Origin of the sequence: Tardiphaga sp. (genome assembly GCF_028290495.1) — a bacterium.
Lineage (GTDB): Bacteria > Pseudomonadota > Alphaproteobacteria > Rhizobiales > Xanthobacteraceae > Tardiphaga.
The window spans coordinates 1-47,502 of the sequence record NZ_JAQGJT010000134.1; the positions used below are offsets into that span (position 1 = coordinate 1).

Genomic DNA, 47,502 nt, shown 5'->3' on the forward strand with positions numbered 1-47,502 from the left:
CGCCGGCCGCGGTCTTGGAGATCGCGCCGGCGAATGTCTTGCACGGCGCGGTGCGGCTGCACGGATTGACGTCGTCGCCGACACCGGACACCCAGGTGCGTGTGGCCTGCGCGTGCGCGGTGGATAGAGTGACAAACGGGGCGAGGCAGCAAAAGGCTAAGGCAAACAACACAAAGCGACGCATGGTCTTCTCCTGTCAATCAAGAATGAAAATTGCATCATTGATCGGAGCATGTCCCTGGCCTGGAACTAAACCATGCCTGCCTCGACCGGCATAAAAATCTATTGGAAGTCAAAAAGCACTCAAACGCAGAAAAACTGATATTAATCCGCAGGATTGTCAAGCTATCAGAAATCGCTACTGCAGGGTTTGCGTGCAAGTACGCAATGCGTTGTATCAATGGCCTGCAGGAATGTGGCGAATGGCGCGGTCATCGTGCGGGCAGTGACCCTGAATGACCGTACAGAGCCGCAGTGCAGTTATCGTGGCGCCAGTTGTGGCGCGGTACGGGGGTTTCATGCAAGCGTATGTCGGCGCCATGCCGGAGCGAGACAAGCTATCGCAGCGCAGTATTGTAGTGCTGGTTCCGGCGCTCGCCGTACTGATCACCGTGGTATTGGGCGAGCCGCTGTTCGAAGGAAATGATGACACCGGTCTTGCCATGCTCGGTGCGGGATTCGGCATCGCGGCCGGGCCGGAAGCCCATCTGATCTTTTCTCATTACGGCTACGGGCTATTGTTGCAGGCGGTGCGAGGAATTGCCGGAGACCACGCGCACGGCTGGACGACGCTGGCCGCGATTGGTTTCAGCATGGCCCTTTGCCTGCGCGCGCTGTTTGCAACCGGAGCCCGCGGCATCGTGCTGGCGGCAACTGCTGCCGCGCTGGCGGGATGCGTATTTATCCGCCCGCTGCTCGATCCGCAGTTCACGATTACATCCTCGCTGCTGCTGGGCTCCGCGATCGCGTGCCGGATCGCGTTGCTGCGGGGAGGTGCTACACCTGCAGCCATGATCGCGATCTACCTCGCCGTCGTGCTGGGCTTCCTGATCCGGCCTTCGTCCGCGGTCCTGGTGCTCGTGGTGGTTGGGCCTGCACTGTTTTGGCTGGGATGGAGGGGGCCCGTCGCGGAGCGGGCGCCGCTTCGTCGTTTCATGTTGGCGACAGGCGCGATTGCGATCGTCTCGCTGGTGACTGACCATGCCGCCTACTCGCTATCCACCGACTGGAACGACGCGCTGGACTACAACCGGTTGCGCAGCCTGTTCAATGATTTTCACCGGATGCCATGGGAAGGCGGCGAGGCTGCCTATCGTTCTGTAGGCTGGTCGGCGAACGACCGCGCGATGTTCATCGACTGGTATTCGCTGCATCCGATCTATGACCTCGCCAATATCCGGTTTCTTGTCGATGCCATTGCGGTGTCCGGCCCGTGGTTGAAGCCCCAGGGGATATGGCCGTGGTTCGTGATGGTAGCGACAACGCCGCTGGTCGGCCTGCTGGCGACGGCCACCCTCGCACTTGGCGTTGCCGCACGGCGCCACCGGGTGGTGGTCGTCCTGATTGCGCTGGGCTGCCTGGCGGCCCTGGCGATTTCCGGCGTTACCGGCCGGCCGCCGCAGTTTCGCGTTCTGTTTTCCATTTTCGCGGTGGCGGTCCTGGCGCTGTTGCCGTTTGCCGCGCGGACCTCGTGGCGCCATTGGTCGAACCTGCCTTCCGCCGCCGTGCTGGTTGCGGTGTCGCTTGCGGCCGGCATCGTCGCCGCCGACCTGCATCGCAGCCGGGTGGTGGATGCCGCGGCCTATCGCGCGGCGCTGGCGCCGGAGCAGGGCGGGCGCTACTTCGATGGTCTGGTGATTTCCTGGGGAGCGGCCCTGATGTGGGAATGGCTCATCACGCCGAGCCACGTCTATGCGCCGGTCGCCGGCAAGACGATCCCGTCGATCGGGCTGTTCACGCGGATGCCGGTGATGCGTGCTGCGCTCGACAAGGCCGGAATCGGGGATCTCGGTGACACCCTGTGCCGGCAGCCGAACGTGCGTTTGATCGCCCAGCAAGTTTTCATCACCAATCTGCAGGTTTTCTGTGCCGAGCATTACGGCGCCACGCCGGATTATCGCCAGGTGTTCGTGGCCGCGCGCAGCCAGATCTTCGTGTCCGGACCGTCGCAGTCCGTGCTGAAAGATGGCAATGCCGCAGCCGACGTGCGATGATGGCTGGAGTGGGAGAACGTCGGGCATGCGGCAAATCGTTATCTTCGGCACCGGCGAGATTGCAGAACTTGCCGATTTCTACTTTACGCATGATAGCGCGTTCGAAGTGGTGGGCTTCACTGTCGACCAGGCCTTTCTAAAGACCGAAACGTTTCTGGGGCGGCCGGTGGTCGCGTTCGAGGATGTCGCGGCGACGTTTCCGCCGGATCGCTTCGCACTGTTCGTTGCGTTGAGCTATGCCCAGTTGAACAGTGTTCGCGCGGCCAAGGTCGCTGCGGCGCGGACCTTGGGATATTCGCTGGCGTCCTATGTGAGCAGCCGTGCGACCGTGTTTCCGGGCTTCGCGCCGGCCGACAACTGTTTCATTCTCGAGGATAACACCATCCAGCCGTTTGCCAGCGTCGGCGCCAATGTGACGCTGTGGAGCGGCAACCATATAGGTCACCACAGCGTCATCGACGACGATGTGTTCATGGCGTCTCATGTCGTCGTATCGGGCGGCGTGCGGATCGGGCAAGGCTGTTTCATTGGGGTCAACGCGACGCTGCGCGATCACGTCACGATCGGCAAGCAATGCGTCATTGGGGCCGGAGCCCTCGTGCTGGAAGACCAGCCCGACTTCGCCGTGGTGGCGCCGCGCGGCACCGAGCGCTCGCGGGTGCCCAGCACGCGCCTGCGCAGCATCTGAGGCCGCACATGCGTTGGAACAAGCTGGGCCACATTTTCGTGGCCAAGGGGCATTCAGAGCAGGTGCACAGCCATGGCATCGTGCCGATTGCGCGGCCGCTTGGCAATTTCCGCTACCGCATCTATTTCAGCCCGCGGGATACCCAGTCCCGCTCCAATGTGAGCTGGCTGGATATCGACATCCGCGATCCGACGACGGTGCTGCGATTGTCCGAACGCCCGTTGCTGGGCCCCGGCGCCCTCGGCATGTTCGACGATGCGGGCTCGATGTGCTGCTGGATCACGGAACACGACGGTATCGAACGGCTGTATTATCAGGGCTGGAATCTCGGAAAGTCGGTGAGCTTTCACGTTGCCGTCGGTGTTGCCGAGCGTCCCGCGGGCGATCCGGACCGGCCGTTCGAGCGGATCAGCAAAGGCCCGATTCTCGATCGCTGCATGACCGAACCGGTCTTTGTCTCGGATCCCGCGGTGGTGGTTGAAAACGGCAAATGGCGGATGTGGTATCAGTCCGGCAAGCCCTGGACGGAGGGGCCGACGCAGGCGTTGCCGTCCTATGACATTCGCTATGCGGAATCGCCCGATGGCGTCAACTGGACGCTGGGAGGTATTCAGTCGCTTGTTTTCCAGCACCCCGGTGAGATTGCGATTGCGCGTTTCTGTCCGCTGCGCGAGGCCGATGGAAGCTGGAAGGCATGGTATTCCTACCGCGCCAACGACTGGGGTTACCGGATCGGCTATGCCACGTCCGACGACGGTGTGAAGTGGACGCGCCGCGACGACGAGGTCGGGATCGAGCGCGACGCCGACAGCTGGGAAGGGCCGATGATCTGCTACCCGTTCGTGTTCGATACCGAAGTCGGCCGCATGATGCTTTACAATGGCGGACGATATGGCGATGCCGGGTTCGGAATAGCTGTCCTGGAGGCGTAGCGGGTTACGTCCGCCGTACGATCACCGTGAACTCATAGAGGCCGTAGTCCTGCAGCAGCGCGACGGAGCGGCCGTAACGTTGCAGGCAGGTGGCCAGCATCGTCGGGGCGTCGGCATAGTGCAGATTGGGGCGGCGTCGCTCCGGGTCGCTCGACAGGCTGAGCATATTGAAGGCGAAGCCGTCCCGACCGGCCTTGGCCAGAACGTCGATGGTCTCATCGACATAGCTGTTCCAGGTCTCCGACGAGACGTCACCCTTGACGTTGAAGATGCCGCTGGCGATGGCAAAATCCGCGGCCTCGGTCGGTTGCGCGCTGACCTGCCACCGGCTGCGCGCATCGGCGGCGTGCAGCCGTGATGCTTCCGCGATCATGCCGGGCGCAATGTCGTAACCGATGAAGTCGCCACGATATGCGCGCGCGCGCAGGAAGCGCAGGAAGTCGCCGAATCCGCAGCCCAGATCGAGTACCGATCCATCGGGATTGGCCTCAAGGAGCCGAAGAAACTGGCGATGCCTCAATTCGTGGGAGGCTTCACCGTTCCAGTCGACGCCTTGTGGCGTCGCACCATGCTGCGCCAGCTTGGATGTGTAGTAATCGGCGACGCCGCCGATCACCGATCCGGTCACGTCACTTGGCATCGTCGGCCCCCGTGCGGGTGCGATACACCTTGCGTGCCAGCGTATAGGGACGCCGTTTGGATTCGGCCAGGATATTGGCGAGGTAGATGCCGAGAATGCCAAGGATCAGTGTTGTCAGGCCGCCGAACATCCAGATCGAAATGATCAGCGAGGTAAAACCACTGACGCCGATCCCGGAGAACAGGTAACGCGCGAGATAGTAGGCGATGGCCAGCAGCGACAGCAGGAAGGTCGTGATGCCGGTGTAGAGGATCAGATGGAGCAGCCTGGTTGAGGTAGTCGTCAGGTACTTGACCGCCATCTCGATCCGCATCTTCAGCGAATAGACCGACGGCGAAGTTGACAGCTTGCGAACCGGCAACGCGACCTGACGGAAGCCTGCGAGTTCAAACAGATGCGCGATCAGGAATTCGCGGTCGCGCTGGCGGATCAGGGCGCGGACATAATCCCGCGTCATCAGGCGGGCGATCAGGATATTTCTCGGAAGCTTCTGGTCGCTCAGCCAGTTGACGAGCGAAAAGAAAAAATCTCCGGTCACGCGCTCGATATAGCCACCGCGCCGCCGGGCTTCTTGCACGCCGAACACGACGTCGCAGTCGCCCTGTTGCATGCGCTGATGAAACAGCGTGAGCAGTTCAGGCTCTTCTTCCAGATCGCAATCGATCAGCAGCACACGGTCGCCGGTTGCGTGGGCGAGGCCGGTCATCAGCGCCTTGTGGTGGCCGAAATTGCGCGCGAGATCAACGACCACCACGCGGGGGTCGTGCCGGTGCAAAGCGAGGGCAACGTCGAGGCTGTTGTCGGGCGAGCCGTCGTTGACCAGCACCAGTTCAAGGTCGTCGTAAATTGGCGCGGCCGCAGCGAGACTCCGGGCGTGGAATTCATCGATCGTCGCGGCCGACCGGTACAACGTCGTCACGACCGAAAGTTTCACGCAGCCTCCTTGTCAAATCATGCGCAGGCCCGGCGCATCAAAGTAAGTTAGGCGAACTTGCAAGGCCGAACAAGCCGCCCGCGCCGACGCGGCGGCGCGGTCAGAGCATCTGGTCGAGATGTCCGGACAGGGTTTCAACGACCCGGTCGACGGCGCCGTCCATCCGTGGATAAAGCGGAAGGCGGACAAGCCGCGCGCTGAGATCTACGGTGTTCGGCAGATCGCCGTGGGCACGGGCATAGCGCTTTCCGGCCGGCGAATCGTGCAGCGGTACGTAGTGGAACGGCGTCGCAATGCCGTCGGCCGCCATCCGCTGTATCAGCTCCGTCCGTAGCTCGGGCGTCGGCAGGACGATGTAGTAGAGATGGCCGTTGTGGACGCAATGGGCGGGAATTTGCGGCGTCTTCAGTCCGCGGTTCTGGAATCGGCGCAGCGCATCGTCATAGGCAGTCCAGTTGGACCGGCGATCCCTGGTGATGGAGTCGGCGTGCTGCAACTGACCGTACAGGAAGGAGGCGATCAGTTCGCCCGGCAAGAACGAAGAACCGATATCGACCCAGGTGTATTTGTCGACGGCACCGCGGAAGAATTTTTTGCGGTTGGTTCCCTTTTCGCGGATGATCTCGGCGCGCTCGAGCAGCGCCGGATCGTTGATGGCCAGCGCCCCGCCTTCGCCGGAAATGATGTTTTTCGTCTCGTGAAAGCTGAACGCTGACAGCTGGCCGAACGAACCGGCCGGGCGTCCCTGATAGGACGAGCCCAGCGCCTGCGCGGCGTCTTCCACCACCATCAGGCCGCGCCGCTCGGCGATCTCGCACAATGGCGTCATCTCGGCGGGTACGCCGGCATAATGGATCGGAAAGATCGCCTTGGTGCGGGAGGTGATCGCTGCCTCGACCAGGGTGTCGTCAAGGTTCAGCGTGTCCGGGCGGATGTCGACGAACACCGGGATACCTCCCCGCAGCACGACGGCATTGGCGGTGGAGACGAAAGTAAACGAGGGCATGATGACCTCGTCCCCGGCCTCGATGCCGATCAGGATCGCCGCCATCTCCAGTGCTGCGGTGCAGGAATGCGTCAGCAGAACGGCCTTGGCGCCGATTTGCCCGGCGAGCCAAGTCTGGCATCGTTCGGTGAAGCTGCCATCGCCCGAGAGCTGCTGCAGTTCGATCGCCTCGCGGATGTTATCAAGTTCCGGTCCGGCGAGCTGCAGGCGATTGAATGGTACTTCCATCTCGGACCGGAACTCCTGAAGTTCAATGGGGTGGGCTATCGTGGACGATGCCCGGTCGGACTAGGCGTCCAAATGCGAGACGATTCCCAGTTCGACATCGGACGGAAGCGCCGCTGCTGCGACCGGGGGCGACGTTTTCCATCTGCTGATGCAATTACGCCAGATTACGGTCGAGGCCGGCAGGATAACAAGGGCCTGTACCGCCAGAAGCGACAGTACGACGCCCGTTGCCGAGTAGTGCACCGCACCCCAGACCGCGCCGGTTGCCATCAGGACGGCGCCGACCAGCGACACCCAGATCAGCGGCTCGCGGCGAAACGACCGCAGTTGCGCGCCCAGCGCGTTCTGGACATGACCGAGGAAGCCGGACACCAGAACGCCTGCGAATAGCCAGAACGGCAGCACGCGGTCGGCGTAGGGCGTATAGCTGAGGAGGCGGTGCAGCACGCAAAGCGCGGCGGCGCCCGCGACGAATGCCAGGCAGGACCACATCAGGTCGCGACGACACAGCGCGTCGAATTGTGCCCATTCGCGCATCGCCACCGCCCTGGACATCGCCGGGACGTGGCGGGTGATCCACGATAGCGCAAGCAGCCCGAGCATGTTGGACGCCGTCATCGTCAGGCCCATCTGTCCGGCGACGACCGCATCCTGAACCTTGAACAGCACCGGCGTGTAGATCTGGGTCAGCAGATAGCCGCAGACCCACCCGAGCCCCAGCTGCCATTGATGCGGCCAGATTTCCTGCCGCCAGCGGATCAGGCGGTGCGGGCCGTGCAGGGCCAGTTTGAGCAGGTTCGGCTTCCAGCGCGCCAGCCAGAGCCCCTGGATGGCAATGGTCGCCAGCGGCGTCATCACCACCGCCCACAGCCCGGCGCCGGACAGGAAGGCCAGCCAGGTGGCGAAGCCCGCCACGACGCCCTGGATCAGGCGCACGATGTAGACCTCGCGAACCTCGCCGCTGCCTTCGACAACGGCCATGAACGGCAGCACCAGGAGGGCTGCCGCGCTGGCCGAGGCGAGCACCAGCCAGGGCATTTTCCAGTCGATTCCGGCCGCCGAGGTTGTGGAGAAAAACAGCATGCCGGCGGGCGTGATGATGATCGCAAAACCCAGCGTCAACCAGAGGTAATGCCGGGCGGCCCAGGCGGTGACGGCAGCGAAGCGCTCGGCGTTGCCGCCTTCGACCAGCCCCCCCGCTCGCCAGCGAAGCCCGACGAATTCATGCGCCGCAGCCTGCACCAGAACGAAGGAAAGCCCCATGTCGAACAGCGTGTACAGGGCCGACAGGCTGAGCAGGCTGAAGTACCAGCCCTGTTGGGCGGGATTGAGAAAACTGGTGATCATCACGATCGTGATGACGCCTGAACCGGCCTGCCACATTCGCTGCGCCAGAATGACATGCAGGGCGGTCGTCGGGACAAGTCTCATGCCGGCAGCCGCGCAGGTTCCGTCACGAGCTTGCCGTGAGGGATCGGTGTGGCCGCACAACCAGCATAACCAGATTGCATGATGTGATACACGGCTTCACCGATTGCCTTCAGGCCAAGCCGGATTCGGCGGCCGTGAACCTGCGCTAAAACGACCGTAACTGGCCCCGCGTAACGCCAATCTCCTTTCATATTGCCTCTGCGGACGCAAGGCCGCTGCTGGCCGTGACGGACCTGGACGATGCCGATGCGATGGCATTTCCGTTCGCATCGGTGAGCGGGTAGACTGCCGGCGGACCGAGGCGCTTTCGGATTTCGGCCTGAAGAAAGTCTGCTGCGTGGACATAAGCTCGCTCGCCATCCCTGACGTAAAGTTGATCCACCCGGCGATTCACCGCGACGGACGCGGCTTCTTTACCGAAACCTTCCACCGTAACGCGATGGCGGCCGCCGGGATCGGACCAGATTTCGTCCAGGACAATCATTCGCTGTCCGCGGAGGCCGGCACCCTGCGCGGTTTGCATTTCCAGCTTCCGCCACACGCCCAGGGCAAGCTGCTGCGCGTGGTGCGCGGTCGAATTTTTGACGTCGCTGTCGATATCCGCGTGGGCTCGCCGACATTCGGCCGGCATGTCAGCGCAACGCTCGGCCCCGAACGCTGTGTGCAGATATGGATTCCGCCGGGCTTTGCTCATGGATACTGCACGCTTGAGCCCGATACCGAGGTGGTCTACAAAGTCACGGATTACTACGCGCCGGCGAGTGACCGGGGGTTGCTGTGGGATGACCCCTCGCTCGGTATCGACTGGCCGGTATCGCATCACGATGCCAGGCTTTCAGCCAAGGACCGAACGCATCCCATGTTGAAGGATCTGGAGCCGGCGTTCACCGGCTCGATCTGACACAGCAGGTCACAGCGAGGATTTCATGCGTATATTGGTGACCGGCGGTGCGGGTTTCATCGGGTCGGCACTGGTTCGCCATCTCGTCGGCGAAGAGGGAGCCGACGTCCTCAACGTCGACAAGCTCACTTACGCGTCCAACCTCGCATCGGTAGCCTCTGTCGCGCGCGACCAGCGCTACGCCCTGCGGAAGCTCGACATCTGCGATGCCGCCGGTGTTGGCCAGGCATTTGCGGAATTCCAGCCGGACGCGGTCGTGCATCTGGCGGCGGAGACCCACGTCGACCGCTCGATCACAGGCGCGGCAGCCTTCGTCGAGACCAATGTCACCGGCACCTATGTTTTGCTCGACGCGGCACGTCGCTATTACGAAGGACTGTCGGGCGCGCAGCGGCGCGCATTTCGATTTCTCCACGTCTCTACCGATGAAGTCTACGGATCGCTCGGTGCGCAAGGCCTGTTCACCGAACAGACGGCCTATGATCCGAGCTCGCCTTACTCGGCGAGCAAGGCTGCGTCGGATCATCTCGTCGTTGCGTGGCACCGCACCTATGGATTGCCGACGATCATTTCGAATTGCTCGAACAATTACGGGCCGTACCAGTTTCCGGAAAAACTCATTCCGCTGATGATCCTCAATGCGATCGAAGGCAAGCCGTTGCCGATCTACGGCGACGGCTCCAATGTGCGCGACTGGCTTCATGTCGATGACCACGTGCGCGCGCTGGTGCTGATCCTGCAGGGCGGTGAACCCGGACAGAAGTACAACGTCGGCGGCCGCAACGAGCACAGCAATGCCGATGTCGTCGATCGCATTTGCGGGATCATGGATCGCCTGCGGCCGGGCGCGCCGCATCGCAGGCTGATCTCCTTCGTGACGGACCGGCCGGGGCACGATCAGCGCTATGCCATCGACGCCAGCCGGCTGGAATCCACGTTTGGCTGGCGTGCCCGGGAGACGTTCGAGACGGGCCTTGAAAAGACCGTGCGCTGGTATCTCGACAATGAGGACTGGTGGGCGCCGCTGCGCGGCCATGCCGGCCAGCGTCTTGGCCTGGTGGCGTCGCCAGCAGCAGGCCGCGTGGCCTCGTGAGAATTCTCGTCACCGGCCGTACCGGCCAGCTCGTGCACGGCCTGGTCGAACGATCTCCCGGGACGGATATCGCGATCGTTACGGCAGGGCGCCCGGATTTCGATCTAACCGACGAAACATCCGTCATGGCCACGGTGGCGCGTTTGCAACCGGACGCGGTGATCAACGCGGCGGCCTACACGGCGGTGGACAAGGCCGAATCCGAGCCGGAGCAGGCGCATCTCGTCAACGCGCTGGGGGCGGAATTCGTCGCGCGGGCCTGTGCCGTGCACGGCATTCCGGTGATCCAGATCTCGACCGACTATGTGTTCGACGGTGGCAAGGCGGAACCCTATCGCGAGGATGACGCGACGGCGCCCATCAACGTCTACGGCCGCAGCAAGCTTGAGGGCGAGGTCCGGGTCGCACGGGCCTGTCCGCAGCACGTGATCCTGCGCACGGCGTGGCTGCACAGCCCGTGGGGCGCCAACTTCGTCAAGACCATGCTTCGACTGGCAGCGACCCGGGCCGAGATCCAGGTGGTGGCCGATCAGCGGGGATCGCCCACTTACGTGCCGGATCTTGCAGATGCCGTGCTGGCGATTGCAGCGCGCGCGGTAACGCGGCGGGCCGACATGGCGTGGGGCACCTATCACGCTGCAAATGCAGGCGAGGCGACCTGGTTCGATTTCGCGCGGGAGGTGATGCGCTGTGCGGCTCAGCGCAACCTGCCGACGGCGGAAATCCTGCCGATTGCCGCGCGGGATTATCCGACGGCGGCCCGCCGCCCGGGGGAAGCGCGGCTCGCCGGCGCCAAGCTTGAGCAGGCGCTGGGTCTGTCGCTGCCGGACTGGCGTCAGGGCGTGGCGGCCTGTGTGGCGAGGTTGTCGGTGAGCCATAACGACTGACGTCGGGGCCGTCGAATTGCCAAGATTCGCGGTCCGTGCGATGGAGAAGGCACATGAGGGCCGCTCTGCGCCCAGCAATCGTGCCGGCATCCCCGCTGACGCGCCTGGCCATTACGTTTTCGGCCACCACCTCCTTGGAGCTGCGACATGAAGGGAATCATCCTCGCAGGCGGAAGCGGCACGCGCCTCTATCCGATGACGCTTGCCGTGTCCAAGCAGTTGCTGCCGGTCTACGACAAGCCGATGATCTATTATCCGTTGAGCACGCTGATGCTGGCGGGCGTGCGTGACATTCTCATTATTTCCACGCCGGCGGACCTTCCCAGCTTCGAGAAACTGCTCGGCAATGGCGAGCGGCTCGGCATCAAGATCAGCTATCTGGTTCAGCCGCGCCCCGAAGGGCTGGCGCAGGCCTATGTGATCGGGGCTGATTTCGTGGGCGGCGAGAGCTCGGTGCTGATCCTTGGCGATAATATCTTCTTCGGCCACGGCATGCCGATTTCGCTAAACGCAGCACGGGAGCGACCGAGCGGCGCGACGGTGTTCGCCTATCACGTCACCGACCCCGAGCGTTATGGCGTCGTCGAATTCGACGCCGCAGGCCGCCCGCTGTCGATCGTCGAGAAACCTGCCGCTCCGAAATCCAAATGGGCGGTCACCGGTCTGTATTTTTTCGACCATCGCATCGTCGATATCGCCGCGGCGCTGAAGCCGTCGCCGCGCGGTGAGCTTGAGATTACCGATGCGATCTCTGCCTATCTGGCGATGGGCGAACTGCACGTCGAAAAGCTCGGCCGGGGCTTTGCCTGGCTCGACACCGGTACGCCGGATTCGATCCTTGATGCGTCGGACTTCATGCGCACGCTGGAGAAGCGGCAGGGGTTCCGTGTCAGTTGCCCCGAGGAGATCGCATTCCGGATGGGGTTCATCGATCGTGCCCAGCTGGCGCGGCTCGGCCGGGAGCTGGAAAAGGTCGATTACGGCCGCTATCTGCTGGCGATTGCCGAAGATCCGACGGCCTGAGCGATCCTCGCGGAGGCGGCCAAGCCGCTTTCGCAACCTTGCCAATTGCGCTATCTGGCTGCGGAGCGCCTCAACACCAACGATGAAAGTAGCGGGATGCGGAGCGTTGTTCTCGGCGCCACGGGAGTTGTCGGCGGCTATATCGTCGCGCAGCTCGTCCGTGCAGGCGAGAAACCGGTGGCGATTTCGCGATCGCCCCATGCCAGCGACAGCATCGAGTGGGTGCAAGGCGATCTGACGGCGCCGCAAAGCCTGAAGTTGCCGGATGTCGATCGACTGTTCTGCACCGTCGAGGTCGGCGCGCTGGCAGACGCTTTGCCGCACATCTACACGCCGTCGCTGAAGCGGGTGGTGGCCTTCACATCGACCAGCATCGTCACCAAGATCGAGTCGGAGATCGAGTCCGAACGTATCTTGCTGCAACGGCTGGCGGACGGCGAGCGCCGCCTGATCGCAACCTGCGAGCGATACGGCATCGGCTGGACCATCCTTCGCCCGACGATCATCTACGCGGAAGGCCGCGACGCCAACATCACGCGGCTGGCGCGGTTGATCCGGAAATATGGCGTGCTGCCGCTGGCGGGACGCGGCTCCGGCCGACGCCAGCCGGTGCACGCGGAAGACCTTGCGATCGGCGCGCTGCAGGCGGCCAACAGCGACGCGGCAGCCGGCAATACCTATGCGCTGCCGGGCTCCGAGACGATCACCTATCGCGAAATGGTCGGCCGGATATTCGACGGCCTCAATAGGCCCCGCCGCATCCTGTCGGTACCGCCGGTGCTGTGGCGCGCCGCGTTCACCCTTGCGAAGCCGCTGTTTCCGAAAGCGAACGCTGCGATGGGCAGCCGCATGGCAATGGACATGGTGTTCGACGACACGCCTGCGAAGCAGGATTTCGGCTGGAGCCCGCGCGGCTTCCGTCCGCGCTTCGATTGATGGCGCTCGTGGCACCCGATACAGGATCTGCTGAAAGCATGGCGCACATCGAAACCAGCACCTCTCGCCGTTCCCTGGCCATCCTGATGGGGACCTGGAATGGGGCGGAGCATCTTGACGAACAATTGCAGTCCTTTGCAGACCAGACCCATTCGGACTGGTCGCTCCACGTCTCCGACGATGGCTCGAGCGACGCGACCCGCGATCTCGTCACGCGCTTTGCCGCGACCGTGGACCAGCCGGTTGAAGTGCGTATCGGGCCGAAGACCGGTTTCGTGGATAACTTCCTGACGCTGGCGCGCGACGATGCGATCGACGCCACCTATTTTGCCTTCAGCGACCAGGACGATATCTGGTATCCGGACAAGCTGGCGCGTGCGCTCGCCTGGTTCGAAACGGTGACGGACGATTCAATTCCGGCGGTGTATTTTTCGCGCACCGAACTGATCACCTCGCAGGGGCTTCCGCGCGGCCATTCCACCTTGTTCCGGCGGCCGGCGGTGTTTCGCAACGCGCTGGTTCAAAACATCGGCGGCGCCAACACGATGGTGTTCAACCGCGCCGCCCGGCGCCTGTTGCAGGCGGCCGCCGAAGCGCCGGCGGTCTCGCACGACTGGGCGCTGTATCTGCTCGTTACCGCGGTCGACGGCATTGCCTATTACGACAGCGCGTCGACGCTGAAGTATCGTCAGCATGACGGCAACGTCATGGGCTCCAATCGCGGTGTCGGCGCGGTCCGGCGGCGCCTGGAGTTGATGTTTCAGGGCACGATATCGCGCTGGAATGCCATCAATCGCGAACTGCTGCGCTCGGTCGATGCGCAGCTATCCGCTGGCAACCGCGAGACACTGCGGCTGTTTTCCGAAGCCGGTTCGGCGCCGATGCTGGTCCGGCTGTGGAAGCTGAAATGCTCCGGCGTCTACCGGCAGACCTGGCTCGGAAATCTCGGCCTCGCGCTGGCCGCGCTGATCGGAAAGATCTGAGCGGCGTACCCGAGGCCACCTCTTCAGCGCAGCGTGAGCGAGTGCACCTGAACGGCGAACACTGTCGGGTCATCGTTTAGCCCGAGCGCGACCTGTGACGTCGCTTCCGGCAGATCGAAACGCAGATCGAGATTCCCGCTCTCGACAAGACGCGCCGGAATGTCTGCCTCAAATTCTCCGGCTGCGCTGACCGACCATTCGTTGATTTTTTCGTTGTTGACGTAGACGACCACGGTTTGACGTTCCAGTTTTCCGGGCACCACAAAGGGGATCAGCGAGGCTTTGAGCGTCAATGATTCCGTGGGGATATTCGCCAACTGCATGTCGAGAGAGCTCTGATGGCCGACCGTCCAGGTGAAGCCGGCCTGTGGATCGCCCCATCCTCCGGATTGAAACCTCTTCGAATTGCCGTCGCGTCCGAAAGTTACGGTATCGCCGGGCACGTAAGGGTTACTACCGAAGGTGATCGACTGCATCTGAACGGCGTAGAGGGCGGGATCGCTGCTGATGCCCAACTGCGCGGGGGAGGTGGCGTCCGGCAGCGCGAAGCTAAGTTTAATGACGCCGCTCGCCGTCAGCCGCGCGGGAATCTGCGCCTTGTAGCGACCGCTGGCCGTTGCGATCCATTCGGCAATTTTTTCACCGTTGGCGAAGACGTTGACGGTCTGGCGCTCCACTTTTCCGGGTACGAGCCAGGGCGTAAGGGAAACCTGCAGTGTCAGCGCTCCGGCTGCTGAGTCCTGCAGCGGGATGACGAGGCTGGTTTGCTTTCCGGATGACCAGGTGAAACCGGCGCTCGGCTGGTTCCATCCGCCGGATTGAAAGTCTGCCGCATTGCCGTCCTGTCCAAAGGCAATGATATCTCCGGTTCGGTAAGCCACCGTTCGCAGCGCCACCGATTCCACCTGCATTCCGAGGCGGGACCGGTCCTCGCCCAGTCCGAGTTCTGCAGGTGATTTTGCGTCGGGAAGATCGAAACGGAGATCGATCCGACCGCTGGCAACCAGGCGGGACGGAATCGCCGCTCGGTATTTTCCGGCGTGGGTCGCATGCCACTCGGTGATTTTCTCACCATTGGCGTAGACCTTGATGGTCTGGCCCTCGACCTTTCCGGGGACCTGCAAGGGCGCGAGCAAAACCTCCAGCATCAATGGCTGGGTGGTCGAGGTCGGCAACGGAAGTTCCAGGCTTGACTGTTTTCCAACGGTCCAGGTGAAGCCGTCGCCCGGGGTGCCCCAACCGGCCGACTGATAGTCGGTGGCGATTCCGGCCTGTCCGAACCTGATCGTGTCACCGATTTCATAGGCCGTGTTGCGAAGGACGGCAGACTGCACTTGAACGCCATAACTGAGGTCGTCCTTGCTCAGCCCGAGGGCGAATGGCGAGGTAGCATCCGGCAGGTCGAATCGAAGGTCGAGCCGGTCGCTCGCGGCGATGCGCGAAGGAACGGCTGCCTTGTATTGCCCCGCTGCTCCCACCATCCAGGTCGCAAGCTTTTCGTCGTTCGCATAGACGTTGACCGTCTGGCTCTCCAGTCGACCGGGCACGAGAAAGGGCGATAGCGAGGCTACCAGCATCAGCGGTTGTGAGGTCGGCCCCGCCAGCGGGACGGTGAGGTCGGCGCGCCGGCCGATAGTCCAGGCAAATCCTTCGCCGGGATCACCCCATCCGAACGACTGGTAGTCATCGGCGTTTCCATTGCGGCCGAACGTCATTATTTCGTCGGGCTTGTAAGGCGGAATTCGATAGAGCCTGTTGCGCGACAGGTATTGTATGGGCGAGGCGCGCCAGGACTCGTCGTTCCAGACCGGGCCGTTGATTTCGAAAGCCTTGAAGGTTGGAAAATAGCCCTGGGGATCGAACCTGACGATAGTTGAATAGAACAACCGGGAAGCAGGGGGCATCGCCTTGGGATCGAACAGCGAAAAGCAGCTGTCGTTCGCATATGCCGGGAGCAAGCGGCGCATCGTGCAATTCAGATTGGAGAGGCTCACCGGCGTCGCCACCGTCTGCAGCGGACCTGTGGCCCCGGCCTGCTTCACAATCAGCAGGGGCAGCGCGGCGACGCGCAACGCTGAGGCAACCATGTCGTGTCCTGCGGGAATATTCCACGCCGGCGGCGCGACGAACGCCTGCCCCTGCAGGCCGGCGCCGTGATCGCCGAATACGAACACGTTGGACCGGTCGTAAACGCCGGCGTCCCGGAGCCTCTTCATGTAGCCGACCACGCCGCGGATCGACTGTTCGGCTACCGCCGTGTAGTTCGCCCGCGTTCTTTCAGCTTCCTTGAATTTAGTCTCTCCATTCCTTGCAGCCGCAAAATAATCAAAGCCGGACGCTTCGTAACGCTGCAGCGGAATGTGCGGTCCCTTGAGGTGAATGATCTTTGCGACGGGCCGATCAATGCGTTTGGTTGGAAGCGTCAGGAGATTGCGGATGAATGTCAGATTGTTGTCGATCGTATCGGTTGCGTCGAGCCCGACCTGCGACACCGTGCGGAACATCATCTGTTTCAGGAATTGCGGCGCGATCGTATAGAGCGCGAACAGTTGCATGCTCACGGTCGTCTCCAGATCGGGAAAAAACGTCCGCACCAGGTTGGATGCCAGCGCTGAACGATTCGGAATAGGCGTCGCCAATCCCCATCGGTCGAGTTCGACGTAATATCCGTCGTCCATCAGTCTTTTCATGATGGAATTCGGTCCCGAATAGGACTCGGACTGGTATTTGGCGTAAGGAACCTGGTTAAGATAATCCTCGCCTGTCAGTACCGAAGGCACGCTCAGCAACGTATAGGGAAATGCCGATGCGGTGTCGGCAAAGTAGCGAAAGCCGGGAAGCTCCTGTGCGAGCGCGGGTTGCCTGGCAAGCAGATCGGCGAAGACATCAGACTGGAACGTATCGAGTATGATGACGACCACGTTGCTGGTGGTCGATACGATCTCCTCGTGTTTCTCGGTAGTCTCCAGCGTTTCCTTGGCCATCAGTTCGGCGAAGGTGCGTTCCGAAAATGCAGGCGACAGCCAGACCATGTGAAGGGCCTGCGCCAGACACAAGAAGGCGCAGATCGTTGTGGCCTTGCGGAATATCCATCGGCGCCCCAAGGCAAAAGCGATCGCAATGGCGGCGCAAAGCGCGATATCGATGGCTCCCTGCAGGCTGTAGGCTTGCCAGTCCGGGGTGTTTCCCATCAGCGAGCCGTAGTCCCAGAGGATCACGCTGCCTTTGATCCAGGCGAGCAAGGCAAGCGCGATGTTGGCGACGACCGCCCCCCGCCGCCATTGTGGCCGGACCCAGCCTTCACAGCCGGTGATCAGCAGCGTCAGCAGGACTGCCAGTCCTGCGAAAGCCAGTAGCAAGGGAATGAACGCGATCGGAAAAGTGACAGGGTTTTGCAACTCCGCCTTCACGACGGGGAAAAAGGTCAGGGTCACAGCCAGCGTGAAAGCCGACAGCAACAGCAAATAGGATCGTGAAAATCGGCCGATCATGATGCGACCGGCGTCATCAGGAAGAGAGTTCGGTGGCTGCCGGAAATCGTCTGCTCGCGGACGATCCGGAAATGCCGGCCAAAGCCGTCGCGGAATGCCGTTTCGCTGTAACGCGCGACCGCGGCTGTATTCTGGGACAACATCTGGCGCACCTGCGAATCCTCGACCGACGGGAATTCCACAATCAAGGAAGTGCTGCTCCCGGCCAAGGTCGCGGCAATCTTTTCGAACGGCACGCCGCGCGTGATCACCAGATGATGCACCAGCGCCAGCGCCAGAATGGTGTCTGCCGGTCCGCGTTGCAGGAACGAACGGCGCTCGGTGTTGGCCCAACCGAAGGCCGGGGTTGGATTGGAGATATCGATGACCACCGGCAGGATGTTCGTTTCGTTGCGAAGCTGGCATTGCCGATAGTTGCTGTCGACGGCAGCCGGATCGCTGTCGGCGGAAATGACGTAACATCCGCTTTCGGCGGCGATGCGGCTGAACCTGCCGCGATTGCTGCCGATATCCCAGACGATTTTAGGCTTCAGTTCCTCGACCCAGGCTCGGACGATCGAGGCTTTCTCTTCCATGGCGGCGGCGGGATAGTTGGTGCGGTCGTAGTAATCGTCCCATTCGCTGTCGGCAGCTGCGAACTTCAGCCGGGAAACGGCGCCGTGAAGGCTATCGATTAATCCGCGCAGGCCAGTCAGTGTCACGTGGCCGGTCTTGCGGCTCGCGGACGGATTCTGATGCTTTCTCAGCTCCAGCGTGTGGAAATGAAGATGCAGCAACAATGAGGGACGAAGTCGGCTCCGTATCGGCAGCAGCCGACTGGCGAGCGTCAGCGGAATCCCGTCGATCGAATTTCCGAGTAGCGCGGCGGCGCTCGAATTTGCCAGGCTCATCAGCGCTAGCGGCGCCAGGAAATGCTCGCAGAATTGCCGGTAGGCAACCCAGGGCGTCCCTTCGACGTAACGTTCCAGCGAAAGCGTATCGATCAGGACAGCGCGGCTGCCGATAAACTGGATGTTGAAACTGCTGGCGTCTTTCAGTGACATGCCGAATGACAGTGCCCGGCGCTGCACTTCGAGCGTGGTCAGCGCGGCCTGTTTCAACTGGCCGCTACTCCATTCCGACGGATACGAAATAAACGGTATCTTGTCGGGTTCAATGACCTTGTAGGTCTGCGCCGGGGCGGACGGCGCGGTGCCATACTCCCGATGGGGAATCAGCAAACCGGCGCCGACGAGATCGGCGTACAAGCCTGACTGCATCAGCAGATCGTAGTGCTCGCTGTAGATCAGGTTGACCTGACGCAACACGACGCCGTCCTGCGTGAATACAAACCCGGCGGGATCGCGGAACGATGCGTTATCGGGAGTCACGGCTTTCGTCGGTGGTACATAGCTGCGACAAAGCCCCTGAGGCGACGCCAGAGCATTTTGCCTTGAAATAGGACCCCAAGCATTGCCGCAATAATCACCTGCGCAACGATGCTGCCGGTGCCAGGATCGAGATAGGCGTAGGCGGGCGTGGTGAAGAGCACGAACAGAAAAACGGCGGGCATCATTGAAGGGGCCTCCACGTTACGGCATCGATCGGTGCCCCCTAGATCGATAGCCGTGCTTGCGGTTGTTTTGATCCGTCCTGTCTACAGTTTGCCGGCGATGTGTAAAGTGTATTAATGCGGTGGTCTGCTATCAAGAATCGCCGGGTACCGCAGCAGTTGGCAGCGAAGTGCCGTTTTATTTCCGGTAATGGCAATCTGTGATTCGATCGTGCAAGGACGCAAGGTGTTGGAGGCAATGCGCGCGGCATGCGGTACGGAATTTGGGGCTTGCGAATAAGTCTGCAATATCAGTTATTTATTGGCGCTGGCAATGCACGGAAATTTCTACCCGTCGCGCCATTGCGGCTCGCTTGAATCACGGCTAGCCACTGAGTTGCGCAACGCGTCCTGACGGGACCGGATTTTCTTCCCCGCTTTGACCGTGTCCGAAACTGTATTGCTCAGGCGGCCCGAATGAATGTTGAGGATAACTGCATCCTTGTGAAGTGCTCGAGATCTCGGGCACGTGACCAGTTCAACGGCTTTTGATATAAATGCGGAATGTTTCGGGCCTCATGTCCGCTGGCGATTTCGCCGCGCGGCAGGCCAGCGCGATAGTGATCCGGCGTGCGTTTGCGAATCGTAGCTTGATGGGTCGCGCCGCATGTTGATTTCGCGCCAGCGTCAATGTTGGGCGGCGTGCGTCATCGTGTGTGGTGCGGCGCTGTTTTATCTTTCCCAGTGGCTGAAAATGCCGCTTTATCCCGACGAAATCGCGTTTCGTTTGTTGCGGGCGCGCTATCTCGCTGACGGCGCTATGGCCTATGGCCTGTTGCCTTGCCTGAGCAATGCGCGAGAAATCCCGGTGATTTTTCGTCCTGTCGCCTACGCTCTGTCGGTCATCGATTCCGGGGCGGGATGGTCGATGGTGCGGTATCCCCAGGTCGTGGGAGTGATGTTGGCCCTCTTGACCACGCTGCTGGTGACGATTCGCCGCGATGCCATAGCAGCCGCTCTCATGACGGCAGCAGCACTGATCGGTGTCGTTGGCTCCGGCGTGATCCTGTCTCGTGGTGAAGCGCCGTTGTTCTTTCTCGGCGTGGCTTGCGTGGCCGGATATGGGGTGGTGATCCGGCGCCATCCCAGCCCCCTGATTTCCGGTACTTATCTGGTTGTCACGACGTGCCTCGCGTTGATGGCTGTCTTCGTTCATCAGCAAGCCCTGATCCTTTTGCCGATCCTGCTCTTGCTGGTTCTCGCTATTGCGTTACGCACGCCGTCGCTGGCGATGCGCGGGCTGGCGGGGCTGTGTGCCGTGGCGATGTTGGTTGGCGCTACGGCGTCGTTGGCAACAGCGAAAGTCAATTGCCCTGAATTCCCCTCCATTGCGCCTGTCTTCGCCAAGATGGAATTGACCGGCCTGGCGCGGCAGGAAGGCTGGCCGGGCGTCGAAACCTATCTTCTGAACAAGCTGCCGCGTTATGCGGGCATTTTCGGGTTCAATACAAAATACGACATCAACTATCTGCCGGGATTTGATCCGGCGGGATCAGGAGGCGCGCTCGCTGTTCTGAATGCGGGTATCGTATCTGCCGTTTTGCTCAATCTCCTGCTGGCTTTTGTCGTGATGATTGTGCTTGGCGTCGGTAGCCTCAGGCTGGCGCTGGGGAGCGTCGGTTCACGTCACGAACGTCTGGCTGGATTGCTGCGCGAGCCATCGCTCTATCTGTGCCTCGGTATCGCCGGCCATCTCGCGCTGCTGATTTACGATGTCCCGACGGCGTTCTACCGGTGCTTTTACGTCCACTTCATGCTGGTGATGCTGAACACCATGGCGTTGTCGGGTATTCGAGGGAAGGGCAGGTTGTTTCTCTGGCCGCTCGGTGTCGCCAGCCTGGTCCTCTGTGTGGCATCGGGCTTTCTCTCGCAGGAGATCGATCGGAAGTTCGCAGGAGGTTGGGCCGGGCCATCGATCCGGTTGCAGACCGACTGGAAGGCGGCCCGCATGCGCATTGGTGAAGCGGCCGGAAGGTGCAACATCGGTATCAAGGATACGGGCATCGTCATTGACGATCGGACTTTCGATGGGATGAAACAATATCCGCACCTCATTCCGTTCACCTACCTTGGTTTCGCCGTGCCGCCAAACGAAGCCGACGCTGCGTCGTTGAACCGAGTGCTCCGCCGGGTGTCGGCGTCAGCCATTGTTACGAGCTGCCAGCTGATGAAGGGGTGGGGCTTCGTACCCGAGTTCGAGAAAGATGGGATTTGTTGCCTCAAGCTTCCTGCCGCGGGGTGACGCCTGAAAGGAAAATCCGGGCTGTGGCAGGAAATCAACGGCTGTTCATCGCGGCCATTAACGAATATATCGGTCCTATTCTCGGCCTATGTTCGAATCGCTGCAATCGTTGAAACGGAAGAATAGATTGTTGGAACCGGACAGCCAAAATTCGCGAAGGTTGACGTTTCTACGGTTGTTCTGCGCCGTCCAAATTGTTTCGGCGCTGTATATGTGGTTTCAGTTCAAGCAAACCGGCTACCTTCCTGCGCCGTTCGTCTACGATAAAAACGACACGTACATGGATTTGTTTCATCCCATGTTCTGGTCGGACAACATGGGCGTCTACACCACTTGGGGGTCGGTATATCCTCCTATCAACTTCTTGTTTCTTCAGCCGATCAAGTATTTGATTACGAGCAGTCGAGAGGCTGCGAACGCCTTCGAATTACGTGCGGATGCAGGCAAGTATCCTGTCTGGCTGTTTGTCGGCTACGCGGCAATTCCCTTTTTGATGCTCCGCAGCCGGTTGTGGCGCGTATTCTCCGCGCGGGAAATAATACCTATTTTCTTGGCGATCGTGTTTGCTTCGCCGATGCTTTTCACGCTTGAGCGTGGGAATCTGATTTTGCTGGCGTTGCCGGTATTGGCCCTTGCTGTTGCGGCCACAGGCACGCTGTGTTGTATCGCTGTCGCAATCCTGATTAATATCAAGCCATACTTCGCCATTATCATTTTCGCCTTTTTTCTGGTGCGACGTTTTGAATATGCATTGATTACTACCCTTGCGGCCGGCGCTATTTTCCTCCTGTCAGGAATTCTGCTCGACGAAAACTTTATGTTTTTCGTGCCCAACGTTCTGAACTTCTCGCAGGAGGATGCGCTGTTTTCCGTGCGGGAAATGCTCAGCCTTCCATCGACCCTTTCGCACTATGCCCAAGTGCTGCGCGCTGTCATTGCGCAGGGTGGGGGAATTGGTCTTCGGGGGGTTGAAGCGGGAGTGCTGGCAACGACGCTGGAGGCCTTGAAATGGATGGTTCTGGCGATCTCCCTGGGGGGGCTGTGGTTCGCCAGGGCGCTTCCGCTACAGATCGTTGTGGTCGTGTCGATAGCGATTATTTCGAATTTAGGGACCTGGGTCGGCGGCTACTCGTTCATTTTTTATCTTCCTCTCGTACCGATCTTGATGAAGATGCGGTATAGGAAGCTCTATCTGGGGATCGTGTTAACGATGTTCGCCCCCCTGGATATTGTGAGCCTGTTAAAACAGGACATCGGGTTGCAGGACGTTTATCTTTCCGGCCAGTCCGTGGTCGTCGAGTGGAGCCTTGCACTTGGCGTATTCGTGCGCCCGCCGCTCAACCTGGCGCTGCTCGTAATTTTGACGTTTGAAATCATTGAACGGTTTGTGCCGGTCGAACGTCGTCGTGAGTCCAAACGAGATGTTCCCGAAGCTCTCGGTGTTGACCGTCATCCGGCCTAGTCATCTGTGCGCTAGAATGGGCCCCAAAAGTCCTCTATAGGATTACTTTAATTGACGGAAGGCTGGATATCTTGACGCATTCGAGTGAGGTGATGATCGACGTCAGAAGGCAGTGGACGCTCGTCGTGATCGGCGGCGTCTTAGGCGCATTGATCGGCTGTGCCGCTTGGCTCTTGGTGCTTTCGTTCAGTCATGCGACTTTCATCGTCAGCATAGGACAGGTCCAGCAGGGCATTTCTTCCGGAACGATCGGGCAACAGGTCAAGCTTGACCCGGCCTTTCTCGAAGATCCTTCGGCGTTCGCCGAGCGGGTGCGCTCGCCGGCCTTCGCGTCGTCGATCGCGCAGCGGACCGGGCTGGCGGAACTCGTGGAAACTTTGCCGGCGCGTCAATACGGCGGACGCGGCATGCTTTCGGTTCGCTCGCTTCGCGCGCCCGCGCAGGGCCTGCCAAATCTGATCGAGCTTCGCATATCCTCGCTTTCGTCGGATGTCGCCAGGGCCGCGGCGCGCGCAGCGTCGGAACAGATCATCGAAGAGCATGCGAAGCTGCTTGAACCCTTTATGCGCGCCATGAAGGGGCGAGGCGAGTTGTTGCAAGAACAACTCGCGGTGCTTCGGAAGTCAGATGAAGAACTCGACCGCAAGTTCGCGAAGCTCGCGCCTGGACAGCAATCCGATACTTCCGATGCTGTGTTGCTTGCAGCAAAACTGATGTCCGAGAAGCGCGCGCTGGATGTCGAGTTGACCGCATATGAGGGAAGGCTTGCCATTCTTTCGCAGGACACCCGAAAGACGATGGTTCTGTTCGAACCGGCGGTCTCGACCCCCCGAAAGGCCTGGGCTTTCCTGGCCCCTATATCCGGCGCGATCGCAGTAATGATATTCGTATTTCTCGCGTTGCGCGTTTGGCAGGAGTTCGCCACGCGGCGCGCGAGGTTGTTGGCGTCGGAAGTTGATTGACCCGCTCCTGGGGTTCGTTCGTCGCCGGTTGGTGAGAAGGGCGATGTGGCTTTGACGCAACCGGTTCTGACGATTGCGATTCCGACCTGGAATCGCTGTGACTATCTGCAGCAGACGCTTGAGCAGCTTCGTCTGGAAATGGCGGTGGTCGAGTCCGGCCGGGTGGAAATCCTGGTCAGCGACAACGGCAGCACCGATCAGACGGTGGCGGTGGTCGGTGCGGCGCAGGCCGCTGGTCTGGACATTCGCCTGATCCTCAACGGCGAGAATGTCGGCTCCGACGCGAACATCGCGCAGTGCTACAATCTGGCCCGCGGCGATTATGTGCTGATCCTGGGAGACGATGACCTGCTCGTCGACGGTTGCCTGGCCTGGTTGCTGAACGTGCTGGAGCCCCGCAGGCATGGTGTGGTCTGCCTTCGCGCCTATGGCTTCGAGGACGACTTCCGCAAGGAGTTTCCCGGTGAAGGCGGCGATGCGATCGGGTTCAGCGATCCCTCCGCCTTTCTCGCGGCCGTCAACTCGCGAATGACGTTGATATCTTCCAACGTCATGCAGAAAGCGTTGATGCCGGATATCGACGCGAACATTTATTGCGGCAGCAATCTGGTCCAGGTTCATCTGGTGATCGAAATCGCCTTGCGTGCCACGTCCAATCTTTACGTCAACGCTTACAAGATTGCTTGCAAGCGCAACAACTCCGGCGGTTACAGTTTCTCCCGTATTTTTGTCCAGGAGTTTGGAAACATCCTGGATCAGTATCGCGCAAAGGGCCTGACGAGCGACGCCGTTCGCGAGATCGAGACAAGGATGATCATCGGGTTCCTGCCGTTCTATCTGATGCGACTGCGGATCGCCTCCACGGCAGACCTGGACCAACAGGCCGCCTATTTGAGGTCGCGTTTCCACGACCGTATTATTTTCTGGATCCTGCTTTATCCTGTCCTGGCGCTGCCGAGGCGGCTGGCGATCGGATGGGGTGCGGCGGTGACGCTGTTTGGCCGGGGGCTGAATGGCGATTTCCGCAGGGGGTGGCGATATCTATCACATCGGTTGTCAGGCGCGTGGCGTTAATAGAGTGGCTGTAGGGGGCGACGGTGGGCACTAGAACCGGCAAGACTGTTGCGATCATGCAGTCGAATTATATGCCCTGGAAGGGCTATTTCGACATCATCGCCGCCTCGGACGAAATCGTCCTGTTTGATGAGGTTCAGTACACCCGTTCAGACTGGCGCAACCGCAACAGGATTGTCGCCAACAATGCGACGCAGTGGCTGACGGTGCCGGTGACGGTCGCCGGGAAGTATTTCCAGCCGATCAACCTGACCGAGATCGCTGACCCCAAATGGTCGTTGCGGCACTGGAATACGTTGCGTCACAGCTATCGCAACAGCGCGCATTTCGCGGAGTGGGCTCCGATCCTCGAAGCCCTTTATTTGCAGGTGGCGCCACTCCGGCTGCTCACCGAGGTGAATGAGGTCCTGGTGCGCGCCATTGCACAGCGATTGGATCTGCCCACCGTGTTCTCACGCGGCGAAGCCATCCCCAAGCGTACGGAGACTGCCACCGATCGTCTCGTTGAAATCTGCATCGCTCGCGGGGCCGACACCTATATCTCAGGGCCGGCCGCACGCGCCTATATCGATCCCCAGCGGTTCACACAGGCGGGCGTCGCATTGCGCTATGCTAACTACACCGGCTATCCCGAATACAGCCAGGCGCAGCCGAGCTTCGATCATCATGTCAGTGTGATGGATCTGCTGTTCAATTGCGGCAGCGCTTCGCGTCTGCATTTGAAGTCGTTACGGGATCGCGAGAGCTTTCTCGACACTCCCTGACGATGACGCGATATCCGGCGTCGTGACGGCCGTCGGCGACGCTGCGCTCCGGAGGCCTACTTGGATGGTCACCCGTGGCCGGGCGTACACATCAGCAACGGCAGCGGATAGCCGTGCTGCTCGACGAGCTGGAAAGTGTAGCCGAACTTGCCGAGCACTGCTTCGCAAATGGTCGAGGTGTTCGCGCCTTGCAGGTCGTGGCACTCAATTACAATCTTCGGCTTAAAACGCGCGAAGAATTCCGGCTGATCGAAGATGGCCACTTCGCCCCCTTCGATATCGCACTTGATGAAATCGACCCGGTCAAGATTGAACTGTTGCACGAGGCGTTCGAGGGTGATCGACGACACCTTGGTGTGTTCGCCTCTGCCGGTGCCGACGATATCGACCGCCGAGCTTCCCATGCTGCCTTCGGACGAGAACGAGATGCCGTTATTGTCTCTCCAGACGGCGGCTTCGACCAGATCGACCGTTCTTCCGGAAAACTTCGTGTAGAGCGCGAAGTTCTTTTTGCAGGCCGCAGAATTCAGCTTGTCGGCCTCCAGGGCGATCACGCGTCCGTCGCCATGCAGCGCCTGATCGAAGACGATGCTGGTCAGGCCGGAATAGGCGCCGAGATCGATGACGACGCTGCCCGGGGTGAATGCGGCGAATTCAACGTACTGCGCAGTCGTCAGCATCGGCTCGGCGACCGCGGGGAAGTATACCGGGAACAGATCGAATCCTTTGACGACGTGCCAGTGCGGCAGCGAGTAATCGACGATCTCCATGCCGTTGGCATGAATGGGTTCGACGCCGGCGAAGTAGAAATCGAAATGCTCGAGCGTATCGTTGAGGTAGATCGCTTGAGATTTTGCCAGTCGGATCTGTCGCTGGTCTTTTTGAATTCGGTAGCAGCTGCTGTCGGAGCTGATTTTGAAACCGCGTGAGCGCCATTTGAGGCTGGTCAGCTGGTTGAATACGACCAGAATGAGCGGAAGCGGAATGACGGCGCGGATTTTTCTTTTCACGCTCTCGCGCATCGAGGTGCCCGACATCAATATAACGTCCTATTTTCTGGATACGACTTTACCGACAACCAAACAGCACTGCAACCGGGGCCTCCGGAATCGTGCTGTACAAGTCGGCCTGTGAGTGCTTCGCGGAGCAGGAGGGCGGAATGGCCGTAGCCGGTTGGGAGGCTTTGCCGCAGGTCAGAAATTGACTCTCTCGCGTTCGACGACAGCCGGCCTTCGTTGCACGTAGGTGTGGATCGAGCCGATATATTCACCGATGATCCCGATGAATAGCAACTGAATGCCGAACAGAAAGAAAACGCCGATCACGATCGGGGCGATGCCCAGCGGGAATGAATCCCAGAACGCGAGTTTCAGCAACAGGAAGATGACCGCGGCCAGTACGCTGCAGAAGCCGAGAACAAAGCCGCAAAAGGCGGCGATGCGGATCGGAACCTTGGAGTGACTGACGATGCCCAGCATCGCGATGTCGTACAGGCTGTACAGATTGTTCTTTGAAATCCCGCGGAGGCGACGCGGCTGCTCGAACGGAATCGTCTTGACGGGGTACCCGAGTTCGCAAATAAGCCCGCGCATGTAGGGGTAGGGATCGTCGATCTTGCGCAACTGCACCAGGACCGCCTCGTCGTACAGCCCGAAGCCCGTGGCGTCCTTGAGCAGCGAAACGTCGGAGATGCCGTCGAGGACCTGGTAGTAGCTCTTGCGCAGCCAGTGGGTCAGGGCATTGCCCTTGCTCACGGGCTTGATCGCCATCACCAGCTTGAAGCCCAACTCCCAGGCGCGAATGAATTCGGGAATGAGCTCCGGCGGGTCCTGAAGGTCTGACGCGAGGTAGATCGTGGCTTTGCCGCTGCCCTGAAGCAGGCCGTGGTAGGGCGATCGTATATGACCGAAGTTCCGGGTGTTGATAATGATCTTCAACAACGGGTCGGTGATCGCGAGTGCCCGCAGCTTTGCGACGGTGCCGTCTTCCGATGCATTGTCGATGAAGATGATCTCGAAGTGGTACTTGTCCAGACCGGCTGTGACCGCGCGGATGCGGCGGTACAATTCGTCGACATTACCCTCTTCGTTGTAGCAGGGGGTGACAATGGTGATGAGGTCTGACTGATTCATATCACGCTCGCTGGTGACTACCGTGGTTGCTTCGCCGGACGGCCAAATGTGAACTTCGAATGCCCGAAGTAGGAAAACACAGCAACGGCTGCCATGATGGAGCCCTGTGCAAGCCAGATGTTGACGTGCAATCCGTCAACCAGCCATGTGAGCGCCGTCGCCCCCAGTAGTCCGATCGGGCCATAAACCAGATAGCTTCTCAGATATTCACTCAGCCAGCGGCCCTTGGTGCGGAACACCAGAAGTTTGTTGCTGGGGAATGACACGGTGATGTTGAGCAGGGTCGCAATCACGCCAATGAAAAAAGTATGGATCCGGGGCGAAAGCAGGAAATAGATCGATAGTGTCGAGAAGTAGCCGAACACTGTATTGGCGCCTCCGACGAGCAGGAACAATATAGGTTTCTTGCTTATCATTTGGAGCAGACCATCGCTTTCCGTGTCAAACAGGTTCGGCTCCGACTTGGCAACCTGACGGGTCTGGCTGCCAACTCATCCCCTCCAGCCGTTCCACGTAGCCGTACGGCGTATCGCTTCTGTCAGGGATACGGTTCTGTACAGGTCCAGTTCGTTGCCTACAAGTTCGGTCTTCGGCACGTATCGGCCGGGGTTCCATCCGGAATCCGATTTGCCGAGGATTTCGAACTGGCCATTTCCGATGGTCTGGGAGACAAGCCGGGCGAGATCGGCGATCGAGACCGATTCATCGGAGCCTACGTTGTAGGAAACTGGCTTTCCGCGCAGTAGCAAGTGTAGCAGCCAGACGGTGAGATCGGATGTATATAAGTACGAGCGGTGCGGACGTCCGTCGCCCTGAACGACGACCGTCTTGCCCTGCATGGCATCGAGAATGAAATTCCCGGCTGCAAAATGCACGCCGAGCGGGAGGTGTGGCCCGAGAAGCGAAAAAATACGTGCCGTCGTGATATGCACGCCGAATTGCTTTCGGTAGATGGCGCAGAGCATCTCGGCTCCGCGCTTGCCCTCGCCATACGCGTTCTTCGCGTTTGTGCAATCCAGTGCTCCCAGCCAATCCTCGCCGACGCACTCCATCTCCCAAGGCTGTTGCCCATAGACGGCGCCGGATGACAGAAACAGTGTCCGCTCGGCTTTTTTCTCTACTGCAACGTCGAGGGTCCGTCGGGTTCCCTGCATGATGGTCTCGAACATCAGGCGCGGATTGTTGTCGTTGAGATCGGCGCTGGCGTCGGTCGCGGCGTGGATCACGTGCGAGAAGTCGCCATCAGGAATGGGGAACTCCGCGACATTGCCTTGAAGGAACCGAAAATGTTCGTAAGCGGTGAGGTGCGGGGCCTTGCGGGAAAAATCACCGGGGTTCCGAGTCAGGATCGTTACATGCAGACCCAGTTGGTGGGCGATGTTGGCGTGACGAAGCGCCTCCAGCAGCCAGCATCCGATAAAGCCTGTTCCACCCGTCATGAACAATCGCGCACCCCGGAGATCGGGCCACAAGTGATCCATGCGGATGAGAATGTCGTCTAGATCCTGCTGAAAAGACCATGAGCGCGAAATCGTGCTGCCTGGGCGCGTGGCCGCCGTCATCAATGGTCTCCCGTCGAATACTGGTTCTACTGGCGGGGATGGCTCGTTATGTCGATGCATTGACGTTCGAGCGAGCCGGACCAAGGGGCAGGCGCTCCCCTGCAGCGTCGCGACGATATCAGGAAATACTACCTGCTCAAGCGGTTTCTTGCCGCGCGTGATCGTGAAAATACCCACAAAAACCCAGTACTTAGCCTATCGTCGGGCACTGGACTGGTACAAATACTATGATAAAAGCGGTGACGTCGATACGCTGCCGTATTGGCCTCGAAATTGCTCAAGTCGAGCCGCGCCCCAGTGGACCATGAGTTGACTGAGGCGATCCGCAGATCAGCTCACACATAAAAGGTTTTTTATGAAGCAGGAAGCAAATCCTCTTCGTCAGAGCATTTTGTCGCTCGTTGAGGAATACGCCGAGCAGGCTTTTGCCGCGCGCGAATTCTCCCCCGGCAATTCGGTGATCCCTCCGGCCGGCAAGGTCATTGGCGCCAAGGAAATCCGGTTTATGGTCGATGCCTGCCTGGACGGCTGGCTGACGACCGGCCGGTTCAACGCCGAATTCGAAGCCAGGCTCGCCGGCTATATCGGTCGCCAGCATGCGCTGACCACGGTATCCGGATCTTCGGCGAACCTGCTGGCGATGACGTCGCTGACATCTCCGAAACTGCGCGATCGCCAGATCAAGCCGGGCGACGAAGTGATCACTGTCGCCGCAGGATTCCCGACGACCGTCAACCCGACGATACAGAACGGGCTGATCCCCGTGTTCGTCGACGTCGACATCCCGACCTACAACATCGACGTCTCGCGCGTCGAAGCCGCGATTTCCGATCGGACGCGCGCCATCATGATCGCGCATACGCTCGGCAATCCGTTCAACCTCAGTGCGATCACCGCGATCGCCAAGAAGCACAATCTCTGGCTCGTCGAGGACTGCTGTGACGCGCTGGGATCGCGCTACGACGGCAAGATGTGCGGCACGTTCGGCGACATCGGCACGGTCAGCTTCTATCCGGCCCACCACATCACGATGGGCGAGGGCGGCGCGGTCTACACGGACGACGAATATCTGCGCAAGATCATCATGTCGATCCGCGACTGGGGACGTGACTGCTATTGCGAGCCGGGCTGCGACAACACCTGCGGCCGTCGCTTCAAGTGGAAACTCGGCGATCTCCCTGCGGGATACGACCACAAATATACCTATTCGCATGTCGGCTATAATATGAAGATCACCGACATGCAGGCGGCGTGCGCGCTGGCGCAGATGGACCGGCTCGACTTCTTCGTGCAGAAGCGCAAGGACAATTTCGCCTTCCTCAAGACGCATCTGAAGTCGCTTGAGGATCTGCTGATCTTGCCCGAAGCGACGCCGAACAGCGATCCCTCATGGTTTGGTTTCCCGATCACGCTGCGCGAGGGATTGAGCAAGAGCCGCAAGGACCTGCAGGAGTATCTCGAGAGCCACAAGATCGGCTCGCGCCTGCTGTTCGCCGGCAACCTCATCCGGCAGCCGTATTTCAAGGACCTGAACTACCGCGTCGTTGGTGATCTCACCAATACCGACATCATCATGGAGCGCACCTTCTGGCTCGGCGTGTTCCCCGCGCTGGACGAACCGCATTTGAGCTTCGTCGTCGAGAAGCTGCACGCCTTCTTCGATCGTAAGGTCGGTTAGTCACCGGTCTGTTTCGACATAACTTACCCAACAAAAAGGCCGCCAACTCTGGCGGCCTTTTCTTTAATCTGAGTGCGATGGCAAGTTGAGCGTCAACCTTCGTAGACGGCGAAAGCGCAGTACGGCTGATGCGCGTAACGCTGCAGGCGCAGCTTGTTGAGGCCGAGTACCTCCATGACGGCGGTCGTCTCGCCGGGGAAGTGCCTGCAGTTGAGCTCGTCGAATACCAGCAGCGAGCCCTTTGTCAGGCGGGGCAGGATGGTTTCAAGCGCGAACTTGGTCGGCGCGTAGATATCCATATCGAAGATGGCCATCGAAATGATCGCGTGCGGATTGGCTTTGGTCCAGACCGGCAGCGTGTTGTTCACATCGCCCTTGATCAGCTCGAACTTCTTGATGTGCGAAACCGGCGAAAAGGATTCGTGCAGCGTGAGAAGCTCATCGAGCTGCGTCTCATAGCCCTTGCTCGTCGAATAGTCGCCGCTCTCGGAAAAGCCGCCGTCCTTCGCATCGACGCCGGGGAAGCCCTCGAAGGTGTCGAAGCCGAAGATGGTGCGCGAATGATTGAACGGCTCGTACATGCCGCGAAGGTTGATGAGCTGCGAGATCGTGGCGCCCCAATGCACGCCGAACTCACAGATCACGCCCGGCACGTCCAGGATCTTCTTGTACAGCATGTCCTGATACAGCAAGCGCGAGAGCACCTGGCGCTTCAGAAATACCGTGGAGTGATAGTTCCACTGCGACCCGAAGCCGCCGCTCGCATAGCGCTCCTTGGCGAATGCGTTGAGCCGGCTATCCGCCTCGGACTCGCCGCCGGGTCGCTGCGTAAACTCTCCCTCGACCTTGTTGAGCGAAGTCGTCATGTTTGATGTCTTTCGGTTCGAGGACGTTGACGGTGCAAATTAACAAGGGGCGATAATCCGGCGATTTATTTTATCAGCATGTTCTCAGCAAGTTCCTCACGGCTCAGGAACGGCGCCATGTCTTCCAGTTCCGGAGACACGATCGTTCCGTCTGGCATCTGCTTGGAGCTGAGCTTCGGCGCAAATGGCTGGTTTTCGTCGAGGATGACTTCACACACCGCCGGGCCATTCGCGGCGAGCGTCGCCTGGATCGAGGAGGCAAGGTCGTCATGCCGGTTACAGCGCACGTAAGGCAATCCGAATGCCTTCATCAGCGGTTCGAAGTTCGGAAACTGCACGCCGCTCTTCGGGCCGGCACCAATCTCGTCGCCCTTGAAGAAGTTGCGCTGAGTCTGAAAGATTGAAACGTAGCCGCTGTTGTTGAGCAGGAAGATCTTGATCGGCATTTGGTTGCTGACGATGGTCTGCAATTCCTGCAGGTTCATCATGATGCTGCCGTCGCCCGCGAGGCAGATGATCGGCTGATCGCCAGACGCCTTGCAAGCCCCGATCGCCGCCGGCAGATCGTATCCCATGCTGGCAGCGCCGGAATTCGACCACAGCCGCTGGCCTGGCTTGAGCTTGCTGGCCTGGAAGCTGGTAATGCAGGCGGTCGCATTGGCGGCAACGACGATGCGCCCCTCCGGAAGGTTGTCGAACAGGCTGTCCATGAAGCAGTAGGGATTGACGACCTTGTTGGTCCAATACTCTTCGAGCACCACCGGAAACCGCGTCTTGCGTTCGACCGCCCATGCCAGCCAGGATTTGTGGCCGTCGGTCGCGCCGGGGTAGGGGCGGGCGGCGAGGGCAGGGATCAGGTCCTTGAGATCGGCGACGACAGGCATATCGGCCTGGATATTGGGACGTGCCAGTTCAAGCCCATCGACATCGACCCAGATCTTGAAGGCCTGGCGCGCGAAGGATTTCCAGTTGTAGCTGATCTGGCGGATATTGAGCCGCGTTCCCAGAATGAGCAGGCAGTCGGAATTCTGGGCGACGAAGTTGCCGGCGCGATCGCCAATTGTCCCGGGACGGCCGGCGTGGCAGGGGTGTTCGTTCCAGATCGTGTCGTGGGCATTGAAGCCGGTCACGACGGGAATGCCGAGCTTGTCGACCAGCTTCAGAAACGCGGCCTGCTGGCCGCTGAGATTGATGCCGTTGCCGGCATAGATCACCGGTCGTTCGGCCTTTGCCAGCCGGTCGAGAATGATATCGCAGTCCGCGGTGAGGTCGCGCCCCTTCCAGGGCTCGTTGAGTTCGGCTGGATCGAAGCCGGCGAGCGCGTCCGGGTCGATGCGCGCGGCCTGGATGTCGAGCGGGATATCCAGCCAGCATGGGCCGGGACGGCCGGTCTTGGCCAGATACAGCGCTTTCTCGAGATGATAGCGAATGGTGGTGGGGTCGGTGAGCATCACGCTGTATTTGGTGATGGGGCGAATCATCTTCTCGATATCGAGTTCCTGATCGCCGTACTGGCGCAGCGGCATGCCGGTGCTCTGCACGGTCGTTTCCAGTTTGACCTGGCCCGAGAGCACGACGCAACCGATGGAGTCGGCATAGGCGCCGTAGATGCCCGTGATGGCGTTGGTGCCGCCGGGGCCCGACGTCACGTTCACGACTGCAAGCTTGTTATTGACGCGGAAATAGCTCTCGGCTGCCATCGCGCAGGCCTGTTCGTGATGGTTGAACACGCACTCCAGCTCACTGTGGCTGCCGAGCGAGTGGTTCAGATGCATCGCGCCGCCGCCGGTCACCATGAAGACGTGCTGAATGCCTTCATCAACGAGTTTTTGGGCAACCCAGTCGGAAAGCTTGATCGTCATGACGTAATCCAGGTTGGCGTTAAGCGGCGCGGTGGCATTCGTGTACCGGATTACGGCGCTACAGATCGCCGGACCAAAGGGTCCACCGGTGCCATGATGCAAAACGCAGTTGGCTGTTTGTCGGATGAATGTGAGCCCAGCTTTGCAGCGGGCTAACTCACCTGCATTTCAGCCGGGGCCCTGGCCCCGGCTGTCGCTCTCGCGTTCGTTGGGCCTCAGAGGCCGCGGTTGAGGATCAGGCCGCGCAGCGCGACGTTTTCGGCATAGGGCCCGTCGATGTGGTCGATCGTCAGCGGATCCGAAGCCTTCATCGTCGTCGTCAACTTTTCGCCGTTCATCACTTCGCGGCACGACAGCTGGCCCTTCTTCAGCGGCACGGCAAGGAAGAAGTCGCGCTCGAAGCCTTCCTTTGAGAAGACGTAGCCGGGCTCAAGGTCGCGGCGGGCGTAGACGCCGCGCACCAGGGCATCGAGGTACTCGATTTCCTTGCGGGAGATGGTGCGGCGCGACTCGCCGCGGCCGCCGCACATTTCCTTGGCCTTGCTGAACGCCTTGAACCAGGTGTCGCAATGCGCGGGCAGCGAGCAGTACGACGAGACGGCCACGCCTTCATGTTCGATGTCGATGTGACGTTCCCAGCTGCGTGCACCCTTGCCGTAGGAGATCAGCATGGATGACGACCAATCGTGATACTCGTGCGTCGAATATCCGATGACATGGTTGGGATAGCGGCGCTTCAGGTAATCGATCTGATCGAGATCGAGTTCGCTGTCTTCGGAAGGGTACAATGAAACGCAGTGGTTGATTGCGAGCGGGATGTCGCGCTTATCAAAGAAGTGGACCAAGTCGTCGAGGTCCTTCTCGGAAGCGCCGCCGGACGAAGCGATGATGGGACGACGGGTCGATGCCGCTTTTTCGAGGAGTGCCCAATCGTTCATGTCGGAGCTGGCGATCTTGAGGATCGGCAGATCGAATTCAACGCAGAGATCGACCGACGATTCGTCGAATGGCGTCGCCATCGGGATGCAGCCAACCTGACGAATTTCTTCGATCATGCGCGCGAAGTCGGATTTGCTGAGCTCGGTGTCTTCGGTCTTCTTGATGTAACGAAGATCCTGATTACCCTTGAAATCCGGATGAACGAATTCAGCGACATCGCGAAACTGCAGTTTGATCGCAGCCTTGACGTTGTTGTAGCGAACGATGGTCCCGTGATCGCGGATGATCTTGAGGCCGCGATCGAGTTTGCCCCAGTGGTTGTTTGCAAGCTCGAGTACAAACAAATTTTCAAAAAGATCTTTGTCTTTCTGGCTGATCATACTGACGTCTCCAAAAATCTGTAAGGATATTGAGCGACCACCCGGGGGGCCTCGCTTTGATTTTTACCAATCCATCGCGCGCTGAGCGGCGAAAGTATTTCTAGCCGGCCGCAGTCTGGAAAATCTGGATTTGGCCGAGGGTCTTCGCATACATGTCGTCACCCTGTAAAGCGCATTTGTGCCAATCGGTTATCATATGCAATGCTTGATTCAGGCTCCATTTTGGCTGCCAATTCAGCAGCATGCGGGACTTGGAACAATCGAGTTTCAGGTAGTGCGCTTCGTGCGGTTGACCCTCTGCCGTATCGAGTTGCCAGGAGGCTCCATCGCCCCACATCGTGGTCAGTTGTTCAACGATCCACTGCACCGGACGGGCGTCTGATTCTGCCGGACCAAAATTCCATCCCTCTGCAAATGCCGGCCCGTGCGTGTGCAATTTTTCCGCCAGGGCGAGATAGCCGCTGAGCGGTTCCAGCACATGTTGCCAGGGACGAATGGCATGCGGATTTCGGATCGCGACCGGTCGACCTGCTTCAATCGCGCGCATCATGTCCGGGATCAGTCGGTCCGCAGCCCAGTCGCCGCCGCCGATCACATTTCCCGCGCGTGCGCTGGCCAATGCGATTCCGTGGGTGGCGTAATTTTCCTCGTTAAAGAACGAGCGTCGATAGGCGGCGGTGACGAGTTCGGCGCAGCCCTTGCTGCTGCTGTAAGGATCGTGTCCGCCCATCGGCTCGCTCTCGCGATATCCCCAGAGCCATTCCTTGTTTTCGTAACATTTGTCGCTGGTCACATTGACGACGGCGCGAATGCCGGGCGACTTGCGCACGGCTTCGAACAGATGCACGAGGCCCATGACGTTGGTGGCGTAGGTTTCTACCGGCTCGTGATAGGACAGCCGTACGATCGGCTGCGCAGCCATGTGAATGACGATTTCGGGGCGGGCGCTGACCAGCGCCTCCTGCAGCGTCCTGGCGTCGCGAATATCGCCGATGATCGACGTCATTCCGTTCGCGACCTGAGCGACCTCGAACAAGCTCGGGTGGCTCGGCGGCGCCAGCGCGAAACCGGTGACGTTCGCGCCGAGATGCTTCAGCCAGATCGAGAGCCAGCTGCCTTTGAATCCCGTATGACCGGTGAGGAAGACGCGCTTGCCTGCCCAGAACGACGGGGAAACCATCACCAGACCTTCCAGGGGGCTTTGCCGGATTGCCACAGTTCTTCGAGGTGGCTCTTGTCGCGAAGCGTGTCCATCGGCTGCCAAAAGCCGGGGTGGAAGTGGGCTTGCAACTGTTTGGTTTGAGCGAGGCTTTCGAGCGGTGTGCGCTCCCACAAGGTTTCATCGCCTTCGATTAGGTCGAGCACCTTCGGTGACAGAACGAAGAAGCCGCCATTGATCCAGCCGCCGTCCCCGGTCGGTTTCTCCAGGAAGGAAGTGACGGCATGATCATTCAACTGCAATGCGCCAAAGCGCCCGGGCGGTTGCGTCGCCGTCATGGTCGCCAGCTTGCCGTGGCTGCGGTGGAAAGCGATCAGCTCGGTGATGTTGACCGATCCGACGCCGTCGCCATACGTCATGCAAAAGTCGCCGTCGATATATTCACGGACTCGCTTGAGGCGTCCACCGGTCTGCGTGGCTTCCCCGGTATCGACAAGGGTGACACGCCAGGGTTCGGTCTTCTTCCGATGGACCTCCATGGTGTTGTTTTCCATGTCGATGGTCACGTCAGACATATGCAGGGAATAATTCGCGAAATATTCCTTGATCATATAGCCCTTGTAGCCGCAGCAGATCACGAAATCGCGCAACCCATGCGCGAGGTATATTTTCATGATGTGCCAGAGCACGGGACGGCCACCGATCTCGATCATCGGCTTGGGGCGAAGAGCAGATTCCTCGGAAATGCGTGTTCCGAGGCCGCCAGCAAGAATTACGACCTTCATTTGAAACAATCTATCCAATGACCTGTCGCCTTTCTTAATCTGCCGATCACGCGACTGCAACAACTACTAGTAGTTGATGTGTCCGGGATCGGGGCAATTGCGGGGGCGGCGGTTTGCCAGTCAGCGGCTCACGGACGGTAATGCGTCAAACACCGTATATAGGATAGTGATCCTTAAAAATGACCGGCTTAGGTTCCGATCATACGGCGGCACGGCGGCGTGGCCGGCCGTATTGGCATTCGTGGTCGAACCTGATGCAGGGACTTATGTGGCTTGGCAAGAAACGCCTGTTTTCAAGGCACCGTCTGATATAGAAATTTCTCGCCGGGCCTTGTTTGAAGATGTGAAGATCGCATCGGCGGACGAACACGGTTTTCAACAGGAATGAGCAGCTTATGCCGGCCGAGCAGAAGTCCGAGACAGACGTCGTATTCTTCGATCTCGACGGAACATTGACTGATCCCAAAGTGGGTATCACGCGCTCGATCCAATCCGCGCTCGAACATTTTGACGTTCCGATCCCTTCGGCGGACGATTTGACCTGGTGTATCGGGCCGCCGTTGCATGCCAGCTTTCTCTCCATACTGGGTAGCGAGAGCCGCGCAGCGCGTGCTGTCGAATTGTATCGCGAGCGCTATTCGGATGTAGGGTTGTTCGAGAACGTGCCCTATGAGGGGGTCGTGGAAATGCTCGCAGAAATCGTGGGATCGCAGCGGCGTCTATTTGTGGCGACCAGCAAGCCGTGGCCATTTGCCGATCGAATTATCGAACGCTTTGGCCTGCGCGATTACTTTGGGCGCGTGTTTGGCGCGGAGCTTGACGGAACCCGTTCCGACAAGGGGGAACTTCTCCGTTATGCCTTGAAGGAGACATCCGTCGATCCGACAACAGCGGTCATGATCGGCGATCGCAAGCATGATATCATTGGTGCGGCAAAGAATGGCATGGCGGCGGTCGGGGTGCTCTACGGATATGGCAGCCGTGAGGAACTGTCGGAGGCCGGTGCGACGCGCCTTTGCAAGTCACCAAAAGATATCGCTGATTTGATTACTCAGCGTGAGGCCGCCTGACGGCTTCCCTCAAATGCACTCTGCTCGATACGTTGTCGATGATGAAAACTGCGCTTTGCTGGTAACGGTGAACGCCGATTGTGCGCGAAAGAGTCCAGGGCGTCGTGATGAATAATACAGGCAATCCACCGCAAGATGATGCTGCGCGCGAGCATGATGTCGTCCACGCGCTGAAATCCAGGCTCATTACCCACGCCCTCCCGCTGTGGTCTACCGAAGGCTGGGATTCGGCGACGGGTGGATTTATAGAGCGGCTCGACCGCGAGGGCCGCGCCGATCGGGCGGCGCCACGCCGCATCCGGGTCCAGGCCCGGCAGATCTATTGTTACGCCAAGGCCGCACACCTCGGCTGGTATCCTGAAGGCGGGGAGATTGCCCGCAAGGGGCTCGATTATCTGCTGGCCAAGGCCAGGAGCCCGGACGGTAGGCCTGGCTTCGTGCACCTGCTGGCGCCCGATGGCACAGTGTTGAGCCCGCTGCGCGACACCTACGACCACGCCTTCGTGCTGCTGGCGCTCGCCGCCTTGTATCAACTCGACAAGGACGCGCAGGTCCGCGCCGAGATCGATTCGCTGATGGCGTTTTTCGATAGCGAATTGCGTTCCCCGGATGGCGGCTACGCGGAGGGCGTGCCGGCCTCGATGCCGCGCCGGCAGAATCCGCAGATGCATGTGTTCGAGGCCCTGATCGCCTGTTTCGATGCGACCCACGACCTGGGGTTTCAGGCCCGCGCCGGCGATCTGTTCGGGCTGTTCATTGCGAGCCTCTATGACGGCAAGAAGCAGGTGCTTGGCGAATATTTCGAGCAGGACTGGTCGCGGATCGAACCGGTCTGCGTCGAGCCCGGCCATCAGGCGGAATGGGTCTGGCTGCTGAAGGGATTTGAGCGCATCACCGGCTGCCCGACGGCGCGTCATCGCGGTGAGTTGCTGGCGTCGGCGCTGCGTTATCGCGATCCTCTCACCGGCTGTCTGGTCGATGAGGGCGATGCTGCGGGCCGTATCCACAAGTCGTCACGCCGGTGCTGGCCGCAGACCGAGATCGCCAAGGCGTGGATCGCGCAGGCCGAGTCCGGCGAGGCCGGGGCCGCGGAAGAGGCCCGCAAGGCGCTGGTGCGATTGCAGACGCATTACCTGTCGCACCCGGTGAAGGGCGGCTGGTACGACCAGTTCGACGCGGACGGCCGCTCGCTGGTCGATACGATTCCGGCGTCGTCATTCTATCATGTGCTGTGCGCGGTCGCCGAGGCCGAGCGGGTGCTTGGCTGATCCATCTCAGCCCGGGAGCAGGTCGTCCGGCGCCGGCGGTTTCTGCCGGAACACGACGAAATGCGACATCGTGAAGTTGACGATGAAGCCCGCCAGGATCGAGACCAGCTTGGCAAAGATCACCGGCATGAAGTTCGACAGCACGACCAGCGTCGTGGTGGTGGCGACGACGCCGAGAACGCCGGATGCGACGAAGCTGAAATAATCCTTCCGCCGCAACACGCGGCCGGATTCGGCGCGGAACGTGATCATGGAGTTCATCACGTAGGAACCGGACACCGCGATCAGCCATGCCAGCACGTTGGAAGGCACCAGCGGCAGCGCTAGCACCGTATAGGCGAAACTGAAGATCGCCAGATCGATGAGGGTGTTGCCGACGCCGATCACGCCGAAGCTGATCATTTTCGCGACCATCGGCCGCGCCAGCCAGGTGTCGATGATGGGTGGCAAAATCAATTTCATAGCGAGTGCCGTACTTTCGAGCAGGGCCGCTCCTTAGCAGGATCACCCGGGCGAGTCCGGCTTTTTCTGACCAGCGTGTTTTCGAGCGGCGTGATTTCGGTTCGCGTCAAGAAAACGCGTCGAAAACAAGAGGCTCAGGCGCCGCGTTCGTCGGCGATCACCTTGCCGTCATTGGGCAGGCTGCCGGCGGCCACCAGTTCGACGGTTCCGCCGAGCTTGCTGACCGCGCGCAGGGTGGCCGCAACCGCGTCCTGCAACCCTGCGTCGGCGCTGGCGGCCTCGGCCTTCAGAATCATCGCGTCGTTCTCACCGTCGCGCGAGACCACGAGGCGGAGTCGGCCGAGTTCCGGATGCCGCTGGCCGATTTCCGCCACCTGTTCCGGCCGCACGAACATGCCCTTGACCTTGGTGGCCTGGTCGGCGCGTCCCATCCAGCCCTTGATGCGCATGTTGCTGCGGCCGCAGGGGCTCTGGCCGGGCAGGGTGGCGGAGAGGTCGCCCAGCGCCAGCCTGATCCACGGGTGATGCGGATCCAGTGAAGTCACCACGATCTCGCCGACATCGCCCTCGGGCACCGGATCGCCGGTGCCGGGCCGGACGATTTCCACGATCAGGTCCTCGTTGACGATCAGCCCGTCGCGCGCGGCGCTCTCATAGGCGATGAAACCGAGATCGGCGGTGGCGAAGGCCTGATAGGCATCGACGCCACGCGATTTGATCTCGTCCTGCAGCGATTTCGGGAACGCGGCGCCCGACACCACCGCGCGCTTGATCGAGGACATGTCGCGTTTGGCGGCCTTGCCTGCGTCGAGCAGGATCTTCAGGAAATCCGGCGTGCCGGCATAGGCGACCGGGCGATAGGCCTCGATCAGCTCAAGCTGCTGCTCGACATTGCCGGGGCCGGCCGGGATGACCGCGCAGCCAAGCGCACGCGCCGCCGAGTCGAAGATGAAGCCGCCGGGCGTCAGGTGATAGCTGAAGGTGTTCAGCACCACGTCGCCGGCCTGCAATCCCGCCGCATGCAGCGCGCGCGCGCCGCGCCACGGATCGGGATGCTTCGCTTCCGGCTCGAAGATCGGGCCGGGCGAGGTGAACAGCCGGCCGAACGAGCCGGCGGGGCCGCTGACGAAGCCGCCGAACGGCGGCCTGGCCTTGTGCAACGCGGACAATTCGGATTTGCGCAGCAGCGGCAGCCTGGCCAGCGCCGCGCGGTTGATCACCGTGGCGGGGGTGATGCCCTTGAGGTGTTGCGCGTAGCCCGGCGCCGCCATCGCATGGCGCAGGATGTCCGGCAGCCGCGAGAACAGGTTGGCGTGGCGGTGCGACGGATCGGAGTTTTCCAGAGTGTCGAAATGGCGCATGTCAGTGTTCCCTGACTTGAGTTTGTCACGGCCGGTGAGATTATCCTACAGCCATCGCTTGCGCCGCTTGAAGCTCTTCAAATTCTTGAAACTCTTGCGCTGGTCCCCGGCGCCGCCGAGGTAGAACTCCTTGACGTCCTCATTGTCGCGCAACTCGTCGGCGGTTCCGTCGAGCACCACCTTGCCCTGTTCCATGATGTAACCGTGGCTCGCCACCGACAAAGCCGCGCGCGCATTCTGCTCGACCAGCAGGATGGTGACGCCGAGGTCGCGGTTGATCTTCTGGATGATGGCGAACACTTCCTTCACCAGTAGCGGCGACAGGCCCATCGAGGGTTCGTCCATCAGGATCATCTTCGGTCGCGCCATCAGCGCGCGCCCGATCGCCAGCATCTGCTGCTCGCCGCCGGACAGATAGCCGGCTAGGCCGGTGCGCTCCTTCAGCCGCGGGAAATATTCGTAGACCATCTCGATGTCGCTGCCGATTTCCTTGTCGTGGCGCGTGAAGGCGCCGAGCCGCAGATTTTCCAGCGAGGTCATGTCGGAGACGATGCGGCGGCCCTCCATCACCTGGAAGATACCGCGCCGCACGATCTTGTCGGGATCGATGCCGTTGATACGCTCATCGTTGAAGATGATCTCGCCTCGCGTGACCTCGCCGTCTTCGGTTTTCAGCAGGCCGGAGATCGCCTTCAGCGTCGTCGACTTGCCGGCGCCATTGGCGCCGAGCAATGCCACGATCGCGCCCTTCGGCACCTCCATGCTCAAGCCGCGCAGCACCAGAATGACGTCGTCATAGACGACCTCAATGTTGCGCACGGAGAGCAGCGGGGCTGTGGTCGCTGCCGGTGTCGATGTTTCGAGGACGTCAGTCATGTCTTGCTCCGACAAAGTCCCAATCTCCGTCATGCCCGGCCTTGTGCCGGGTATCCACGTCTTGACGCACAGAAAGGCGTGGATGGCCGGGACAAGCCCGGCCATGACGGTGTGTGTGAACTACCAGCCGTGCCATTCCGGTTTGCGCGGCAGGTCCACCGTCTTCACCTTCTCCAGCTTGACGGTGCCCTTGGCCATCAGGTCGTTGAGATCGCCATCGGTCGGGCCTGATACTCTCGAGCGGTACAGGTCGACCTTGGTGGTCGGGCGGTGGTCCTTGTCGGTCCAGGTTGAGGGATTGCAGACGCCTTCCATCCCGGCCGGCACCCAGTCTTTCTTCTGGTAGAAGCCCTTGGCGACGTTCTCGCCGGTGGCGCCGCCGTTCTTGGCGGCCCATTCCAGCGCTTCGCGCATATACAATGCGGTGCAGACCGCAGCGACGTAATGCACCGGGCGATACACCTTGCCGGATGGGTCCGACATCTTGGAGATTTCCATCACTGTCTTCATGCCCGGCGCGTTGCCGCCCCAACTCACTGCGGTGCGCAGCGGGAAGATGACGCCGTCGGCGGCGTCGCCTGCGGCCTTCGCGGCGTTCTCGTCCATGCCCCAGACGTTGCTCATGAACTGGATATCGACGCCGGCCGTTTTGCACGCCTTCATCACCGAGATGTTGGAGGCTGCGGTATTGCCGAGATAGGCGTAGTTGGCGCCGGCAGCCTTCAGGCTAAGGCACTGCGCGGAGTAGTCGCCCGGCGCCAGCGCGAACACCAGCGCCGGCAGCACCTCGAAGCCGAGTTCGGCGGCGAGCGCTTCGCCCGCGGCCTTCGGCGCGTTGGGGTAGGGATGGTTCGCGCCCATGTGGACATATTTCGGCTTGCCGGGTTTTCCCTTGGCCTTCCAGTCGTCCGCCGCCCAGGTCAGTTCGGCGCGCAGCGCGTCCGAGTAGCTCGGCCCATAGAAGAAATTATACGGCGCGGGTTTGGCCTTGCCGCCGGCGCCGGTCGGATCGGTCAGCGCCGCGGAATAGGAGCCGGAAATATCCGGGATCTTGTCGGCGGCGAGGAAACCGGTGAGCGCTTCGGTATCGGCCGTGCCCCAGCCCAAGATCGCCGCGACCTTGTCGGCGCCCGACCACTTCTTGTACAGCGCAATCGCGCGCGGCACCTGGTAGCCGTAATCGACGGTGTCGATATTGACCTGCTTGCCGGCGATGCCGCCGTTCTTGTTGATCCAGGCGTAGGTGTCCGCGACGCCCTGGCCGTAGGGCGTGCCGACATCCGAGGTGCCGCCGGAATAATCGGCGAGATGTCCCAGCGCGATTTGCGCCTGCGCGCTGGCGCTCGCGCCTGCGAGCAACAGAACCATGGATGCCGTGCCTAAAAGCGATTTCATCGTCATGAGCATTCTCCCGGTGGTTTTTTGTTGGTGCCTCAGTCTATCCAGTCCCGTTTCAAGCTCAATGCGAAAACGGGTACAATTTCCAGTAGGTCTTGATCTGCCGCCAGCGGTGCGCGAGCCCGTCCGGCTCGAAGATCAGGAAGGCGATGATGATCAGCCCGATCGCGATCTCGCGCAAAAACGTGATGTTGTTGTTGAGCTGCAATGCGCGGTCGATCGCGCTGCCTTTCAACCCGGCTGATATCCACTCCATGGATTCCGGCAACAACACCACGAAGGCGGTGCCCATCAAGGTTCCCATGATCGAGCCGGTGCCGCCGATGATCACCATCGCCAGAAACAGGATCGAGCGCTCGATGCCGAAGCCTTCGTTGGAGACGACGAGCTGGTAGTGCGCATAGAGCGCACCGGCGATGCCCGCGAAGAACGCCGCAAGCCCGAACGACAGCGTGCGGTATTTGGTGAGGTTGATGCCCATGATCTCGGCAGAGAGATAATGGTCGCGGATCGCCACCAGTGCGCGGCCGTCGCGCGAGCGCATCAGATTGGTGACCAGCAGGTAGCTCGCCACCAGATAGGCCAGCACGACGTAGAAATACTGCCGGTCGCCGTGCAAGGTATAGCCGAAGATCGAGAACGGATTGGCCATCGCCGGCACCGAGCCGCCGGAAAACCAGTCGGCGCGAGAGAAAAAATCCAGCAGGATATATTGCGCAGCCAGTGTGGCGATAACGAGATACAGCCCCTTCAGCCGCGCCGCCGGCAGGCCGAAGATCAGCCCGATGATCGCGGTGACGATTCCGGCCAGCGGAATCGAGAAGAACACCGGCACCGGAAATTTGTTTGAGATAAAGGCGGATGTGAAGGCACCGAGCAGGAAGAACGCGGCGTGACCGATCGAGATCTGGCCGGTGAAGCCGACCAGAATGTTCAACCCGAGCGCTGCGATACCGTAGATGCCGATCTGGATCAGCACGCTGAGCCAGTATTCGCTGAACAGAAGCGGGGCAAAGCAGATCGCGATCACGCCAAGGATCGCCGCGTTGCGGCTCGCTTTGGTCGGGAAGATCGTGGTGTCGACCGCGTACGAGGTACGGAAGTCGCCGGCGGGAATGAGTGACGGGCTTGCCATGAGAAATTACACCCGCTCGATGTCTTTGGTGCCGAACAGGCCGTAAGGCTTGATCATCAGGATGATGATGAGCACGTAGAAAGGCGCGATCTCGTAGAGATTTCCCCAGTGGAGATATTCACTGTCGACGAATTGCGCGACATTCTCCAGCACCCCGATGATGATGCCGCCGATCACCGCGCCGCCGACCGAGTCGAGTCCGCCGAGGATCGCCGCCGGAAACACCTTGATGCCGTAGATCGACAGACCCGACGACACGCCGTTGACCACCGCGACGACGACGCCCGCGACGGCCGACACCATCGCCGAGATCGCCCAGGCCATCGCGAACACGGTCTTGACGGAAATGCCGAGCGATTGCGCGACCTGCTGGTTGAACGCGGTGGCGCGCATCGCCAGGCCGTATTTGGAGACGCGGAAGAACCACGCCATGCCGATCATCATCAGGACAGACACCACCAGACTCATCACATAGACGGTCTGGATCTGCAGCCCCGCGAACTGCACGGACTGGCTGGTGAACACCCGTGGGAACGGTTGCGGGCTGACGCCGTAGATCCATTTCAGCGACGCCTGGAACACGGTGGACAAAGCGATGGTCACCATGATCACCGAGATAATCGGCTCGCCGATCATCGGCCGCAGGATGACGATCTGGATCGCGATGCCGAACGCGAACATGAAGATCAGCGTCATCGGCATGCCCAGCCAGAACGGTACCTGGTATTTGGTGAGCAGCGTCCAGCACACCCAGGCGCCGATCAGCAGCAATTCGCCTTGCGCGAAATTGACGACCTGGGTGGCCTTGTAGATCAGCACAAACGACATCGCGACCACGCCATACAGCGTGCCGACCACGAGGCCATTGACGAGGAGCTGGAGGAGGAGCTGCGTGTTCATGTGGCAACTCGGATGGCGCTACGATCTGGATGCAGTTGAATGCGCTGGGCTCGCTCCACGTCATGCCTGGCCCCGTGCCGGGCATCCACGTCTTGAACGCAGCGAAGGCGTGGATGGCCGGGACAAGCCCGGCCATAACGGCGTTTCTGTCGCGACGGTCGTTTCATTCCGTCGCCTCCATTGCCGCGTCGCGCGCGAGGTCGATCACCAGCAGGGTGGTGCGGATGCGCTGGGTGGTGCCGTCCTGGAAGCGGATGACGGTGTCGACGGGGATGTCGCGGGCGCCGCCGTAGATGCCGTCGATGATATCGGCGTATTTCTCGTTGATGACGCTGCGGCGGACTTTTCGCGTCCGCGTCAGTTCGCCGTCGTCGGCATCGAGCTCCTTGTAGAGCAGCAGGAATTTCGAGATGCGCTGCGCCGGCGGCAGCGTGGCGTTGACGGCCTCGACCTCCTTGCGCAGCAGGGCATAAACTTCGGGACGCGAGGAGAGATCGGTATAGGTCGTAAACGAGATGCGCTTTTTCTCCGCCCATTTCGAAACGATCGAAAACCGGATGCAGATCATCGCCGCCAGCGCGTCGCGGCCGGCGCCGAGCACCACGGTCTCGGCGATATAGGGTGAGAATTTCAGCTTGTTCTCGATATATTGCGGCGAGAAGCGTTCGCCGCGCGCGGTCTCCGCCAGATCCTTGATGCGGTCGATCACGACAAGCTGCTTGTTGGCGTTGAAATAGCCGGCGTCGCCGGACTGCATCCAGCCGTCCTTGATGTCGGCGGCAGACGCTTCCGGGCTCTTGTAGTAGCCGAGGAACATGTTGGGGTGGCGCACCACGATCTCGCCGACGCCGTGGATGTCCGGATTGTCGATGCGGATTTCGATGTCGTCGGCCATCGCCACGCCGGTGGTGTCGGGATCGACCTCGCCGATCGGATGCAGCGTGTAGGCACCGAGCAACTCGGTTTGGCCGTACAGGGTGCGCAGCGGAACGCCCATGGCCTGGAAGAATTTGAAGGTGTCCGGTCCGAGCGCCGCACCGCCGGTCGCCGCCGAACGCAGCCGTGTAAAGCCGAGCCGGTCGCGCAGCGCGCGGAACAGCAGCTTGTCCGCGATCAGGGAATGCTTGCCCTGCGCCAGCGCGGACAATCCGGTCTTCATGCCGAGTTCATACAAGCTTTGCTTGAGCGGTGACGAATCCATCACCCGCGCCCGCACGTCCGCGGCGATGCCTTCCCACACCCGCGGCGCGAATAGCACGAAGGTCGGCGCGATCTCGCGGAAATCGTTCATCATGGTGTCGGGCTGCTCGACGAAGTTGATCTTCATCCGGCACAGCAGGCCTTTGCCGAGCGCGTAGACCTGTTCCATGATCCACGGCAGCGGCAGCACCGAGACGTATTCGTCATCCGGCCCCTTCGGGTCGAACGCGAGATAGGTCGCGCAATGCCGCAACACCCGTCCCGCGGCGAGCATCGCCAGTTTCGGATTGGCTGTGGTGCCGGAGGTGGTGCAGAGGATCGCAACGTCCTCGCCTTTGGTGGCGTCCACCAGCCCGTCGTAAAGATCGGGCTGGCGTGCGGCGCGGTCGCGCCCTAAGGCTGCGAGTTTGTCGGCTTCCATCAGGCGGGGGTCGTCATATTTCCGCATGCCGCGCGGATCGGAATAGACGATGCGCTTGAGCTGGGGCACGCGATCGGCAAGCGTCAGCAACTTGTCGACCTGCTCTTCGTCCTCGGCGAATACCAGCTTGGCTTCACCATAGCTCAGCAGATAGGCGGCTTCCTCATCCAGTACGTCGCGATAGAGTCCCAGACTCATGGCGCCGATTGCGTGGCTTGCGATTTCGGCCGATACCCAGTCCGGCCGGTTGTCGCCGATGATGCCGATGACGTCGCCGCGGCCGAGGCCGAGCTCAATCATTCCCAGCGCGAAGTCGTGCACCCGGGTCTGATAGTCGTTCCAGGTGAACACGCGCCAGAGCCCGAAATCCTTTTCGCGCAGCGCGATCTCGTTGCCGTGCTCCCTGGCGTTGAGGCGCAGCTGTTGTGGATAGGTGTCGGCCTGGGCGACGCGTCCGGCGTAATCCATCATGCCGCGCACTCCGGGGCGGCGGCGGGCTTGTCGTCGGGATCGACCAGGATTTCGTCCTCTTCGCCGAGATAGGCGCGCTTGACGTGGGGATCGGCG

The 47,502-nt window shown here is 60.7% G+C and carries 41 protein-coding genes and 2 pseudogenes; 18 read left to right on the top strand and 25 right to left on the bottom strand.

Annotation, left to right across the window (positions count from 1 at the left end; translation table 11 throughout):
* Positions 1-184: pseudogene (locus JWQ24_RS20035) on the bottom strand (hypothetical protein); the annotation flags it as partial.
* A 334-nt stretch (positions 185-518) separates the two neighbouring features.
* On the opposite strand from JWQ24_RS20035, the gene JWQ24_RS20040 reads away from it, so the two are divergent.
* From JWQ24_RS20040 to JWQ24_RS20050, 3 genes are read left to right on the top strand one after another with little or no spacing between them, the layout of a single operon-like run.
* Positions 519-2,213: a hypothetical protein gene (locus tag JWQ24_RS20040; protein ID WP_299811853.1), complete on the top strand. Its 1,695-nt coding sequence runs from the start codon at positions 519-521 to the stop codon at positions 2,211-2,213.
* 25 nt (positions 2,214-2,238) lie between these two features.
* Positions 2,239-2,901: an acetyltransferase gene (locus JWQ24_RS20045; protein ID WP_299811855.1), complete on the top strand. Its 663-nt coding sequence runs from the start codon at positions 2,239-2,241 to the stop codon at positions 2,899-2,901.
* An 8-nt stretch (positions 2,902-2,909) separates the two neighbouring features.
* Positions 2,910-3,833, top strand: coding sequence for a hypothetical protein (locus tag JWQ24_RS20050; RefSeq protein WP_299811857.1), 924 nt, complete (start codon positions 2,910-2,912; stop codon positions 3,831-3,833).
* Positions 3,834-3,837: 4 nt separating this feature from the next.
* Here JWQ24_RS20050 and JWQ24_RS20055 read toward each other — a convergent pair whose 3' ends face one another.
* From JWQ24_RS20055 to JWQ24_RS20070, 4 genes are all read right to left on the bottom strand, one after another.
* Positions 3,838-4,473 (bottom strand): class I SAM-dependent methyltransferase, encoded by a 636-nt coding sequence (locus JWQ24_RS20055; protein ID WP_299811859.1) that lies wholly within the window; start codon positions 4,471-4,473, stop codon positions 3,838-3,840.
* Positions 4,463-5,407, bottom strand: a complete 945-nt coding sequence (locus JWQ24_RS20060; RefSeq protein WP_299811861.1) for a glycosyltransferase family 2 protein — start codon at positions 5,405-5,407, stop codon at positions 4,463-4,465. The genes JWQ24_RS20055 and JWQ24_RS20060 overlap by 11 nt, the downstream gene beginning before the upstream one ends.
* Before the next feature lie 100 nt (positions 5,408-5,507).
* Positions 5,508-6,641: a dTDP-4-amino-4,6-dideoxygalactose transaminase gene (rffA, locus tag JWQ24_RS20065; protein ID WP_299811863.1), complete on the bottom strand. Its 1,134-nt coding sequence runs from the start codon at positions 6,639-6,641 to the stop codon at positions 5,508-5,510.
* 60 nt (positions 6,642-6,701) lie between these two features.
* Positions 6,702-8,072: a hypothetical protein gene (locus JWQ24_RS20070; protein ID WP_299811865.1), complete on the bottom strand. Its 1,371-nt coding sequence runs from the start codon at positions 8,070-8,072 to the stop codon at positions 6,702-6,704.
* 337 nt (positions 8,073-8,409) lie between these two features.
* Between JWQ24_RS20070 and rfbC the strand changes: the two genes are divergently transcribed.
* From rfbC to JWQ24_RS20100, 6 genes are all read left to right on the top strand, one after another.
* Complete coding sequence (rfbC, locus tag JWQ24_RS20075) at positions 8,410-8,973, top strand: dTDP-4-dehydrorhamnose 3,5-epimerase (RefSeq protein WP_299811867.1); 564 nt, start codon at positions 8,410-8,412, stop codon at positions 8,971-8,973.
* A gap of 25 nt (positions 8,974-8,998) precedes the next feature.
* Positions 8,999-10,066 (top strand): dTDP-glucose 4,6-dehydratase, encoded by a 1,068-nt coding sequence (gene rfbB, locus JWQ24_RS20080; RefSeq protein ID WP_299811869.1) that lies wholly within the window; start codon positions 8,999-9,001, stop codon positions 10,064-10,066.
* Complete coding sequence (rfbD, locus tag JWQ24_RS20085; RefSeq protein ID WP_299811871.1) at positions 10,063-10,953, top strand: dTDP-4-dehydrorhamnose reductase; 891 nt, start codon at positions 10,063-10,065, stop codon at positions 10,951-10,953. The genes rfbB and rfbD overlap by 4 nt, the downstream gene beginning before the upstream one ends.
* Positions 10,954-11,100: 147 nt before the next feature.
* Positions 11,101-11,976, top strand: coding sequence for a glucose-1-phosphate thymidylyltransferase RfbA (gene rfbA / locus JWQ24_RS20090; protein WP_299811874.1), 876 nt, complete (start codon positions 11,101-11,103; stop codon positions 11,974-11,976).
* Between the two features lie 96 nt (positions 11,977-12,072).
* Positions 12,073-12,912: an NAD-dependent epimerase/dehydratase family protein gene (locus tag JWQ24_RS20095; RefSeq protein ID WP_299811876.1), complete on the top strand. Its 840-nt coding sequence runs from the start codon at positions 12,073-12,075 to the stop codon at positions 12,910-12,912.
* Between the two features lie 38 nt (positions 12,913-12,950).
* Positions 12,951-13,895 carry a glycosyltransferase gene (locus JWQ24_RS20100; RefSeq protein ID WP_299811878.1) on the top strand — a complete coding sequence of 315 codons (945 nt, stop codon included), beginning with the start codon at positions 12,951-12,953 and terminating at the stop codon, positions 13,893-13,895.
* Positions 13,896-13,918: 23 nt separating this feature from the next.
* On the opposite strand, the gene JWQ24_RS20105 is transcribed toward JWQ24_RS20100, so the two are convergent.
* From JWQ24_RS20105 to JWQ24_RS20115, 3 genes are read right to left on the bottom strand one after another with little or no spacing between them, the layout of a single operon-like run.
* A complete protein-coding gene (locus tag JWQ24_RS20105; protein WP_299811880.1) occupies positions 13,919-17,386 on the bottom strand; it encodes a sulfatase-like hydrolase/transferase in 3,468 nt (1,155 codons plus the stop codon).
* Positions 17,383-18,756: a hypothetical protein gene (locus tag JWQ24_RS20110; protein ID WP_299811882.1), complete on the bottom strand. Its 1,374-nt coding sequence runs from the start codon at positions 18,754-18,756 to the stop codon at positions 17,383-17,385. The genes JWQ24_RS20105 and JWQ24_RS20110 overlap by 4 nt, the downstream gene beginning before the upstream one ends.
* Positions 18,753-18,941 carry a hypothetical protein gene (locus tag JWQ24_RS20115; RefSeq protein WP_299811884.1) on the bottom strand — a complete coding sequence of 63 codons (189 nt, stop codon included), beginning with the start codon at positions 18,939-18,941 and terminating at the stop codon, positions 18,753-18,755. Before JWQ24_RS20115 ends, JWQ24_RS20110 begins: the two co-directional genes overlap by 4 nt.
* A gap of 643 nt (positions 18,942-19,584) precedes the next feature.
* Here JWQ24_RS20115 and JWQ24_RS20120 point away from each other — a divergent pair.
* The 5 genes from JWQ24_RS20120 to JWQ24_RS20140 all read left to right on the top strand — a co-directional run bounded on the left by JWQ24_RS20120 (position 19,585) and on the right by JWQ24_RS20140 (position 25,481).
* On the top strand, positions 19,585-21,219 hold the full coding sequence (locus tag JWQ24_RS20120) for a hypothetical protein (RefSeq protein ID WP_299811886.1): 1,635 nt from the start codon (positions 19,585-19,587) through the stop codon (positions 21,217-21,219).
* A gap of 211 nt (positions 21,220-21,430) precedes the next feature.
* Positions 21,431-22,681, top strand: coding sequence for a hypothetical protein (locus JWQ24_RS20125; RefSeq protein WP_299811888.1), 1,251 nt, complete (start codon positions 21,431-21,433; stop codon positions 22,679-22,681).
* A 92-nt stretch (positions 22,682-22,773) separates the two neighbouring features.
* Positions 22,774-23,643 (top strand): hypothetical protein, encoded by an 870-nt coding sequence (locus JWQ24_RS20130; RefSeq protein WP_299811890.1) that lies wholly within the window; start codon positions 22,774-22,776, stop codon positions 23,641-23,643.
* Between the two features lie 45 nt (positions 23,644-23,688).
* Positions 23,689-24,717 (top strand): glycosyltransferase family 2 protein, encoded by a 1,029-nt coding sequence (locus JWQ24_RS20135; RefSeq protein ID WP_299811892.1) that lies wholly within the window; start codon positions 23,689-23,691, stop codon positions 24,715-24,717.
* Positions 24,718-24,773: 56 nt separating this feature from the next.
* Positions 24,774-25,481 carry a WbqC family protein gene (locus tag JWQ24_RS20140; RefSeq protein ID WP_299811894.1) on the top strand — a complete coding sequence of 236 codons (708 nt, stop codon included), beginning with the start codon at positions 24,774-24,776 and terminating at the stop codon, positions 25,479-25,481.
* A 68-nt stretch (positions 25,482-25,549) separates the two neighbouring features.
* On the opposite strand, the gene JWQ24_RS20145 is transcribed toward JWQ24_RS20140, so the two are convergent.
* The 4 genes from JWQ24_RS20145 to JWQ24_RS20160 form a co-directional block, all read right to left on the bottom strand.
* On the bottom strand, positions 25,550-26,518 hold the full coding sequence (locus tag JWQ24_RS20145) for an FkbM family methyltransferase (RefSeq protein ID WP_299811896.1): 969 nt from the start codon (positions 26,516-26,518) through the stop codon (positions 25,550-25,552).
* Between the two features lie 156 nt (positions 26,519-26,674).
* Positions 26,675-27,613: a glycosyltransferase family 2 protein gene (locus JWQ24_RS20150; RefSeq protein ID WP_299811898.1), complete on the bottom strand. Its 939-nt coding sequence runs from the start codon at positions 27,611-27,613 to the stop codon at positions 26,675-26,677.
* 17 nt (positions 27,614-27,630) lie between these two features.
* Positions 27,631-28,008 (bottom strand): GtrA family protein, encoded by a 378-nt coding sequence (locus JWQ24_RS20155; RefSeq protein ID WP_299811900.1) that lies wholly within the window; start codon positions 28,006-28,008, stop codon positions 27,631-27,633.
* A gap of 96 nt (positions 28,009-28,104) precedes the next feature.
* Positions 28,105-29,175: an NAD-dependent epimerase/dehydratase family protein gene (locus JWQ24_RS20160; RefSeq protein ID WP_299811902.1), complete on the bottom strand. Its 1,071-nt coding sequence runs from the start codon at positions 29,173-29,175 to the stop codon at positions 28,105-28,107.
* Between the two features lie 355 nt (positions 29,176-29,530).
* On the opposite strand from JWQ24_RS20160, the gene rfbH reads away from it, so the two are divergent.
* Complete coding sequence (gene rfbH / locus JWQ24_RS20165; protein WP_299811904.1) at positions 29,531-30,853, top strand: lipopolysaccharide biosynthesis protein RfbH; 1,323 nt, start codon at positions 29,531-29,533, stop codon at positions 30,851-30,853.
* A gap of 92 nt (positions 30,854-30,945) precedes the next feature.
* On the opposite strand, the gene JWQ24_RS20170 is transcribed toward rfbH, so the two are convergent.
* The 5 genes from JWQ24_RS20170 to rfbF form a co-directional block, all read right to left on the bottom strand.
* Positions 30,946-31,719 (bottom strand): TylF/MycF/NovP-related O-methyltransferase, encoded by a 774-nt coding sequence (locus JWQ24_RS20170; RefSeq protein ID WP_299811906.1) that lies wholly within the window; start codon positions 31,717-31,719, stop codon positions 30,946-30,948.
* A gap of 65 nt (positions 31,720-31,784) precedes the next feature.
* A complete protein-coding gene (locus JWQ24_RS20175) occupies positions 31,785-33,581 on the bottom strand; it encodes a thiamine pyrophosphate-binding protein (protein WP_299811907.1) in 1,797 nt (598 codons plus the stop codon).
* Between the two features lie 215 nt (positions 33,582-33,796).
* On the bottom strand, positions 33,797-34,900 hold the full coding sequence (locus tag JWQ24_RS20180) for an N-acetylneuraminate synthase family protein (RefSeq protein ID WP_299811909.1): 1,104 nt from the start codon (positions 34,898-34,900) through the stop codon (positions 33,797-33,799).
* A gap of 100 nt (positions 34,901-35,000) precedes the next feature.
* On the bottom strand, positions 35,001-36,080 hold the full coding sequence (gene rfbG, locus JWQ24_RS20185) for a CDP-glucose 4,6-dehydratase (RefSeq protein ID WP_299811933.1): 1,080 nt from the start codon (positions 36,078-36,080) through the stop codon (positions 35,001-35,003).
* The gene (rfbF, locus tag JWQ24_RS20190; RefSeq protein WP_299811911.1) at positions 36,080-36,844 is read right to left on the bottom strand and encodes a glucose-1-phosphate cytidylyltransferase; all 765 of its coding nucleotides are present in this window, start codon (positions 36,842-36,844) and stop codon (positions 36,080-36,082) included. Before rfbF ends, rfbG begins: the two co-directional genes overlap by 1 nt.
* Before the next feature lie 232 nt (positions 36,845-37,076).
* On the opposite strand from rfbF, the gene JWQ24_RS20195 reads away from it, so the two are divergent.
* The 3 genes from JWQ24_RS20195 (at position 37,077) to JWQ24_RS20205 (ending at position 39,182) form a co-directional block, all read left to right on the top strand.
* The gene (locus JWQ24_RS20195) at positions 37,077-37,232 is read left to right on the top strand and encodes a hypothetical protein (protein ID WP_299811913.1); all 156 of its coding nucleotides are present in this window, start codon (positions 37,077-37,079) and stop codon (positions 37,230-37,232) included.
* Between the two features lie 7 nt (positions 37,233-37,239).
* On the top strand, positions 37,240-37,914 hold the full coding sequence (locus JWQ24_RS20200; RefSeq protein WP_299811915.1) for an HAD family hydrolase: 675 nt from the start codon (positions 37,240-37,242) through the stop codon (positions 37,912-37,914).
* 107 nt (positions 37,915-38,021) lie between these two features.
* Positions 38,022-39,182, top strand: a complete 1,161-nt coding sequence (locus JWQ24_RS20205; protein ID WP_299811917.1) for an AGE family epimerase/isomerase — start codon at positions 38,022-38,024, stop codon at positions 39,180-39,182.
* A gap of 6 nt (positions 39,183-39,188) precedes the next feature.
* On the opposite strand, the gene JWQ24_RS20210 is transcribed toward JWQ24_RS20205, so the two are convergent.
* From JWQ24_RS20210 to JWQ24_RS20245, 8 genes and pseudogenes are all read right to left on the bottom strand, one after another.
* Positions 39,189-39,644, bottom strand: a complete 456-nt coding sequence (locus tag JWQ24_RS20210; protein ID WP_299811919.1) for a GtrA family protein — start codon at positions 39,642-39,644, stop codon at positions 39,189-39,191.
* A 134-nt stretch (positions 39,645-39,778) separates the two neighbouring features.
* Positions 39,779-41,005: an AMP-binding protein gene (locus JWQ24_RS20215; RefSeq protein WP_299811921.1), complete on the bottom strand. Its 1,227-nt coding sequence runs from the start codon at positions 41,003-41,005 to the stop codon at positions 39,779-39,781.
* A 45-nt stretch (positions 41,006-41,050) separates the two neighbouring features.
* Positions 41,051-41,881 (bottom strand): ABC transporter ATP-binding protein, encoded by an 831-nt coding sequence (locus JWQ24_RS20220; protein ID WP_299811923.1) that lies wholly within the window; start codon positions 41,879-41,881, stop codon positions 41,051-41,053.
* A 120-nt stretch (positions 41,882-42,001) separates the two neighbouring features.
* Positions 42,002-43,282 (bottom strand): ABC transporter substrate-binding protein, encoded by a 1,281-nt coding sequence (locus tag JWQ24_RS20225; protein ID WP_299811925.1) that lies wholly within the window; start codon positions 43,280-43,282, stop codon positions 42,002-42,004.
* A 58-nt stretch (positions 43,283-43,340) separates the two neighbouring features.
* Positions 43,341-44,414, bottom strand: a complete 1,074-nt coding sequence (locus JWQ24_RS20230) for a branched-chain amino acid ABC transporter permease (RefSeq protein WP_299811927.1) — start codon at positions 44,412-44,414, stop codon at positions 43,341-43,343.
* Positions 44,415-44,420: 6 nt separating this feature from the next.
* Positions 44,421-45,314, bottom strand: coding sequence for a branched-chain amino acid ABC transporter permease (locus JWQ24_RS20235; protein WP_299811929.1), 894 nt, complete (start codon positions 45,312-45,314; stop codon positions 44,421-44,423).
* Positions 45,315-45,477: 163 nt separating this feature from the next.
* Positions 45,478-47,406, bottom strand: a complete 1,929-nt coding sequence (locus tag JWQ24_RS20240; RefSeq protein ID WP_299811931.1) for a long-chain fatty acid--CoA ligase — start codon at positions 47,404-47,406, stop codon at positions 45,478-45,480.
* A pseudogene (locus tag JWQ24_RS20245) lies at positions 47,403-47,502 on the bottom strand (ABC transporter ATP-binding protein); the annotation flags it as partial. The pseudogene JWQ24_RS20245 and the gene JWQ24_RS20240, both read right to left, overlap by 4 nt.

Bases quoted from the DNA above. Each gene is read 5' to 3' on its own strand.
- JWQ24_RS20040 (WP_299811853.1), top strand. From the start codon at position 519: ATGCAAGCGTATGTCGGCGCCATGCCGGAGCGAGACAAGCTATCGCAG.
- JWQ24_RS20045 (WP_299811855.1), top strand. From the start codon at position 2,239: ATGCGGCAAATCGTTATCTTCGGCACCGGCGAGATTGCAGAACTTGCC.
- JWQ24_RS20050 (WP_299811857.1), top strand. From the start codon at position 2,910: ATGCGTTGGAACAAGCTGGGCCACATTTTCGTGGCCAAGGGGCATTCA.
- JWQ24_RS20055 (WP_299811859.1), bottom strand. From the start codon at position 4,473: ATGCCAAGTGACGTGACCGGATCGGTGATCGGCGGCGTCGCCGATTAC.
- rffA (WP_299811863.1), bottom strand. From the start codon at position 6,641: ATGGAAGTACCATTCAATCGCCTGCAGCTCGCCGGACCGGAACTTGAT.
- JWQ24_RS20070 (WP_299811865.1), bottom strand. From the start codon at position 8,072: ATGAGACTTGTCCCGACGACCGCCCTGCATGTCATTCTGGCGCAGCGA.
- rfbB (WP_299811869.1), top strand. From the start codon at position 8,999: ATGCGTATATTGGTGACCGGCGGTGCGGGTTTCATCGGGTCGGCACTG.
- rfbA (WP_299811874.1), top strand. From the start codon at position 11,101: ATGAAGGGAATCATCCTCGCAGGCGGAAGCGGCACGCGCCTCTATCCG.
- JWQ24_RS20095 (WP_299811876.1), top strand. From the start codon at position 12,073: ATGCGGAGCGTTGTTCTCGGCGCCACGGGAGTTGTCGGCGGCTATATC.
- JWQ24_RS20100 (WP_299811878.1), top strand. From the start codon at position 12,951: ATGGCGCACATCGAAACCAGCACCTCTCGCCGTTCCCTGGCCATCCTG.
- JWQ24_RS20105 (WP_299811880.1), bottom strand. From the start codon at position 17,386: ATGATCGGCCGATTTTCACGATCCTATTTGCTGTTGCTGTCGGCTTTC.
- JWQ24_RS20115 (WP_299811884.1), bottom strand. From the start codon at position 18,941: ATGATGCCCGCCGTTTTTCTGTTCGTGCTCTTCACCACGCCCGCCTAC.
- JWQ24_RS20120 (WP_299811886.1), top strand. From the start codon at position 19,585: ATGTTGATTTCGCGCCAGCGTCAATGTTGGGCGGCGTGCGTCATCGTG.
- JWQ24_RS20125 (WP_299811888.1), top strand. From the start codon at position 21,431: ATGTGGTTTCAGTTCAAGCAAACCGGCTACCTTCCTGCGCCGTTCGTC.
- JWQ24_RS20130 (WP_299811890.1), top strand. From the start codon at position 22,774: ATGATCGACGTCAGAAGGCAGTGGACGCTCGTCGTGATCGGCGGCGTC.
- JWQ24_RS20140 (WP_299811894.1), top strand. From the start codon at position 24,774: ATGCAGTCGAATTATATGCCCTGGAAGGGCTATTTCGACATCATCGCC.
- JWQ24_RS20145 (WP_299811896.1), bottom strand. From the start codon at position 26,518: ATGTCGGGCACCTCGATGCGCGAGAGCGTGAAAAGAAAAATCCGCGCC.
- JWQ24_RS20150 (WP_299811898.1), bottom strand. From the start codon at position 27,613: ATGAATCAGTCAGACCTCATCACCATTGTCACCCCCTGCTACAACGAA.
- JWQ24_RS20160 (WP_299811902.1), bottom strand. From the start codon at position 29,175: ATGACGGCGGCCACGCGCCCAGGCAGCACGATTTCGCGCTCATGGTCT.
- rfbH (WP_299811904.1), top strand. From the start codon at position 29,531: ATGAAGCAGGAAGCAAATCCTCTTCGTCAGAGCATTTTGTCGCTCGTT.
- JWQ24_RS20170 (WP_299811906.1), bottom strand. From the start codon at position 31,719: ATGACGACTTCGCTCAACAAGGTCGAGGGAGAGTTTACGCAGCGACCC.
- JWQ24_RS20175 (WP_299811907.1), bottom strand. From the start codon at position 33,581: ATGACGATCAAGCTTTCCGACTGGGTTGCCCAAAAACTCGTTGATGAA.
- JWQ24_RS20180 (WP_299811909.1), bottom strand. From the start codon at position 34,900: ATGATCAGCCAGAAAGACAAAGATCTTTTTGAAAATTTGTTTGTACTC.
- rfbG (WP_299811933.1), bottom strand. From the start codon at position 36,080: ATGGTTTCCCCGTCGTTCTGGGCAGGCAAGCGCGTCTTCCTCACCGGT.
- rfbF (WP_299811911.1), bottom strand. From the start codon at position 36,844: ATGAAGGTCGTAATTCTTGCTGGCGGCCTCGGAACACGCATTTCCGAG.
- JWQ24_RS20200 (WP_299811915.1), top strand. From the start codon at position 37,240: ATGCCGGCCGAGCAGAAGTCCGAGACAGACGTCGTATTCTTCGATCTC.
- JWQ24_RS20205 (WP_299811917.1), top strand. From the start codon at position 38,022: ATGAATAATACAGGCAATCCACCGCAAGATGATGCTGCGCGCGAGCAT.
- JWQ24_RS20210 (WP_299811919.1), bottom strand. From the start codon at position 39,644: ATGAAATTGATTTTGCCACCCATCATCGACACCTGGCTGGCGCGGCCG.
- JWQ24_RS20215 (WP_299811921.1), bottom strand. From the start codon at position 41,005: ATGCGCCATTTCGACACTCTGGAAAACTCCGATCCGTCGCACCGCCAC.
- JWQ24_RS20220 (WP_299811923.1), bottom strand. From the start codon at position 41,881: ATGACTGACGTCCTCGAAACATCGACACCGGCAGCGACCACAGCCCCG.
- JWQ24_RS20225 (WP_299811925.1), bottom strand. From the start codon at position 43,282: ATGACGATGAAATCGCTTTTAGGCACGGCATCCATGGTTCTGTTGCTC.
- JWQ24_RS20230 (WP_299811927.1), bottom strand. From the start codon at position 44,414: ATGGCAAGCCCGTCACTCATTCCCGCCGGCGACTTCCGTACCTCGTAC.
- JWQ24_RS20235 (WP_299811929.1), bottom strand. From the start codon at position 45,314: ATGAACACGCAGCTCCTCCTCCAGCTCCTCGTCAATGGCCTCGTGGTC.
- JWQ24_RS20240 (WP_299811931.1), bottom strand. From the start codon at position 47,406: ATGATGGATTACGCCGGACGCGTCGCCCAGGCCGACACCTATCCACAA.